Annotated in this window: 48 protein-coding genes and 2 pseudogenes (2 of these 50 cut by a window edge); 18 read left to right on the forward strand and 32 right to left on the reverse strand. The window is 50.2% G+C overall.

Going from position 1 to position 57671, the window contains the following annotated elements; all coding sequences use genetic code 11:
* A protein-coding gene (locus G5B47_RS15660; RefSeq protein WP_165099806.1) for an extracellular solute-binding protein crosses the window boundary here: on the reverse strand, positions 1-1574 show its 5' portion. 49 nt of this gene lie to the left of the window's left edge; the window shows 1574 of its 1623 coding nt (coding positions 1-1574); it begins with the start codon at positions 1572-1574; its stop codon lies off the left edge, out of view.
* Positions 1575-1693: 119 nt separating this feature from the next.
* Here G5B47_RS15660 and G5B47_RS15665 point away from each other — a divergent pair, with 119 nt between their 5' ends.
* Entirely contained in the window at positions 1694-2056 is a 363-nt protein-coding gene (locus tag G5B47_RS15665) for a winged helix-turn-helix transcriptional regulator (RefSeq protein WP_165099809.1), read from the forward strand.
* 12 nt (positions 2057-2068) lie between these two features.
* Here the strand turns inward: G5B47_RS15665 and G5B47_RS15670 are convergent, their stop codons facing one another.
* Positions 2069-3544 (reverse strand): hypothetical protein, encoded by a 1476-nt coding sequence (locus G5B47_RS15670; RefSeq protein WP_165099811.1) that lies wholly within the window; start codon positions 3542-3544, stop codon positions 2069-2071.
* Positions 3545-3963: 419 nt separating this feature from the next.
* Here G5B47_RS15670 and G5B47_RS25660 point away from each other — a divergent pair.
* From G5B47_RS25660 to G5B47_RS15685, 3 genes and pseudogenes are all read left to right on the forward strand, one after another.
* Positions 3964-4236 (forward strand): annotated as a pseudogene (locus tag G5B47_RS25660) (cupin domain-containing protein); the annotation flags it as partial.
* Between the two features lie 171 nt (positions 4237-4407).
* On the forward strand, positions 4408-5223 hold the full coding sequence (locus G5B47_RS15680) for a VanW family protein (protein ID WP_165099813.1): 816 nt from the start codon (positions 4408-4410) through the stop codon (positions 5221-5223).
* Between the two features lie 233 nt (positions 5224-5456).
* On the forward strand, positions 5457-6881 hold the full coding sequence (locus tag G5B47_RS15685; RefSeq protein ID WP_165099815.1) for a PQQ-dependent sugar dehydrogenase: 1425 nt from the start codon (positions 5457-5459) through the stop codon (positions 6879-6881).
* Between the two features lie 124 nt (positions 6882-7005).
* On the opposite strand, the gene G5B47_RS15690 is transcribed toward G5B47_RS15685, so the two are convergent.
* The 3 genes from G5B47_RS15690 to tnpB all read right to left on the reverse strand — a co-directional run bounded on the left by G5B47_RS15690 (position 7006) and on the right by tnpB (position 9346).
* Positions 7006-7473: an NUDIX hydrolase gene (locus G5B47_RS15690; protein WP_165099817.1), complete on the reverse strand. Its 468-nt coding sequence runs from the start codon at positions 7471-7473 to the stop codon at positions 7006-7008.
* Between the two features lie 102 nt (positions 7474-7575).
* A complete protein-coding gene (locus tag G5B47_RS26195; protein WP_407945226.1) occupies positions 7576-7830 on the reverse strand; it encodes a DUF4368 domain-containing protein in 255 nt (84 codons plus the stop codon).
* A gap of 427 nt (positions 7831-8257) precedes the next feature.
* Complete coding sequence (gene tnpB / locus G5B47_RS15700; RefSeq protein ID WP_165099821.1) at positions 8258-9346, reverse strand: IS200/IS605 family element RNA-guided endonuclease TnpB; 1089 nt, start codon at positions 9344-9346, stop codon at positions 8258-8260.
* 142 nt (positions 9347-9488) lie between these two features.
* On the opposite strand from tnpB, the gene G5B47_RS15705 reads away from it, so the two are divergent.
* Both G5B47_RS15705 and G5B47_RS15710 read left to right on the forward strand, forming a co-directional pair.
* Positions 9489-10097 carry a transglutaminase-like domain-containing protein gene (locus G5B47_RS15705; protein ID WP_165099823.1) on the forward strand — a complete coding sequence of 203 codons (609 nt, stop codon included), beginning with the start codon at positions 9489-9491 and terminating at the stop codon, positions 10095-10097.
* Between the two features lie 73 nt (positions 10098-10170).
* Positions 10171-10806 (forward strand): cupin domain-containing protein, encoded by a 636-nt coding sequence (locus tag G5B47_RS15710; RefSeq protein WP_165099825.1) that lies wholly within the window; start codon positions 10171-10173, stop codon positions 10804-10806.
* A gap of 252 nt (positions 10807-11058) precedes the next feature.
* Here the strand turns inward: G5B47_RS15710 and G5B47_RS26200 are convergent.
* The 4 genes and pseudogenes from G5B47_RS26200 to G5B47_RS25940 form a co-directional block, all read right to left on the reverse strand.
* Positions 11059-11286 (reverse strand): annotated as a pseudogene (locus tag G5B47_RS26200) (DnaA N-terminal domain-containing protein); the annotation flags it as partial.
* 398 nt (positions 11287-11684) lie between these two features.
* Complete coding sequence (locus tag G5B47_RS15720) at positions 11685-13322, reverse strand: M56 family metallopeptidase (protein ID WP_165099827.1); 1638 nt, start codon at positions 13320-13322, stop codon at positions 11685-11687.
* Between the two features lie 9 nt (positions 13323-13331).
* The gene (locus G5B47_RS15725; protein WP_235957199.1) at positions 13332-13685 is read right to left on the reverse strand and encodes a BlaI/MecI/CopY family transcriptional regulator; all 354 of its coding nucleotides are present in this window, start codon (positions 13683-13685) and stop codon (positions 13332-13334) included.
* 184 nt (positions 13686-13869) lie between these two features.
* Positions 13870-14004 carry a hypothetical protein gene (locus G5B47_RS25940; RefSeq protein ID WP_268958506.1) on the reverse strand — a complete coding sequence of 45 codons (135 nt, stop codon included), beginning with the start codon at positions 14002-14004 and terminating at the stop codon, positions 13870-13872.
* A 15-nt stretch (positions 14005-14019) separates the two neighbouring features.
* On the opposite strand from G5B47_RS25940, the gene G5B47_RS25665 reads away from it, so the two are divergent.
* The gene (locus G5B47_RS25665; RefSeq protein WP_235957190.1) at positions 14020-14370 is read left to right on the forward strand and encodes a hypothetical protein; all 351 of its coding nucleotides are present in this window, start codon (positions 14020-14022) and stop codon (positions 14368-14370) included.
* Between the two features lie 205 nt (positions 14371-14575).
* Here the strand turns inward: G5B47_RS25665 and G5B47_RS15735 are convergent, their stop codons facing one another.
* A complete protein-coding gene (locus tag G5B47_RS15735; protein ID WP_165099831.1) occupies positions 14576-15463 on the reverse strand; it encodes an AraC family transcriptional regulator in 888 nt (295 codons plus the stop codon).
* Positions 15464-15679: 216 nt separating this feature from the next.
* Here G5B47_RS15735 and G5B47_RS15740 point away from each other — a divergent pair, with 216 nt between their 5' ends.
* Entirely contained in the window at positions 15680-16435 is a 756-nt protein-coding gene (locus G5B47_RS15740) for an SDR family NAD(P)-dependent oxidoreductase (protein ID WP_042205304.1), read from the forward strand.
* A gap of 153 nt (positions 16436-16588) precedes the next feature.
* Here G5B47_RS15740 and rlmD read toward each other — a convergent pair whose 3' ends face one another.
* From rlmD to G5B47_RS15780, 8 genes are all read right to left on the reverse strand, one after another.
* A complete protein-coding gene (rlmD, locus tag G5B47_RS15745) occupies positions 16589-18181 on the reverse strand; it encodes a 23S rRNA (uracil(1939)-C(5))-methyltransferase RlmD (protein WP_165099833.1) in 1593 nt (530 codons plus the stop codon).
* Between the two features lie 155 nt (positions 18182-18336).
* A complete protein-coding gene (locus G5B47_RS15750; RefSeq protein ID WP_025333297.1) occupies positions 18337-18873 on the reverse strand; it encodes a YkvA family protein in 537 nt (178 codons plus the stop codon).
* 116 nt (positions 18874-18989) lie between these two features.
* The gene (locus G5B47_RS15755; RefSeq protein ID WP_165099835.1) at positions 18990-20006 is read right to left on the reverse strand and encodes an HD-GYP domain-containing protein; all 1017 of its coding nucleotides are present in this window, start codon (positions 20004-20006) and stop codon (positions 18990-18992) included.
* Positions 20007-20211: 205 nt separating this feature from the next.
* A complete protein-coding gene (locus tag G5B47_RS15760; RefSeq protein WP_165099837.1) occupies positions 20212-20787 on the reverse strand; it encodes a class I SAM-dependent methyltransferase in 576 nt (191 codons plus the stop codon).
* Between the two features lie 16 nt (positions 20788-20803).
* On the reverse strand, positions 20804-21511 hold the full coding sequence (locus G5B47_RS15765) for a nuclease-related domain-containing protein (RefSeq protein WP_165099839.1): 708 nt from the start codon (positions 21509-21511) through the stop codon (positions 20804-20806).
* A 59-nt stretch (positions 21512-21570) separates the two neighbouring features.
* Positions 21571-21897 carry a nucleoside triphosphate pyrophosphohydrolase gene (locus G5B47_RS15770; RefSeq protein ID WP_165099841.1) on the reverse strand — a complete coding sequence of 109 codons (327 nt, stop codon included), beginning with the start codon at positions 21895-21897 and terminating at the stop codon, positions 21571-21573.
* Positions 21898-21924: 27 nt separating this feature from the next.
* Positions 21925-22527 (reverse strand): class I SAM-dependent methyltransferase, encoded by a 603-nt coding sequence (locus G5B47_RS15775; RefSeq protein WP_165099843.1) that lies wholly within the window; start codon positions 22525-22527, stop codon positions 21925-21927.
* A gap of 150 nt (positions 22528-22677) precedes the next feature.
* Positions 22678-28887 carry an S-layer homology domain-containing protein gene (locus G5B47_RS15780; protein ID WP_165099845.1) on the reverse strand — a complete coding sequence of 2070 codons (6210 nt, stop codon included), beginning with the start codon at positions 28885-28887 and terminating at the stop codon, positions 22678-22680.
* Between the two features lie 285 nt (positions 28888-29172).
* On the opposite strand from G5B47_RS15780, the gene G5B47_RS15785 reads away from it, so the two are divergent.
* Genes G5B47_RS15785 through G5B47_RS15795 form a run of 3 tightly spaced genes read left to right on the forward strand, consistent with a single transcriptional unit; the run spans position 29173 to position 33023 of the window.
* The gene (locus tag G5B47_RS15785) at positions 29173-30210 is read left to right on the forward strand and encodes an ABC transporter substrate-binding protein (RefSeq protein ID WP_235957191.1); all 1038 of its coding nucleotides are present in this window, start codon (positions 29173-29175) and stop codon (positions 30208-30210) included.
* 19 nt (positions 30211-30229) lie between these two features.
* Positions 30230-31993, forward strand: a complete 1764-nt coding sequence (locus tag G5B47_RS15790; RefSeq protein WP_165099846.1) for an ABC transporter permease — start codon at positions 30230-30232, stop codon at positions 31991-31993.
* Positions 31983-33023: an ABC transporter ATP-binding protein gene (locus tag G5B47_RS15795; RefSeq protein ID WP_165099848.1), complete on the forward strand. Its 1041-nt coding sequence runs from the start codon at positions 31983-31985 to the stop codon at positions 33021-33023. Before G5B47_RS15790 ends, G5B47_RS15795 begins: the two co-directional genes overlap by 11 nt.
* Positions 33024-33153: 130 nt before the next feature.
* Here G5B47_RS15795 and G5B47_RS15800 read toward each other — a convergent pair whose 3' ends face one another.
* The 6 genes from G5B47_RS15800 to G5B47_RS15825 form a co-directional block, all read right to left on the reverse strand.
* Positions 33154-34395: an MFS transporter gene (locus G5B47_RS15800; RefSeq protein ID WP_268958507.1), complete on the reverse strand. Its 1242-nt coding sequence runs from the start codon at positions 34393-34395 to the stop codon at positions 33154-33156.
* Between the two features lie 313 nt (positions 34396-34708).
* Complete coding sequence (locus G5B47_RS15805; RefSeq protein WP_165099850.1) at positions 34709-36904, reverse strand: alpha-galactosidase; 2196 nt, start codon at positions 36902-36904, stop codon at positions 34709-34711.
* A 29-nt stretch (positions 36905-36933) separates the two neighbouring features.
* The gene (locus G5B47_RS15810; RefSeq protein ID WP_165099852.1) at positions 36934-37959 is read right to left on the reverse strand and encodes a LacI family DNA-binding transcriptional regulator; all 1026 of its coding nucleotides are present in this window, start codon (positions 37957-37959) and stop codon (positions 36934-36936) included.
* A gap of 172 nt (positions 37960-38131) precedes the next feature.
* Positions 38132-38989 carry a shikimate dehydrogenase gene (gene aroE / locus G5B47_RS15815; protein WP_165099854.1) on the reverse strand — a complete coding sequence of 286 codons (858 nt, stop codon included), beginning with the start codon at positions 38987-38989 and terminating at the stop codon, positions 38132-38134.
* 20 nt (positions 38990-39009) lie between these two features.
* The gene (locus G5B47_RS15820) at positions 39010-39696 is read right to left on the reverse strand and encodes a DUF2271 domain-containing protein (protein ID WP_165099856.1); all 687 of its coding nucleotides are present in this window, start codon (positions 39694-39696) and stop codon (positions 39010-39012) included.
* A 105-nt stretch (positions 39697-39801) separates the two neighbouring features.
* Positions 39802-40548, reverse strand: a complete 747-nt coding sequence (locus G5B47_RS15825) for a FadR/GntR family transcriptional regulator (protein ID WP_165099858.1) — start codon at positions 40546-40548, stop codon at positions 39802-39804.
* A gap of 301 nt (positions 40549-40849) precedes the next feature.
* Between G5B47_RS15825 and G5B47_RS15830 the strand changes: the two genes are divergently transcribed.
* From G5B47_RS15830 to G5B47_RS15850, 5 genes are all read left to right on the forward strand, one after another.
* Positions 40850-41971 carry an ABC transporter substrate-binding protein gene (locus tag G5B47_RS15830; protein WP_165099860.1) on the forward strand — a complete coding sequence of 374 codons (1122 nt, stop codon included), beginning with the start codon at positions 40850-40852 and terminating at the stop codon, positions 41969-41971.
* 80 nt (positions 41972-42051) lie between these two features.
* Positions 42052-43089, forward strand: a complete 1038-nt coding sequence (locus tag G5B47_RS15835) for a FecCD family ABC transporter permease (protein WP_165099862.1) — start codon at positions 42052-42054, stop codon at positions 43087-43089.
* Positions 43089-43862, forward strand: coding sequence for an ABC transporter ATP-binding protein (locus tag G5B47_RS15840; RefSeq protein WP_165099864.1), 774 nt, complete (start codon positions 43089-43091; stop codon positions 43860-43862). Before G5B47_RS15835 ends, G5B47_RS15840 begins: the two co-directional genes overlap by 1 nt.
* A 43-nt stretch (positions 43863-43905) precedes the next feature.
* Positions 43906-44646, forward strand: a complete 741-nt coding sequence (locus tag G5B47_RS15845) for a class I SAM-dependent methyltransferase (protein WP_206107387.1) — start codon at positions 43906-43908, stop codon at positions 44644-44646.
* A 244-nt stretch (positions 44647-44890) separates the two neighbouring features.
* On the forward strand, positions 44891-45718 hold the full coding sequence (locus tag G5B47_RS15850) for a nitroreductase family protein (protein WP_206107388.1): 828 nt from the start codon (positions 44891-44893) through the stop codon (positions 45716-45718).
* Between the two features lie 20 nt (positions 45719-45738).
* Here G5B47_RS15850 and G5B47_RS15855 read toward each other — a convergent pair whose 3' ends face one another.
* Positions 45739-46620: an AraC family transcriptional regulator gene (locus G5B47_RS15855; protein WP_165099870.1), complete on the reverse strand. Its 882-nt coding sequence runs from the start codon at positions 46618-46620 to the stop codon at positions 45739-45741.
* A 145-nt stretch (positions 46621-46765) separates the two neighbouring features.
* Between G5B47_RS15855 and G5B47_RS15860 the strand changes: the two genes are divergently transcribed.
* Both G5B47_RS15860 and G5B47_RS15865 read left to right on the forward strand, forming a co-directional pair.
* Positions 46766-47839 (forward strand): Gfo/Idh/MocA family protein, encoded by a 1074-nt coding sequence (locus G5B47_RS15860; RefSeq protein WP_165099872.1) that lies wholly within the window; start codon positions 46766-46768, stop codon positions 47837-47839.
* Positions 47826-48572: a ThuA domain-containing protein gene (locus G5B47_RS15865; RefSeq protein ID WP_165099874.1), complete on the forward strand. Its 747-nt coding sequence runs from the start codon at positions 47826-47828 to the stop codon at positions 48570-48572. The genes G5B47_RS15860 and G5B47_RS15865 overlap by 14 nt, the downstream gene beginning before the upstream one ends.
* A gap of 102 nt (positions 48573-48674) precedes the next feature.
* On the opposite strand, the gene G5B47_RS15870 is transcribed toward G5B47_RS15865, so the two are convergent.
* From G5B47_RS15870 to G5B47_RS15900, 7 genes are all read right to left on the reverse strand, one after another.
* On the reverse strand, positions 48675-50036 hold the full coding sequence (locus G5B47_RS15870; RefSeq protein ID WP_165099877.1) for an MATE family efflux transporter: 1362 nt from the start codon (positions 50034-50036) through the stop codon (positions 48675-48677).
* 17 nt (positions 50037-50053) lie between these two features.
* Positions 50054-50878 carry a sugar phosphate isomerase/epimerase family protein gene (locus tag G5B47_RS15875; RefSeq protein WP_165099879.1) on the reverse strand — a complete coding sequence of 275 codons (825 nt, stop codon included), beginning with the start codon at positions 50876-50878 and terminating at the stop codon, positions 50054-50056.
* A 99-nt stretch (positions 50879-50977) separates the two neighbouring features.
* Positions 50978-52555 carry an ABC transporter substrate-binding protein gene (locus G5B47_RS15880; RefSeq protein ID WP_165099883.1) on the reverse strand — a complete coding sequence of 526 codons (1578 nt, stop codon included), beginning with the start codon at positions 52553-52555 and terminating at the stop codon, positions 50978-50980.
* Positions 52556-52613: 58 nt separating this feature from the next.
* A complete protein-coding gene (locus tag G5B47_RS15885; RefSeq protein ID WP_165099885.1) occupies positions 52614-53495 on the reverse strand; it encodes a carbohydrate ABC transporter permease in 882 nt (293 codons plus the stop codon).
* 9 nt (positions 53496-53504) lie between these two features.
* The gene (locus tag G5B47_RS15890; RefSeq protein ID WP_165099887.1) at positions 53505-54467 is read right to left on the reverse strand and encodes an ABC transporter permease; all 963 of its coding nucleotides are present in this window, start codon (positions 54465-54467) and stop codon (positions 53505-53507) included.
* 74 nt (positions 54468-54541) lie between these two features.
* Positions 54542-56173, reverse strand: a complete 1632-nt coding sequence (locus G5B47_RS15895; protein ID WP_206107389.1) for a helix-turn-helix domain-containing protein — start codon at positions 56171-56173, stop codon at positions 54542-54544.
* A gap of 15 nt (positions 56174-56188) precedes the next feature.
* On the reverse strand, positions 56189-57671 hold the 3' portion of the coding sequence (locus G5B47_RS15900) for a sensor histidine kinase (protein ID WP_165099889.1). It continues 257 nt past the right edge of the window; 1483 of the gene's 1740 nt are visible here — the last part of the coding sequence; its start codon lies beyond the right edge, outside the window — the gene reads right to left on this strand; it ends in the stop codon at positions 56189-56191.

The following is a 57671-nucleotide window of genomic DNA, read 5'->3' on the forward strand; positions in this document are numbered from 1 at the left end:
CGTTTGATATCTAGCGACTCGAGCTCCTTCACGAAGTCTTCATAAGCATTGATCGGTTCCGCTCCGAGAATAATCTTCAGTGTGGTCTCGTCGACGAGCGTGTTCACATCGCTCATGATGCGTGCGTACTCGCTCGAATCCTCCGCTGCAATCGTCACAGGCGGGAGAACATGCTTCAGGTTGTCGGTCTTCCAGATGTCATAGTTGTGATCCTCATTCGTCACGGCCAGATTGTCGATCAACTCCCGGGATTCTACATAGGGGCCCGGATTGACCGTATGGGTATAGAGGGCGAGCGCTTCGACGTAGGACAGCTTGTCCGGGTTGTCTGTGATCAGATTCGTCAGCTTCGGCTTGCCGTTCTCCAGTGTATAGGTCTCGCCTTCCGTACCATAGTTAAAAAGACGGTAGCCCTCTTCCCCGTACGCATAATCAAGCACCTGTACAGCGAGTTCAGGGTTTTTACTCTTGGCGGAAATTGCCGCACTGGCTTCCGCTCCGTAAGGCCATGCCAGCTGCCCGAACTTCGGCGTATCGCCTTTCTTCAGGACCGGATAAGGCGCGAAAACGAACTTGGCGTTCGGGTCCTGAGCGGCAAGGGCTTTCTCCCACCGGTCGATGCTCGCGCCGGAAGATACCGTGGCCCCGGAACCCGAGGACGTCATATTGGCGTCGAGCGCCTTGCGGTCCGTCTGGGTGAAGTTTCGGTCCAGCAGTCCTTCCTTGTACCACTGGCTGATCGTCGTCAGGAACTGCTTGTATCCCGGCTGCAGCGGACCATACTGCACTTGGCCGGCGTCGTCGACATAGAAATCACGGATGACGCCAAAGGCTCCGATGAATGCGCCGTCGAGAAAGCCCTGCAGCGGATTCGTCTGGCTGCCGAGGGATAGCGGCGCGGCCGATCCTTTTTTCTCCTTGATGGCTGTCAGCACGGTATGCCATTCATCGATTGTCGCGGGCACGTCCAGCTTCAACTCCGCCAGCCAATCCTTGCGCAGCACGGGTCCCGCCCACTGCTGGGTCATTCCTCCTTCCTTGAGAAAAGGAAACGCGTAGTAATCGCCGTTGTCTGTTTTCACCATCTTGTCAAGTTCCGGGTGATCCTTCAGATATTTCTTCAGGTTGGGGGCATGCTGGTCAATCAAGTCGTTCAGTCTCAAAATGTAACCGTCGTTCAGCGCTTTCTCCGGACCTCCCGGCGCATTCAGCCAGTTATATTCGATAATGTCGGGCAGGTTGCCGGAAGAGAGCAGCGTGCTGAACGACTCCTTCGCCTGCGCGCTCGATACCTCGGCGAATTGAATTTTTACACCGGTCCGTTTCTGCCATGCCTGATAAAAGGGGACCTCCTGGATGCTCGGTTTCAGCGTGGTTGGCGACTGCAGCCAGTAGCTTAACGTCTTGTCGGTCTGGATCGGATAGACAGCAGCGCCGCTGCTCGCCCCGGTTTCCGTCGGATTGGGCGTCGACGGGTTGGAGTCGGAGCGTTCATCACCCTGGGCGCAAGCCGACAAGAACAACAGGGTGGATAGAGTCAGCAGCAGCGGGACGGATCGAATTAAACTTTTCATTGTTGGGACAGTCTCCTTCATCATATAAATTAATGTATTCTTGTTGATTTCAATTCTATTTTGCTATAATTCAATGTAACACTAGTTTAATAGTCAGTTTAATGAAATGGGGATACACCATGATCAAATTCAGAAACCAGGAGTACGCGTGCACAACTGAAATTACGCTCGGGCTCATCAGCGGGAAATGGAAGATTTTGATCCTGAGCTATTTATCCCACAAGACCTGCCGTTTCAACGAATTGCAGAAGCTGATGCCCGAGACCACGCAAAAAATGCTGACCCTGCAATTACGGGAGCTTGAGAAAGACGGGCTTATTATCCGAAAAGTGTACGCCGTTGCGCCGCCCAAGGTCGAATACATGCTCTCCGAGCTAGGCCAGCGGCTGATTCCGTTGCTAACCCAATTGTGCAAATTCGGTTCGGATTACGTTGACAGCTTTCCATTAGACGATTCCGTTCCTAGCGATCAGCACGTCTGAGAGGGGCCGATGTCAGTCTGTCCCCCGCACCGCCCCGTCAACCAGAAACTTCGCACCAAACCCTTTGCCCGATTCGCGGGCCGATCCGAGCGCCGATCCCGCAGCACCTTCGCTGGCGACGACATTTTCCGGATATAACTTGCCCAACAGAGCCCACTGCACCAGCGGATTTCCATACGCGGCAACCGAATGAACGCCTACCCCGCCCGTTACAAGTCCCGGCAGGATCAGGATCGAATCGGCCTCATGGACAGGCAAATCCCCCGGCTCCGCACCCGAAGTGTCCGGCTGCTCCGCTTCGGGATTTTCCCGCTGCGGCCGGTACAAATAGCGGTGACCTCTCAGCGCCTGCCCGAGATCCACGGCGTAGTCCCTCTCGGGAGTCGGCAATATCAGCTGCAGCTGCACACGGCCGGAATCGGTTGCGACGGGGACGAGTCCGGCTTCGCGAATGGCCGCAAGAGACGGAGGCGAACTTGACGATTCGGTCCACTCCGAAGGAGCGGATTCCAGCGCGCTTCGCTGCGCGGCATAATAATCGTCCAAAGCATAGTCGAATGTCGCCGGCTCCGGAAAATCGGTCATGCCCGCCTTATACGTCCAGACAGGATGCCAGCGGAGAAGGGCCTTCGAAGCAGCGACGATCGGCCTCCCGATGGAGGCGGGAAGGATCGTGCCGAGACGATATTGGAACCCGTATCCGGCGGCGGAGAGTTCCGGACTCAGCACCCGCTGGGCATAGCGAACGATCGCCTTATGCGGAATTTTCCGGGTCAACAGCACGGCCAGAAATTCGTTGCGAGCTTCTTCCAGCCACCGCAAACCTCTTTCCCGATCGGTCCCCCTGCGCTCTAAAGGCACTTCTTCCCAATTCTCGAACGGAAGGAGCGCATCCCTGAGTAGGATGAGCTGATGAAGATACTCATTGAACAATTGCATCACGGCAGGACTACCGGAAGGCCCGGTCAGCAAATGGACGACGTCCGGAGTCCATAAGTGCTGGTCGCATCGGCTTCTCATGGTGAGGCGGCGAAGGGTGCGTTCTCCATAACGTTTAAGCGCCGTCGCTTGCTCCTCTTCTTCCCTTGCCCAATTCGCGATGGTGTCTCCGATGCGTTTGGCCTGGTCGGACAACTCGGAACGGGAGTCGTCCTTGTGTTCCGCCTTCAACTGTTCCAGCGGCAGGACCGCCTCCCTTCCGGCCGTCGCCAGGCTTGACTGAAGATTGTCCAACAATGCTTTTGAGTTGGCTGCGTCGCCGAGTTGGATGCCGATTGCGGCGAGAATGATCCCGGCCCCGCGCACGATGTCCTTTGCCCTGTAAACTCCTTCAGGAAGATCCCATTCCCAGAGGTCCGGCAATTCTTCGACTGCATGCAAGGATTCGTTATTACGATGCGACAAAGGGTTGCTTATACTCGCTTTAAGATCAAGGGGAGTTCCCCATGCGATACTCCAGTTTCCCGAAGTCAGTCGATATGGAATCATGCTGCACCTCTCTTTCCTTTTGCCCATTATAAAAACAAAGGCAAGTATTTGAACAGAACGCACTTTTTTGTTTCGATGGACCCGTTTGGTGCGTTAGGAACAAAATTGAAACCTCGGAAAGGGGCAAAAATAAACCGACCTTGCCGCAATAATGCGAACAAGGCCGGTTGGTATTGCTGTTTCTTTCAAAATGTTAAGGATGTCTACGTATCTATTCGTTACATTCCTATTACACACTCCACATGTGTCGAGTAGACAGTGAAAACAACTTTAATTCATTGTGCCCATCTTTAAAAGAATCTCATATAGATAAACATTGAAACCCAAATGGCAAGAAGTACCCAAACAGCGATAAACAATGTTGCCGCAAACCAGTTATTGGTTTTTTTGTCTAAACATCCTAAAATTCGGATGCAGTTACAAAGCAAATTCTGAATTACTCTATTACCCCCGGTCAAGTGAAAAATGTTCCACAAGGGTGGTGGCATTATGAAATAGCTAATGCTGATAACACTCACCTTTTGGCTATTTTTGATGCACCAACTCCAGAGGTGATTTTAGGTTCAGACATTTTGAAATATACTCCCGCGAATATTATGGCATATACTTACTGTATGGATGAAAATAAATGGAAGGAAGCCATTGAACCCGTTCAACCATCAACTTATATAGGTCCCTACACAAACTGCAACAGTTATTTCTCTTAGATGTGTTTACAGTATCAACAACAACACAATCAACAATATTATCAAACATACCAACAAACTCCGCATATGCCTCAGTATCGGCATGGCTAAACCATGCCTTTTTTGTTAGCCATCTATAAATAGATCAGTCTTCAACAGAGGAAGGAGAATGGAAAAGTGACATCATTGAAACCTGTAAAAAGAAGTTCGTTAAGGATATATTTCGGCAAGAAATATTATCGGTTCAAACGTTATTTGGATTGGTACTTCGGCGGGAAAAAATATGCTGCAAAAAAAGAAAGTTCGTTGTTGCCGCATGTCATTTTTATACATAAGACCCCCTTGCTTCGTCAACTCAAAGATGTGGATATGTGGTTACAATATAACAAAGTAAAAAACCTTAAAATTGCTTCCCAAACGGTAAATGGGATTATTGTTAAACCGGGTGAGACCTTCTCTTACTGGCGCTCAATAGGAAATACTACAAGAAGAAAAGGTTATGTAGATGCCATGATATTATTTTATGGAAAAGTTATAACAGGAGTAGGCGGGGGATTATGTCAATTATCTAATTTAATTTATTGGATGACATTACACTCTTCCCTAAGCGTAACTGAGAGGTATCGCCATAGCTACGATGTATTTCCAGATTCCAAAAGAAGTCAACCCTTCGGAAGTGGTGCAACATGTGCATACAATTATCTGGATTTGCAGATCAAAAATGAAACAAACCATAATTACCAATTAGTTATTTATTTGACGGACACCCATCTGGTTGGGGAATGGAGAGCAGATTGTCCGCCAACAAGAAAATATGAAGTTTATGAAAAGGAACACTGGATTACCCAAGAATTTTGGGGTGGTTATGTAAGACATAACCAGATTCACAGGAAAGTCTTCAACACAGATGATGAGTTTATTGCCGATGAGTTTATTACCGAAAATCATGCAATTATGATGTATGAACCAATGTTGGCAGAACGAAATTCTTGAACAAATGAGGAACGTTAGCAGAAAAAAGAGGGGCTCTCCGCCCCTCTTTGCTGGTTCTGCCAATACATCTCCGAATTAATTGTCCTTCCGAACTAACAGCGAACTCAAACACAGACTCGGGTACGATATATCCACCTCCCCGGGTCTGTTAGGCATGCAACTGATTTGGTACTAATAGAACAGTCCTAATCATATTTTTATAAAAGAAAACCATGAGAAGGAGGTTAAGTTAGTTGATAAAAGTTAAAGTTGGTTTACGGCCCATTGTTAGTAAGATAAATTTACCCACTGTCTTGAAGACAGCCATACTTCCGGGCGACACAATCGAAAAATTATTTATTGCAACCCAGGTAGGAGAGGTCTTTTGCATAGGAAATGGAGTTATAAGGACTTTTTTGGATATTCGCCCGCGAATCTTAAAACTAGGCGTCTCTGGTGGTGGATATGATGAACGGGGATTATTAGGACTAGCGTTTCATCCCCAATTTTATTATAATGGCCTGTTTTATCTTCATTATTCAGTAGCTGGAACACAAGGACCAGGTGCTCTTCCAGGTGCTTTTGAATCGTTTAAGCCTAACCCGTGTGACCCCAATACCTTAAACCTAAAGTGGATAAATAGGGAAATTCAATATGATCATATTGATACAGTTGAAGAATGGATTTTACAATCGAATGGTCAGCCTCAAAAACGACGGACACTACTCCATTTAAGAAGACCATTTTTAAATCATAATGGTGTCAATAGCTTAAACTTTTCACCTGAAACAGGAAAGCTTGTTTTAACAACCGGAGATGGCGGATCAGGCTATGATCCATTTAATTTAAGCCAGGATGATATGGAAATCGCCGGCAAAATAATTGAAATTGATGTAGCTAAGAATACATATATCGATAATCCACCCGTGGTTACACGTTTTAATGAACTTCCTGCCCCCATTTATGAAACGCTTACGGTAATTGCCAAAGGGGTTCGCAATATACCAGGCATTTCATATCAAAGGTTTTATAATCAGTATATCAAATATGTGGGAAATGTCGGACAAGATCTGGTAGAGTCGATTTTTTCATTCATTCATTATAAACCCATACCGGTTACTCAGCTTATTCAAGCTTCTTTAATGAAATTTGAACCTGACCAAGAAGGATTTATTAACTTTGGCTGGCGAGGGTGGGAAGGTGCTTTTCCTACATCGATAATAAGAGACTGCTCTGCAAATTCGACTTTGGATGAGAAAACAATTGCTTATTACGATGAAGCAGTAATAACTGCAGTACAGCGTCTTCAGCCTCTAATTAGTTATTTTCATAAAGATCCCAGGTCTGATAAGTTTGGAGCAACTGCACTTACAGGAGTCCAACCGTATATGGGAAATAGAATCCCCGAATTATCGGGAAGTGTAGTGTTTACCGATCTAGCTCGGGATGAAGAATCTCAACCTCCGGTTAGAGGAGTTTTAGCTTACACGAGGGTACGAACAGATTGTAAACTCAATGATTTTAGCGTTATAGAAACCGATTATAATTTTGGGTCTCAATCCACTTATTATGTCAGTTTGGGAACGAATCTGGATCAAACCAGACTATATTTAGGGGTTTATGGATCTATGAAAGTGGCTGATTTTAATCAAGGTACTGTTTTTGAAATTGTTCCATGATTAATAGGGTGAACTCTCCCCCACTTAGCCAATAAAGGGCCTTTTGCCTCCAAGGATAACCACATCTTTTCAGATGTGGATTTTTGTTTATTACGTAGCACCTATCGTGCGCCGATGTTATACGCTATTCATAACTAATAATGCGTTCTATGCTATCTGGAATATTATCAATTTTTTCTTTGATGAAAGATGGATAAATTTGTAGCTGTTTCATTTCCTCTTTCGAAACCCATTTTAGCGTAATATTGCAGTTGTCTTTTTGCGATATAAAACAGTCATCAGGGATATCGGCATTGTTTTCTAATGAAATTAGATAATAGAAAACGATTCCATGAGCATCTTTATTGTCCCATTCCCAAAACGTTTCTTCCACCCAAAGAAGCCGGTTACATATGATTTTTGCCCCTGTTTCCTCTCTGTATTCTCTTATAAGAGTTTCTTCTGACGTTTCACCAATTTTTACATGCCCTCCAGGTAAGGCATATATACCTTCATCGCATTGAACAAGAATTTTGTTATTTCGTAATAATACACCTACTGTTCTGAAAAGACATACTGAAGTTTCGTCTCTAAAGTGCCAATCTTTTGGCATAACCAAACGCCACCTAATATAAATTTTCTTCACCTATGACTTAATCTTTCCTCGTCATCAACACAACACACTCCACATGACTAGAGTATCGGCCATTGTAATTTAAACCGTAAGAAGAGCGGTGGTAGTAAACTTATAGTGAATGTTTACCGAGCCATCCGCTTGAACTTCAATCTTATCGACAAAACGATGTACCATTTCAGGAGTCAGTTCGTCCAACTTCATAAACTGCTTGAGTTCTTTCTTTAATCGAACGATAGATGTAAGATAAGCGCCTTGAAGAGGGCAAGAAATCCTAGATTTATGACACTTATGACCGTACTTTAAACCAAAAATTAGTATTGAATAAATATCCATTGTATTGCATAATTATTAATATCGTTTCAAATAGTTTCCATTTTAGTGCAATTGAAAATACTAAAATAGTCGGAGTGACCAGTTCACATATATTAGATTTTGACTTAGCAGAAATATGTTTTTGTAGATAAAGACACATTGCCACAAAAATTATGGAGGATTATATTAATTGTTCAAAATTCAAGTCATGTGATGAAATTGCAATGCAATTGAACACTCCCTCACTTAGCTAACACTTGAAGTGGGGGATTCTTGGGTAATCCCTTCTACTGAGGGGAATTCATATCGATATTTTCTCTCGAAAAATCGTATACCAAGCGATCCCTACGGTTCCCGCAGTTTTCCAAAGGAAAATCTGTACCGATCTTCCCACAGTTTTAAGATTTTTGCCGTAGCAACATATCTAAAGGAAAGGTGGGGTTGATGTTTAAACACCAAGGCTTTTGATGTTCTGTGCGGCATTTTCATCCCGATCATGAAGGGTATGGCAAGATGGACATTCCCACTGCCTCACAGACAATTTCTTTACTTCGGGATGGATAGTGCCGCATACATGACACCTTTGGCTCGTTGGGGCGAACGTGTCAGCCACCTTCAAAGTACGTCCATACCATTCCGCTTTATACGAAAGCTGACGGGCAAATTCACTCCAGGACGCATCGGCGATGGATTTGGCCAGCCGGTGATTTTTGAGCATGTTCGCCACTCTCAGATTTTCGATGCTGATCGTTTGGTTTTCACGAATCAGCTTCGTGGTGAGTTGATGCAAAAAATCATGGCGGCTGCTGACGATCTTTTCATGGATTTGGGCAACCTTCTGTTTGGCTTTCTGCCAATTGGAGCCCCTTTTGTTACGGCGAGCCATGCGGCGTTGCCAAAATGCAAGTTTTTGTTCATATTTGCGAAATACTTTGGGATTGGCAACCCGCAACCCATCAGAGCAGACCGCAAATTCCTTGAGTCCAAGGTCAATGCCAATCTCCTTATCGGTCTGCGGCAGAGGGTTCACTTCCACTTCGCAGAGGATGGATACAAAATACTTGCCTGCCGCATTTCGCCGCAGGGTAGCGGAAAGAATGCGACCTTCACACGCTCTGGAGTTGGCAAAACGAATCCAGCTAAGCTTCGGAAGTTTAAGACGGTTTCCATCGATAACAATGTTGTCATTGGTGTATTTGGTGGTGTAGCTTTGCACAGGATGCTTACGGCTTTTGAAACGTGGAGCCTGATTTTGTTTCTTGAAGAAACGTTCAAAGCTATCTGCCACGTTTCGCACCGCCGATTGCAAAGCAATGCTATCAACCGATTTCAACCATTCAAATTGCTGTTTGAGTCCAGGAAGCTGTGTGGCACAGGTGTTATAAGACAACCCTTTGCCTGTTGCCGCATAGGTTTCGTTCCATTTGACTAAGAAATGATTGAAGACAAATCGGCAACAGCCAAACATTTGATGGATGAGTTGCCGTTGCTTGGGATTGGGATAGATGCGATATTTGTAAGCTTTATGTGTTAACATGCCGCACAACCCCTTTCATGTAGGATATTTCCATTATAGCACATATGTTCGCTTTTAATCAAAAAAACCGCCGATTCATCTCCTCCCTATAGAGGAAGGAGTCTTCTCTGTTTTTAAAATAAACGTTTGAGGGGGAAAAAGGATGGAACTTACATGTGAATCCAGTAACCTAGATGATTATTTAGAAGAAACTGAGGAAGTTGATTATGGTCATTTTTCGATAAAAGATTTAACAGTGGAATTATACAGCCAATCGTTACATGAAATTGAATTTGTTAAATCCGCGTTTGAATTTGTTCGTGATAACATATCTCATTCTTGGGATATCCAAAGTTCACGCATTACGTGTAGAGCATCTGAAGTCCTTTTCTTCCAAGAAGGAATTTGTTATGCAAAATCAAATCTCTTGTGTGCTTTATTGAGGTGCCAAGGAATACCAATTGGGTTCTGTTACCAACGTCTAACCTTAGGAGATACTCCTGATACAGGTTTCGTTATCCATGCGCTAAATGCCGTTTATCTTAGATCAATTGGAAAATGGATTCGTTTAGATGCACGTGGAAATAAAGATGGTGTGGATGCTCAGTTCTCACTGGAAGAAGAGAAATTGGCTTTTCCTATACGCGAAGTATACGACGAAATGGATTATCCTGTAATTTACACGAGACCAAACATAAAAACAACCACCGCATTACTTCAAAATTCAGATTGTACTTCGATGTATCTTTATGGTTTGCCTTCAGAATTGTAGAGTTATGGGCACCGAACAAACTGAAATTGCATATAAATGCCTATAAAGTTCCTAATGTAAAGAGGCGAATATTATGGCTTCAAATATTGATTACACATCTCCATCAACTCAATACGCATTTGACGTAAATACCAGCCCTTTGTTTAAAAAAGATAACAACAATTACATTAACGTTTTAGGTGTTCAACAATTAAATACTTTGGAAAATGTGTCTTTGTTGGATATTTTCCTAAGCGCCAATAATGTTGTAGAACCGCATTATCACCAAAATGCTGCCGAGTTAGTCTACTGTATTTCTGGTGCTGCAACGGTATCCATACTGAACCCCTTTACAAAGCAAATTCTGAATTACTCTATTACCCCCGGTCAAGTGGCAAATGTTCCACAAGGGTGGTGGCATTATGAAATAGCTAATGCTGATAACACTCATCTATTAGCTATTTTTGATGCACCAACTCCAGAGGTGATTTTAGGTTCAGACATTTTGAAATTTACTCCCGCGAATATTATGGCATACACTTACTGTATGGATGAAAATAAATGGAAGGAAGCCATTGAACCCGTTCAACCATCAACTTATATAGGTCCCTACACAAACTGCAGCAGTTATCTTTCCCAGATGTGTTTACAGTATCAACAACAATTCAATCAACAATATTATCAAACATACCAACAAACTCCGCATATGCCTCAGTATCGGCGTGGCTAAACCATGCCTTTTCTGTATGAAAATCAATTGATATTACCTTCCCGTTTCTCGCGAGGAATTGGAAAAAAGAGGGGCCTAATCGTTCGCCCCTCTTAATTTAAGTAATACTGAGCACTCCACATGTGTGGAGTAGACAGGGAGTACAGGTAATAAATTCGAACAGGAATGGCATTTGCCCTTAACATTATAGGCGCCTATATCGGGCGTCTTTTTTGCGTGGGGAATGTGTCATGAACGCCTTAGAACGACTTCCTAATCGTTTAATAGTGCAACGCGTGATTTATCGAAAGCTTCGACGGGCTGCTTCAACGATCTAAACGCGATCTTTACGGAGTCGTTCCCGGTCACTTGCTCGACGGCGCTTAATACGACGTTAGCATATCTTGAATATATCCATTGTTGCGCAAAAGCGGTTGGACTCGTAACAACAAATGTATCGCCTTCGTAGACGCCTGTCGTCTCGGCAAACCACGTAACGAACGCTTTTCGCTCGCGATAGACCCGGAGATAATATCAAGCGTCTGTAACCACGTCTTAGCGGCGTCTGACGGCGTGTAATATTCGAATCGTTCATCGTATTACCCCCTTAACGAAGAATAACCCCGCCGCCTTGGTAAATGGGGACACAACGGGGGAAACGCATCGTTCTTTCGCTTCCGATCGAAAGGCGGTTAAGTATAGCCGGGCATGTCACAATATAGCACACGACATTTCGAAAAATTGCGCGTAAATTAAGTACACCTTATGTGGCGCCGACATACACCCGTTCCCCCGGTGTTCCCCTTCGCGATTACGTTTGAATTTCAGTTTCAAAAACGAATAGACGCCGATCATTTAGACCGACGCCGATTAGTTCTTCAAAAAACGGCAACCCCCCTTTATTTCGTCACGATAAAGTTAGGGAGATTTTTTTCAAGATACTTAATTCTTTCCGAATAATCTTGTTTTGCATGAGTTTCCGAAAGTATATTGTTCGACACTAACAAGTCATAAAATGATTTCAGCATCTCGGCTGATATAGCGGAAGTAATCATCATTCTTTGACCGTCGATCAGAACAGAAGATATTTTTTCAGGCTGTACAAGTTCAATCTGTACGCCGTTCCTGTCGATTATGAAATACATCTCCTTCACATTTTCAAACACTAAATGTTTTACTTCTGCCCCGTTTGCCAAGCGACTCTGAACTTCTTTCATTGAATAGCCCGGAATCGGATCATTTATCAACAGCCATTTTGCAAAATCTTTTGCATCGATTTCATCTGTATCATATTTTTTCCAAACCGCGCCATTATCTTTGCTTATCTGTATTGTGTTATCCATCATGACACGAAGATATATTTCGTTGTCCATATAAACTGCACGATACTTTGAAGCCATAAGGCTGTCTATCAACTTCGGTACATCATATTTCTTGTTGAATGTTAAATCGTGCGGCATTAAATCTGTAGTGGTGGCACCTTGATATAATGCGGGCACCATTTCGGCTATAGGCTCGGAATTAGGATTGTCGACACCCGTAGCAGATTCCGTTTTGTCCAATGCAGAAGTCGCAAAGATGATAACGACACTGGCTACAAGCCCAATAGCGAGCAGCATCGTGGTGATCGTGATTTTCTTGGTTTTCATGATCGATATAATCCTTTCTTCGGTTGAGTTTTTGGAAAAGCTACTAATCATCGGTGACAAACCGATTTTCTTCTCTTCCAAACGGACAAGTGCTCTAGCATAAGTAGGTTTCGTGTTTTCCCCAAATTTTCGTATGACTGCTTCATCACAGAATAGCTCGATATCACGGTTGGCAAGAATATACATGACCCATACAAAAGGGTTGAACCAATGGACGCATACGCTAGTAGCAAGAATCCATTTTTTTAGTGTGTCGAATCGCTTGATGTGCGTAATTTCGTGGGTCAGGATAAGCGCAAGTTGTTTCTCTTCGTCATAGTCTAAATTTTTCGGCAAGAGTACAACAGGCCGAAAAATACCGTATGTAAGCGGAGTTGAAATATTATCTAGTTGCCTGATTTGAACATTTCGCCATAACAAATTTGAATGCTGCCATTTTCTTATAAAATCATTTCTAATAGGAACAGCCATTTTGTAGATTTTGCGATACCTTAAATGCGGAATGATAAAAAATAAAGCACATAACGTAAAACCAACTAACCACACCCATACAATAGGCGATATTTGTGAAGCCGTCTCCAATGGCATAATTGGCGCGGTCAAATGTTCTGTAATTGGTGGCATGATTACCGTAGTTCCATTAATAAATGTTGAACTTTCGGACGTGGGAATCAATTTTCGCATTGTAAACATTCTGCTTAAATGTTCCACTGCCGTAAAAATGCTAAATTGCGATTGAACTGAAACAGGTACAAGCAATTGAATTAGTGCAACACCCCAAAGAAACATAAAGGTCATTTTGGGCAGCTTGTGAATAAGCAAGGAACGTAAGAAAATAACTGCAAGAATAAAGACGGAAGCCGAGATACTTAATTGAAGTAACGACATTCCCTCACCTCATTCCAAACTATCGATTAGACGTTTTAAGCGGTTTATTTCTTCCGTCGATAGCCGTTTCTGTCCCAATAATGAAGCAATCAGTCTGTCGGGGGCGCCATCATACATTTTATTAATCAACTCTGTTGTTTCGTGTTCTTGCGCTTGCTCTCGTGTAACAAGCGCATGGCAAACGAAATTAGGTTCCCGTCGCTCGATTGCCCCTTTATCAAGGCATCTCTTGATGATGGTATACGTTGTCGTTTTACTCCAACCTACTTTTTCTTTTGCAATTTCTGCAATTCTCTTTGCTGGGGTATCGCCTTCTTTCCACAAGATTTCCATAATATTAAGCTCGCTATCGAATAACTTCATAACCAAATGAAAACACCTCGTCCATATATATTCTACTGCTGTAGAATCACACATTAACATTCTACTGTAGTAGAATGTTTTTGTCGATAGAGTCCTGGGATTTTCTTACACCAGTTCCCTCTTCCACATGCAGCCCTTCTTGATTGTCTTTGAATATTAATATTCAAACCAAAAAAGACGCCGATTATTCGACGTCAATCCATCGTTTCATATCGTTCATGCACGCCTCTTCGGCGTTGTCGTCCGTCCATACGATAAGGGCTTCGTCTATCCTTACGTCGATCTCGACGACGTAAAAGGCGGTTTTTTTGCGATTCAATACGGCGGAGTACGTTTGCCCCTCAACGAAGAGACTAACGCCCGCTTCGATAGCTTATTGACCTTGCATGTTGACAAGGTAATAACAACAGAGCAGTTTAAGCAACAGAACGAACGTATTACCCAACAGCAAGAAGACCTTGCAAACAAAAAGGCAGAGCTAATATTGGCGTTGGAATCAAAACAGAATTTCGATCAACAGTTACATGCATTCAAAAAAGAAGTAGGACGTTTCATTACGCTTGACTTCGACGACGAGCAAGTAATGAAACAAGTCCTACAACGGTTAATCCACAAAATCGAAGTGTTTGAAGGCGAAAGAATTAAGATTCACTATAACCTTTCTAATCCTTACGCCATCAACTAAGGTACAGTCTATCGGGCTGTATCTTTTCTTTCAAGTCTTACTGTAACCTCCACATGTGTAGAGTAAGCAGAGTCAACATAAATAATAACAATTAATGGGGGCAACCTGGACGCATTTTTTGAGAAACACCATATTAAATCCTCCTAAAAAGCCGCGGGATCTCAGGAGTGAATACCTGAACTTCTCGCGGCTCTGGCATAACTTTCTAATCCCTCGTGTTTTCGATTCGTCTTAGGTTCTCAGTGTCCCGAGCTGGAGATGAACCGAAGAAGCGAGAGTACTCCCGATTGAACTGTGAGGGGCTTTGATAGCCAACATGATATGCGGCACTTGCTACTGGATAGCCCTCAAATGCAATGAGGTTCCTGGCCTCCAAAAGCCTTAATTGCTTTTGAAATTGAATAGGACTTAAACCCGTTGCCCTTTTAAACTGACGGTGAAAGGTATTTATAGCCATACCGGATTTTGATGCCATCTCGCCAATGTCTATTGGACTCATAAAATTACCGCGAAACCATTTTACAACTTGGTAAATTCTTGATAAATTACATTCCCGCAGACCAAATTGCCTCAGATACCATCCTTGTGGTCCCATCAGAACGCGGTAAAGGATTTCGCGCTCATAAGCTGGCGCAAGAGCTGGAATATCTCTTGATGTCTTCGATAATCGCAATAAGCGCAGCCATGCCTCCATAAGTTCAATATCCATGGCACAGGCTGCGAAATGCCCGGAAGCAGTCGGTAGTAGATTCTCAGGGAGATCTCTTAATAAACTCTGAAGAACATTCTGATTCAACTTGAGACCAAGTGACATGTAAGGACGGCCATAACGGTCTGGATGTACACTCGCCGTTGCAGGAACATGCATCGGTAACACGTAATATGATGGCCCTTCCAGGTCAGTGCTACGCTCCCCGATGGAGAGAATCTTTGTTCCTTGAACCGTGAAACCAATCATCGGCTCGTAGAGCGCTGCGAGTTGATGAGCGGGGATGTCTCCCTTAATCATACTTAGCCCTGGTACTCCGGTCTCACTCTGCCTAGTGCCTGCGTCTTTCATCAGACCAATGATTTCATCAAGGACGTTATTCATGCATTTAGTTTATCATACGACTTCTTATCCCTCAACAGAGCGTTATATAAATCGGCATTTTTGGGTTACTCCCATGTCGAATATAAAGAATAATTCGTGCAACTTAAAAAGTTTCATGGTGTTTTTAGGCAATCCAAAGGCATTTTCAGGTCTATTTTATTGCCACAGATGCGACTAAAATTTAAGTCAGATCGAACACAAAATAAGGAGGATCTTATGAAAATTGCGATTGTAACAGGTGGAAGTAATGGCATTGGAAAAGCGACGGCACTTGAGCTTGGCAAGCGCGGAATTAGCGTCATTCTCACATACCATTCCTATAAGGACCGGGCAGAAGATGTCGTAAAGGAAATTGAGAAGAATGCAGGCGTCCGGGCACTCGCACTGAAGCTGGATCTGACTCGAAAATCAACATTCGAAGGCTTTATTCTAGAAGTGAAAAAGAGCCTCCAAGACATTTGGAACAGAAACACTTTTGATTACTTAGTTAATAATGGCGGTGTCGGTGGGCCCATGATGTTCACTGAGATGAGCGAAGAATACTTCGACATGATTCTTAATACGAACTTCAAAGGACCGGTTTTTCTAACACAACAACTTGTCGGATTCATGGAGGATGCTGGAGCTATTGTAAATACCACGAGCTCATCTAAAAACCAGTCATTTCCGGGCTACTCCGTCTACGGCTCGTTAAAAGCAGCATTCTCAACTTGGACTCGCTACATTGCCAAAGAACTTGCCCCTCGCCAAATTCGGGTAAACGCAGTTTCGCCCGGCCCTACGCACAGCAATTTTGGCGACGGAGTATTCGATAAACATCCTGAATTCATTAAGCCGCTGGCTGAGCAATCTGTATTTGGCAGAATCGGCCAACCCGAAGATCTGGCGAAGGTCATTGTGAGCTTATTGTCCGATGACTTCGGCTGGGTTACAGCCCAGGACATTGAAGTGTCTGGCGGACATTTGCTTTAAAGTAAGCTATATTCCCCATGTAATGTACGGTTCGAAAGAACAATTAATGCGCAGACTGCTGTTTAGCCCGGACAAAAAGGGGTGTCCCATCGTCATGATCATGACTTATGACTTATGGGACACCCCTTCATTTTGCATCATTCTCGGGATCGCCTATCCGTTACGAACCATTAAAACGACAGCCTCCACATGACTCGTCTGCGGGAACATATCGACGGGCTGGACCCACTCAATGGCATAGCCGCCGTCCAGCAGCACCTTGCAATCCTTCGCCAGTGTCGAAGGGTTGCAGGAGACATAGACGAACCGGGTCGGCTTGGTGCGGAGCACCGCCTCCAGGAACCGGGGGTCGAGCCCCGTCCGGGGCGGGTCGGCGACGATAACGTCCGGGGTCAGGCCGGCCTTGGCCCAGCGCGGCAGCAGCTCCTCGGCGGCTCCGGTGTGGAAGCTGACGTTGCTGCGGCCGTTGCGCGCCGCGTTCTGCTTCGCATCCTGGACCGCTTCCGGGATCGTCTCGATGCCGCGCACTTCCTTGGCATACGGCGCGAGCCACAGCCCGATCGTGCCTGTGCCGCAGTAGGCATCGACCACCGTCTCTCTGCCGGTCAAACCGGCAGCCGCGCGCACCGACTCGTACAGCTTGACCGTCTGCTGCGGGTTGAGCTGGAAGAAGGCGCGCGGCGACAGCGAAAATTGCAAATCGCCTAGCGATTCTTCCATCGCGTCTTCGCCCCATAGCGTCATTGTCCGCTCCCCGAAGATGAGCGGGGTCTTCTTCGGGTTGACGTTCAGGGCGATTCCGGTCACTTCCGGCAGCGTCAATCGGAGCATACGGACCAGGTCGTCCTGGCGGGGCAGTTTCGCATTGGCCGCGACAAGCGTCACCTGCAGATGGCCGGACTGGAAGCCGTGCCGGACCACGATGGTCCGCACGCCGTCTTTGGCGCCATTCTCCTTGTGCAGCGGAATCCGCAGCTCTTCCAGCACGGATTTTACTTTTTCCACCGCGCTGTTCACCTTCGGATGCTGAATCGGACAGCCGCTGATGTCGACAATCTCGTGGCTGCCCGCTTCATACAGACCGGCTACAATCTCATTTCCCTTCCGCTTCAATTGAAGCTGGGCTTTGTTGCGGTAGTTCCAGGGATGCTCCATGCCGAGCATCGGCTTGATCTTGACTTGTTCCAGACCCGCATAACGGGAGAACGCCTCGCGCACCAGCTCCGTCTTGGCCCGAAGCTGGCCCTCATACGAGATATGCTGTATCTGGCAGCCGCCGCAAATGCCGAATACCGGGCAGGGAGGCTCGATCCGGTCGGGTGATCTCTTCTCCACCTCCAGCAGCTGCGCCTTGATGAACTTCGGCTGAAGCTCTGTTACCTCGGCTTTCACGACTTCTTCCGGCAGCGCCCCGTCAATAAACACGGCCTTGCGCCGGTAATATCCGATGCCCTCGCCATTAATGCCGATCCGTTTGACCGTTACCACAATACGGTCGCCGGTGCGAAGCTCTTCGGCGTGCTCCCGGCCTGCAGGATTAGAAGCCTTGCCGCCTCTTCCCGGCTTGCCGCCCGCCAAGGGCTTGTCCGGACGCGGACGACGGCTCCGCTCTCCCGGTACCTTCCCTGTTTCGGAAGTATGGCCCTTCGTATTTTTCAACCGGTCTTTACCAGCTCCGGCTCGCAAGGCCCCCGTTCGTTCCTTATATATTGATGTTCCCTTTGAGGAACGTTTGTGTTCGTTCATGAAGGTTCTCCATTCTCTTTGCTTTTTTCGTGTCCACTATACCATGATGCAGGAAGGAAAGCCATCGCCGGTCAGGCACCGTTTACAAAAAAGAAACGGCTGCGTCTCTTTCTAAAGAACGGCAGCCGTTTCCCTATCCATGATTCCATATTTTTTTACTGTTCAAACCATTCTCTTGCCTTCTCGCGGTGTTCGTCTTTCACATGCATGCTGATGCTCTTATATGCCGCCCAGAACGCGGCCGCGTCGTCCGTGAATCCAAGCAGGGGGATAAGGTCCGGAATCGCGTCAACCGGAAGAACAATGTAGGCCAGCGCTCCGATGGCCGTAAGCTTAGCTGTAATCGGCGTCTGCCGGTCCATCGCGCAATAATACATGGCCACCGCCTCGCTTGCAAAGGGGATTTTCGCCGCATTCTTCTTGATCTTCTGCAAAAAGCCTTGCTTCACATACTCCTCTTGCTTGTCCTCGCCGCCAATCCTGGAGATCCAGCCGCGAATGTCCGGCGCCTCCTTCCCGGAAGGCTCCGAAACGGTTTCCGCGCCGGAAGCAAGCTCCGCTATGGATGCTGCCTGCGGCAGAGCCGCACTGCTGAAGCTTCGCTTGCACGAGCCGCACCGGGCTTCCCCGAACCGATCCGTCTCCACATGATTCAACTGCCCGCAGTAAGGGCATTCCAGTGTCTTGATCATGGCGCAACAGATGCTCCTTTCCCAAAAGGTTGAGCCGCGCGCTTGTCCGCAGCCTTAAGGCACCTGCGTATTTACGCGCTCATTATCTATCACCCATATATCGGCCCGCTGATTCCTTATCCCAGGATTTGCACGATTTGAATGTCCCGGTTCCGGCTTAGATCAAGCAGGGAATCTTCTATTTTAACCAAGGGGTGCAAGTCGTCAAAAGAGTTAATATGAATCACTTCCGCCACCCGGCCGTCCGACAGCAGCACTTGTCTTCCCAGCATGGCATAGATGAATTTATCCAGTAGAAGGGATACAATTTCCGGATTCAGCTCTCCAAACGAGCCTTGGCGCATCAAGGTGACAACCTTGTAAAAAGGCATTGGATCATGATACGGCCGCCTGGACGAAATCGCGTGGAACACATCCGCAACCGCGACGATCTGGCTGAAAAAATCGATCTCCCCTTTTTTCAGATGCAAAGGATAACCGGAACCGTCGAGCCGTTCATGATGCTGCAGAGCGACAAGCATTACCCGCGGACTTAACCCGATCGTGCCTTTGAGTATTTCGTATCCGTAGATCGTATGCCGCTTCATTTCCTCGAATTCTTCTTTGGTCAGCTTTCCCGGCCGTAGCAGAAGCTCTTGCGGAATCCTGACCTTGCCAATATCGTGAAGGGTGGCCGCCAGCGACAGCAGCGCCAGTTCCGATTCCTCCAGATTCAGCCACTGCCCGATCATAGTAGATAGCACGCCTACGCCGATGTTATGCTGATGCGTGTATTCATCCTTGGCTTTGACGGACTCGAACAGTTCGAATAGATCGGGGTGCCTGGAGATTTGGCGCACCACGGGGATAAACTGGTTCTTGATTTCGATCAGGGGCACCTTCCGGTCGTAATTCAGCCGGTCAAACAAATGTTTGGAATATTGAGCAGCCTCTTGGATCAACTTCGAAGGAGAGCCAGGGGGCTGATTCTCTTTTTCAGCATGTACAACAACGTCGAAAGGGTTGACCTCATGCTGCTGAAGCAAACGGAGCGTATCCGAGTTAAGGACCGAATCTGCGGGCACCAGCACCGCGCCATTTTTGTTCACAATGTCGAATTTCACTTTTTTACCCGATAAATGTTCGAAAGACATCTTCATTCACTCCGTTTTCTGCCAAACGCGCACCTGTAACTTGATACCAAAGGCCTGCAAATTGCCGGGCAGTAGATTCTTGGAACGATTGATACATTCACTTATTAAACCCAAGTTCAGGAAAAAGGCCTCTTCCTTTACCATACAGGTAATTCTCGCGTCTGCCAATACTTTATAGCAAAAGTGAGACGTTCGGCCTGCCTCATCACATGCGGGGGCCCTTCCGAAAAACAATCGAATAGTACGTATCCGCCCAAATGTCCACATGAACCGCTTCAGCCCCACACGCCTCCAAATGAAGCTTCATTGTCTCCAAAGGAACGCGGTGGCCGGGCTTGCCGTCCTCCCGGGGATGCAGCCACTCCACGACAAGTCCCCTGCCGCCGGGCTTCAGGACCCGAAACATTTCCTTTAATCCATCTTCGGGAGACGGCAAAATATGCAAAAGCAGCGACGCAATTGCTACATCTGCCGAACCATCCTCCAGCGGAAGCCGCTCCGCCGAGCCTTTGGCCGGGATAACATTGGCTTTGCCCAGATCAAGGGCCCGGCCGCGCAGCACCTCAAGCATCACAGGCGAAGCCTCTACCGCATATACACGTCCCTTCGTCCGCCCCGCCGCGGGAAATGTAAAATAGCCTCCACCCGCGCCGATATCCAGCACAACGTCCTCGTTCCCTACTCCGGCAAGGTCAAGCAGCCGCTCGGGAGGCGTTGCGCCTAACCGTTCCTGCGATTCCAGCCGGTCAAGGCCCGCAAGCTCCTTATTGTGATCGTTCATGGCGCTCCTTTCCTTGTTATCCGTTATATTTCCTCCATTGAAGCTTCCGGACATGCTCCGCTCTGGCGTGGGGATCAGTGATGTTCAAGTCATTTACTTTTGCGTGGATGGCGTTCATTTGTTCAGGTGTAAAGATCGGAGCGGTAAGCTCCGCCTTTAATCGGGTTGTTTTTCGCTGAATGAACTCGGATAACTCCACATCATAGACGATCAGCTCATCCGAACCGATCTTACGGAGCGCTGGATCAATGCTGAAGCGGCATCTCATTGTAAAAGAAATCATCGAAATATACTTGGCCGCTTTAAACTCACCTAAATGAGAGGCAAGCGCCTTGATGTGTCCTTCATTTTGCAATAGAGGGTTATACATCTTATAACGGCTGCTGACGCTCCAATATTTATCTTTGCGCCCGCCTTTGATTTCGCCGTTATAATTTTTGGTTTCGATAACAAATAGTCCGTACGGCGAAATGACAAAGTGATCGATTTGGGAGTAACCTGTCCGGGATTTGGGGTTCGGTATCAGGAGATCGCTTAAGTATCGGCAATCCTTGGGGAGCTGATCGAGCTGGATGTTAATTTTATGCTCACCCAGTTCTCCGATGCGCACGGGTTCGATTTTTCCGGGGATTCTTGGGGTTGGATCGTTTTTCCTGGAAGGACTAGTGTCCTGTCTCCTGCGGGGCCGTTCTTGTTTAAATAACGCCAGCAGCTTGCTTAACATGTCTATGACTCTCCTTTAATGAATACCTCCTGCTTATGTTCCTTCCGCTCAGTTTTACGTTAAACATCGTGGACATCGATTAAATACACCCGCTCCTTGAAGCCTCCACGGGCCTCCACCTTGTTTATCCGAATATCTTCGAGCTGTTCCCAGCTTACCCCGCGGGCTACTGCCAATGCCCGAATGACTTCAAGCATATCCGCCAGTTCTTCCAGGGCATCTTGCGGGTTGTTCGCCCGGAAATACTCCTCGGATTCTTCCCGGAGTTTTGCATTAAGCTCACCTAGATATTCATCCTTGTCTAATATTCTAGTTCGGGGCACCTTTCCGCCGTTTTTGATTATCTGGGGAATTTTATCTCTAACAAGCTTGTTATAGATGGGCATGCTGTCACCTTCCATACTGAACTAAATTTAACGCACAAGCTCGAACATTCCTTCAATTATTACTTTCGGTCTTCCATGGTAATCTTCGGTAACTTCCTGCAGACTCCTTTCATTCCAATCCGTAAACAATTCTCTGCAGGATTCCAGGCTGTAATAATAACGTTCAATCGGTTGCTGCTTCGTCGCTTCGGCATCGTTTACCGAATTCAGGCGAACGAGAAACAAACCTCCAGGCTTCAGCATGCGTCCGATTTCTCCGATGATCCGGGTCATCGCATCCATTTCAAAATAGTGCAAGGACAGACTCGATATAACCGCATCAAAGGACTTGTCCGCAAAAGGAAACGGATACCGTGTGTCATGCAAGACAAGGTTCGCTTCCGGCAGCCTATCCCTGACAAGGGCAAATGCCGCTTCCGAGAAGTCGGTGGCGGTCACTTGATAACCATGTTCCACAAGAACCCGCGTATCGCTTCCGCTTCCGCAGCCGATTTCGAGAACCAGCTTACCATGCATCTCATTAAGATACAGTTCGTACCTCCGCAGCCAGGATGAAGCATTCTCAAATCCTTCCCCTTGTATCCGATTAAACACTTGATTCCAGTAAGCTTGCGGAGTTATGGATTTCAATTCGGACGTCCTCCCCTGTTCTGTATATAAATAACATTACTGAAAGACAGTGATATTTTCAATGAGCTTAAATGAAAACAGCCGCTCCCCATGGAGGGAAGCGGCTGCGCAGCATGGCTTTCTTTTGCAGCAGTAATGATATTCTGGATGTTAATTCACTTTAATGTATACCCGGTAGAGAATTTGAGCGGTTTCCGCTCTTGTTGCGGTACCGGTCGGGTTCAAGCCCGAACCGCTTCCTTGTACGATTCCGGCGTTAACCATGGCCGCTACGGCCTCCTTCGCGTATGAGGCGATCATGGATTGGTCCCGGAACCCGTTAAGATCAGCTGCCGTGCCCGAAAGTTTCAGGCTGCCCGTTGCTTCCAAGGCACGCATTAACAGCACCATCATATCCTGTCTGGATAAGGTCTCTTTCGGATTAAACTTCCCTTCCCCCGCTCCATTTGCGATGCCTAGTTGCTTGACAATGCCTAAAGCCTCATAGTAATAATCGGTGGCGCGGACATCGCTGAAGTTGGAATTGAAATCGGCTTTCAGATCGAGCATTCGAACCAGCAGCACCATGAAATCGGCTCTTGTCACAGGCTTCGCCGGTTCAAATGAGGTGTCCGAGGAGCCCTGGATGATTCCCTTTTCTGCAAGCACTCCGATGGCCTCCTTCGCCCAATCGTACTTCACGCCCACATCTTTGAACGGAACCTCAGCCGAAGCAGCTGGTGACGGTGCAACAGGTGTCGCAGTTGGCGTTGGCGTTGGTGTCGGCGTCGCAGTTGGCGTTGCTGTTGGCGTCGGTGTCGGTGCTTCACTCGGTGTCGGTGCTGGTGCCTCACTCGGCGTTGGTGTCGGTGTCTCGCTCGGCGTCGTCGTCGGCGTTGGTGTCGGTTCTTCGCTCGGCGTCGGCGTTGGCGTTGGCGTCGGTGTTGGCGTTGGCGTTGGCGTCGGTGTCGGCGTTGGTGTCGGTACCTCCGTGACTTCACCTGCAGTGAAGCCCCAAATGTCGGAACGGGCCGAGCCGCTGTTCGCGTCCTGGGCAACGGCATACCATTGATAGTAGCCGCCCGTCTTCAAGCCGTTCCAATGGATGCTCGCATTGCTTCCGCTGGCGACATCACTTTGTTCGCCAAGCTTCTCTCCAGTGTACACCTTCACTCCGAAATAGTCGGTGGCTACCCGTTTCTTCATCGGCTGAAGGTCCACATCCAGATCGAATTCATCCTTGCCCGGATACGCAGCCGGATCATAGTAGTTATAATCGTCCAGATATGGCGAGTAGGTCTTCACATGAATCTTGTTATTCTTGAGATCGAATTGCAGGAGACGAATGTAGCCGAGGCCGCCTTTTTCGGCTCCTTGATAGTCAGCAAGCATTTGGTACACCTGGCGGTCCGGCACGCCGTCGCCGTTATCGTCAATCGGGTCGATCAGTTCTTCGGCGTCGTGATAATGACCGCTCAGCACGGCAATGACATTCGGGTTAGGCACAACGACGCGTTCATAAATTTTGTCCGCAATCGGAGCGCGGTTCCCGGATACAAGCAAATACTCATGGAAATTGAGGATCGCCTTGCGGTCCGGGTACATTTTTACCACATCGTTCACCCACTGGATGTCTTCGTCGCGAATATCCCAGCCCATATAGACCACGACAAAATCATTGCCGCCTGCGGAAATCAGATCGTAATGCCCTCTGTTATTGAGATAGGAACCGCCAAACGTCGGCTGGCTCTTGAAGCGCTGCTCCCCAAAATATTGATAGAACTTGGTATAGTCGGAACTCTGATGCGACACGTCATGGTTGCCCGCAAGCACGCCATAAGGAATTTTGGCATCCTCCAGCACCTTCATGTCCTTGTCGGCTTCCTGCCATTGGTATTCCTTATCGGCCTCGTCAACGACGTCGCCGGTATGAATGACATATTTGATGTTCATGTCATCCTTATGGTCCACAATCCACTGCACATTGCCTTCATAAATTTCCGGATAGCTTTCCGAGTAATACTGCGTATCCGACATCCAGACGAAGCTGAAATCGTAAGGGTCCTGGCTAACCGGAATCTGGTCCTGAACGATGACATGAAAGGTTCCGTCAACGGCATAATCGCCGGCCTGCACCTCAGCGGTCAAGGCAAAATCCTCTTTTCCCGCAACCCGTCCGTCCAGCTTCTTCCACGCATTCGATACCGGGCTCCAGGCGTACATGCTGACCTGGCGTCCCTCCAGCGATTTCCCCTGCCAATCGATCTCCACCGAATCGGTCGCTTTGACCGAAGGATCAAGCTTGACTTCAAACCGGTGATACGGGAATTTCTCGTCCGAATCATTGTTCAGATATTGCCCGTCCGCGGTGCCGATCAGGCTGTATTCTTCCTGCGTTAAGCCCTGCTCGCCTTCCGGCTTCAGCTGTCCCGGAGGCTCCACGTCCGATGCGTTCTTGTAAGCGGCGAATCCCGTACGATGCGCGCCATCGAAGAGATAGCCTTTATAGAAGCTCACCTTCAGCGAATCGTTCGTCGGGTCCTGCACCTTCACCGTCAGGTCACCTGCGGCGCCGGACTGCTCACTCACAGGAGATACAAGCTCCGGCATCAGCGGATTTTCATTCGGCACCTTGAAGGTAATGGTCTTGTCTGCGACATTGCCGATTTTGTCGGCCGCCTTGATGGTCAAGGTGTGATTGCCCGGCTTCAGTTTGGACGAAGAAGTGGCATAGGGCAGTTCGATCTTCTCACCGTCCAGAGCCGCTTCCGTGGATTCGACGCCCGCAAGGGCATCCGTAATTTCGGCATTCAGCGCAAATTCGCCGCGATATGTCTTACCGTCCTCGACGCTCGGAATAATGGCCGGAGCGGTGTTGTCTACCGTAAAATGGGCCGTCTTGTGCCCATATTCCGAGCTCTGCACGGTGACTTGGTGCGCGCCATCCGGCAGCTTGGTTGTATCCAGGTCATAGGCCTTGGATTTCAGCTGCCCGTCCGGCAGATTGAAATGAAAATCCACCGCCGGGAATCTGCCCGCGCTGTCCCCCATTTTGATCTCCTTCGCCGGATTCGCGTAGGCTGGATCATAGGTAGCGGTGCCGTCTGCAAAAACAAGCCGGATATTTTTCACGGTAAAATCGTCTTTATTCTCTTCCGGACGATCGTCGAACGGCGAGGATTTCGTTCCCGCGCGGACCGAGATCACATTGTCGCCCGCCTTCAGCCGGGTAGCAGCAATCGGCACGGAAAGCGTCATATAGGTGTTGATCGGGTCCATAAACGTATATAAAATTTCATCGCCGATCGTTACACCGTTCTTGAAATAATAGTTGACCGAATTGGCGTCAAAAGCAAAGAACGTGTCCTGCTCGACTGCATGATACGTTCCGCTGGTCAGCGGCTTGCCGTCGATGTCAAGCTGCAGGGTATCCGGCCCGGCCTGCTCCGCTGTTCCTTTAACCGTCCTTGTTCCGCGAATCAAATCGCCGTCCTTGATATTGAGGCGAAGCACGCTGCGGTCCGGTCCGCCGGTAATCTGGACGGTGTAAATATCCGAAATGACCTCATGCGTTCCGTCCGATACCACGTAGTAGTATTGTACGGAAGATTTGCCGATCAGATCCGGTGAATAGAGAGTAAAATGATACATCGTGTCATTGTAATCCACGTACAGGTAGCGGCTGGAATAGTCACTTTGCTGATCGGTCTTATAATACAGCTTCACCGATTTGACGCTTTGATCGTCCTGTGCGTCGCCCATGATCGCCAGGTTCTGCGACTGGTCGATACTGCTGTTGCCCGTCATATCCACAATCGTCGGCGGCTCGGTGTCATCCGCTGCCGATACCGGCTCTTCAGGCACCTGAGCCGGACTGACGCTGCCCGGCGACGCGTTCTCAACACCGGAACTCAGCTTAATCATTGTATTGCTGCCGTTGGCCGGATACTTATACTGAATGCCCTTGTTCTCGGCCGTTTCATTGGTCAAAGACCCGTCGTAGTACGCGGCGGAAATGTCCGCATGCGTGTTGGTGCCGATCGCTACGCCGCGCTTGGAGCCATTGGCCATACCGTCCGAATAGATTTTGAAGATATCCTGATTTTCTACAAGATTGGTATGGAAATTCGCGTTGAAGTCGGCAACCGTCTTACTGCCATTGCCGTTGTTAATGACCCAGAAGACAAGCGTCTTGCCGGGGCCAATCATCATGTCCTCCCGGTCGGTCGGCCAGACGAGATCCGCATCCGGTCCCGAGTCCGTGTACCGGTAATAGATTTTGTAATCCTTCAGATTAATGGCCTTATCGGTATTGTTGTAAATTTCGATAAATTCGTACCCGTCCGCTCCATTGACATTGGTTGTATTTGGAGCAAGCTCGGTTACCAGCAGCGGCGGAACCTTGGACGGTTCGAAATCGGGCAGGTTCACCTGGACCGTATAGACATCCGTCGTCACTGTATTGGTGCTATCTTTGGCCTCGATGTAATACTGGAAGGATGCCTCTTTCAGTTCCGCTCGCGGAATATCCGCCAGATAGGAACTGCCTGCCGTTACGTTCATAGGGGCGTCTGTGAACACGGTTTGCGAGCCTGTCTTGAAATACACGGCCGCCGTCACCGAATCCGCCATGCCTTCATCGCTTTCCTTGTTCGTAATTTGCGCGGTGATTTGCAGATTGACATTGGTTTCGGCATGAGTCACCGGCGTATGGTTAATAACAGGCGGTTCGTTCGTGCCCTCTTCCGGCAGCGAAACAGGGCGCTTCGGCACCTGGTTCGCGTCTGGCGTTCCCGGCGTCGCCGCCTTCGTGCCCGCGCTGTCCAGAATCATCGCCGTGGTGCCGTCATCCGGATATTTATAAAAAAGCGGCTTGTCCGCGATGTTTTTAACTTCGGCTTCATAATGGGCGGATATGATTTCCCGATCGTCTCCGCCGCGGATCGCGAGGCTTCTTGCTCCCCCATTCGCCATACCGCCGCTGCTTATTTTGAACAAATTGGTGCCGAGCGTCAGATTTACTCCGAAATGGCTGTTGAAATCCGCAGCCCCTTTATCGTCGTTAGAGCCGTTCGAGATCCACAATACCGCCGATTGCTGCGACGGAATAAGGATATCCCCTGTCGCCCAGCGCGTTTCGGTGTTCGGCGTCGTATTCGTATAGCGGTACATCAGCTTGTAATCATTCAAATTGATGGTCCGGTCCGAGTTGTTGTAGAGCTCGATGAATTCATAGCCGTTGGCTGTCACGGAACCGTAGGTCAGGTTCGCCGAGTTCGGATTCAGCTCGGTAATTAAAATTGGAGGAATGTAATTGTAATCGAAGCTTGGGCGAATGTTAACCGCACTCACATCGGTATCCTTCGTGACCCATCCGTCATTAGCCTCTATGTAATACTGCAGCCTGTCCTCCGTCAGCCGTTCCTTTGGAATCACAGCCTCAAAAGCAATTTTGTTCTCCGCCGATCTCTCCGCGTTGATGCTCATCGGCAGCCGGGTAAACGCAGCCTCGGAGTCCAGCTTGTAGTATACGGCTGCGGTTACGTTCATCGGGTCGCCATATACATTCGCTGTAACGTCAGCCGCCAGCTGCAATTCGCTGTCGTCGATCGCTTCCGTAACGGGGACGTGCCGAATGGCTAGCGTTATGCCGGATTCGCCGGATGGTTGTTCCGGCAGAAATTGGCTTTCAACCGTTCCCGGCGTCGCTACGTGTACACCTGCCGCATAATCGCCGGACGTCACCATCTGCATGGCCGTACTTCCGCCCGTCGGATAGGCATAAAAGATGCCTTTGTTCGGATTGGTCTGGTCACCGTTTTGGTAGGAAGCTGACACGACAATATTTCCGCTGCCATCCTTAAAAATAAAATCCCGCGGGGCGCTATTGTGCATGCCATTTCCGCCCGAAACACGGAACAGGTTCACACCTTCGGTCAGCGAGGTACCGTAATTGCCGTTAAAATCGGCGGCCGTCAAGGCCGTATTGTCGTTATTCATAATCCATAGCACAACCGCTTGTTGGGGTTCGATTACCGGATCATCAGCTGAAGAAGCCAACGGCCAGATCGCATCAACATCTCCGCCGGAATTAACATAGTGGTAATGCAAGCTGTAGTCTTTTAACGAAACCGGCTGGCTTGAATTGTTATAGACCTCAATGAATTCATAAGCGTCGACAGCATTCCCTAACGCATTCGTGATATTCGAACTGTCCGGCGTAATCTCCGTAATCAACAGCTTGGGAATATTTGTGGAATCGATTCCCTCACCTAACGTATTGGCACTCGCCATGCCCGCACCGTATGGCGCCAGCAAGCCGGTCAGCAAGCCGGCAATTGAAGCATGTAACGCCAGCTTTTTAAGCATTCTTCTTTTCAATGGCTCTGCATCTCCGTTCCCAGTATTAGTTTATTAATTTCCTTAAATATCTAAATCTTAAATTAACAATATAGTGTAAAAGGTCTGTTACCCTCGCATCATCCCGCTGTAAATTTTTATTTACATAATCTTCCGTTTCCTTTTTTCATATGCGTTTAACATTATCCCAATACCCAAATAACATAGCCTGTTCAGAATAGTAACTGTTCGGATTCATGATCAGCGTCCCCTGCAATCTCCAGACCTCATAAGCTGAACATTATTACACTAAGGGAGAGATGAGTTTTGAGAACGGTAAAAAAGGGTTTGATTTTCTCCGCTCTGGCAGCCATGCTCGTATTCAGCGGATGCTCGGATAAAGGACAGGCTTCGCAGGCGCAAAGCGGCAGCGGAAACGGAGGAAATTTTTCCGGGAAGCTTTCCTTCTATACTTCACAGCCTGAGGAAGATGCGACCAAGCTCGCGGCAGCCTTCAATCAAAAATACCCGGGTGTCGACGTCGCAATCTTTCGTTCGGGGACCGAGGAAGTGACGGCCAAGCTTCAAGCGGAGAAGCAGGCCGGCCAGATTCAGGCGGATGTGCTGCTGCTCGCCGATTCGGTAACCTTTGAGAGCTTGAAAAAACAGGAGCTCCTGCAGGCCTACAAATCCCCGGAGCTCGGGGAAATTCCTGCCGAACTGGCCGACCCGGACGGGATGTACACGGGTACGAAGGTCATGGCGACCGTGCTTGCGACCAACACCCAGAAGGTAAAGACCGTCCCGGCGTCTTGGAAAGTGCTGACGGAGGCCGCTTCCAAGGACGCCGGCATTATGCCCAGTCCGCTGTATTCGGGAGCGGCGGCCTACAATATCGGCGTATTGATCCGTACGGACGGCTTCGGATGGGAATTCCTGCAGGCTGTGAAGGATAACGGGATGGCGGTCATCAAGGGGAACGGAGCCGTGATGAAGGCAGTCGCCAGCGGGGAAAAATCCTACGGTATGGTCGTCGACTACATGGTTGCCCGCGAAAAAGCGAAAGGCTCGCCTGTGGAACTGACCTATCCTGAGGAGGGCGTGCCGATTATTACCGAGCCGATTGGCATCATGAAGGATGCGAAAAATACGGCGGCAGCACAGGCGTTTGTCGATTTTGTCCTCTCCGAAGACGGACAGAAGCTTGCCGCAGAGATTGGCTATTCGCCGGTCCGCAAGGGAATTTCGGCTCCGGAAGGACTGAAAAGCATCTCGGAAATGAAGATACTTTCCGGAGATCTTGCCAAGCTGACCGATGAGCGCGAAGGTGATAAACAGAAATTTATTGACGTGTTCGGCCAATAGAGGAATGGAGTCTGTTGATATGAGCGAAATACAGCCGCATTCCGTATCCGTACAGCACAAAGGTAAGGATCATTCGATCCTTCCCCAGTTTGTTCGCAGGTTCCGGGGCGGCTGGGCGGCTAGACTTCTGGGAGTACCTGCCGTTCTGCTGCTTTTTGTATTCCCTGTCGCCAAATTAGTATGGCTGAGCTTTCAGAGCGATGCCGGCATTACACTTGCGCATTACCGCGAGCTGATCCATCAGGAGCGGTTTTGGATCACGCTGCAGAGTACCGTTACCGTCGTTTTCGGCTCCACCGCGCTTTCTCTGCTGCTCGGAACCTTGTTCGCGTGGTTCGTCGCCTATACCGATATCGGGCGAAAAAGAATGCTCCATCCGGCCATTTTACTTTGTTTTATTTTGCCCTCGTATGTACTGACCCTGTCGTGGTCTTCTTTCATGGGGCCGCAGGGCTGGGTTTCCCAGCTTCTGCAATGGATTAACCCCGGACTTACTCCTTGGAGCATGTACAGTATGGGCGGGATTATTTTCGTGATGGGAATTCATCATTTCCCGCTGGTCTATATGTTAACGCTGGACGTGTTCCGAAAAATCCCGCGTGATCTCGAATGGGCCGCTCGGGCCGGAGGGATGGGAAAATTCAAAACATTCTGCCGGATTACGCTGCCTTTGGCGCTTCCGGGGATAACCGCCGGGGGGCTTCTGGTGTTTCTTGCATCGCTGGACAATTTTGGCATTCCGGCCTTTCTGGGAACTCCGGTGAATATCTCCGTCCTCAGTACACTGATTTATGAAGAAATCGTCGGGTTTGGACCATCCGCCTTCGCCAGAGGCGCTTCCCTGTCCGTTCTGCTCGGGACAGCCGCCGTGCTGGGAAGCTTGCTTCAATGGTTGCTGCTCCGCAAAAGTCATGCGCCGGATGCGGTTCAGCCGGACTCCGTTCCGCGCTATTCCTTGGGAAGGCTCAGGAAGCCGGTGTCAGCCGCGTTATGGGCGTTTCTGCTGCTGATTACGGCGGTTCCTGTGTCCTCCATGATATCCCTGTCGTTAAAGAGAGCCTACGGCCTCGGCCTGACGGCTTCGAATCTGACTTTTGATAACTACCGTTACATTCTGTTTGAGAATCCGCGGGTGTGGACATCCATCCAAAATAGTCTCATACTCTCGCTTGTTACCATGCTGGTCTGTCTCGCGGCCGGTTCCCTGTTCGCCTATCTTCGCGTCCGCAAGCCGTCTCCCTGGACTAAAGCCGCCGAAATTGCCGCATCCGTTCCCTACACGCTGCCGGGCATCGTGTTCGCCCTGTCGATGATTCTCGTCTGGATGGAGCCCATCCCCGGCTGGAATCCCGGCATCTACGGCACGATGTCGATCTTGTTCATCGCTTATATCTGCAGATTCCTTATTCTGCAAATTCGTTCGGGCGTGACCGCGTTTATGCAGATTGATGCTTCCATAGAGGAGGCGGCGCGGGTATCCGGTGCGGGCATCCGGCGACGATGGACAGCGGTTCTGCTGCCGCTCGTCCTGCCGGGACTACTGACCGGAGGAATCCTGGTCTTTCTCATGTCGCTTACGGAGCTGACGGTATCGGCGCTGCTGTACGCATCCGGCTCCCAGACGATCGGTGTCACCATTTTCAGCTTCGAGCAGGCAGGGGATACCCTGTATTCTACCGCACTGTCCAGTCTGATCGTCGCCCTCATCGGGGCGGGGGGAGCGGCGCTGCTGCTCATCCGCAAATGGACTTCACGCCAAGGAGGTGGCAATCATGAGTATTGAAATGCATGCAGTCTGCAAATCGTTTGGCCGCTTCGACGCGCTCCGTTCCATCGACCTGACGATTGGCGGCGGCGAGTTCGTGGCGATTCTCGGACCCTCCGGCTGCGGAAAAACAACCCTTCTGCGCATGCTGGCCGGATTTGAGCAGCCCACGTCCGGGCGAATCCTCATCGACGGCCGGGTTGTCGCCGGCAGCGGCGTCCTGGTGCCCCCGGAGAAAAGAAGGATTGGCATGGTCTTCCAATCCTTCGCCTTATGGCCTCATATGAACGTAGCAGAGCACATCCGCTTTCCGATTCGCGCGCATAAAGAAACGCCCGCGCATATCAAGCGGAAGGAGCGGGAACGCATAGACCAGGTGCTTGACCTCGTAGGCCTTGCCCCGTTCGCAACCCGTATGCCGCATGAGCTGTCGGGCGGACAGAAGCAGCGGGTATCCATCGCACGCGCCATTGCTTCGGAGCCTTCGCTTCTGCTCATGGACGAACCGCTCAGCAGCCTGGATGCCATGCTCCGCATGGACTTGCGCCGCGAAATCCAGAAGGTTCACCGCGAGACCTCCTCGTCGGTCGTTTATGTTACCCATGATCAGGGCGAGGCCTTGGCGATGGCCGACCGCATCGTCGTCATGAAGGACGGCAAGATCGAGCAGGTTGGCACCCCGTCTGAGGTGTATTTGCATCCGCAGACTATTTTTGTCGCCCAATTCGTTTCGAAAGCCAATCTCGTCAAAGGCCGCTGGATCAACAACCGATTTATTCCGGAGAACAGCACCGATACCTCCTGGCCTTGTGAGGGCACGGGCAGCAGCTTCAAGCTCAACCGGATTTATCCGGTCCGGCCCGATCAATTTCATATATCATCGGAAGGTCAAGCCGGAATAAGCGGAGAAATCGTCAATGTCCAGTTCCAGGGCCGCGAGTATCACTACCATATCCGCAGCGGCTCCGATCATCTGGAGGCTGTCTCCTCCCAGCCGTTCCGGCTGCACGATAAAGTGACGTTAAGCCTCAAACCGCACGCCCTGTAAGGCGGAAAAGCAGCAGTGCCCCTAGCCAGGAGGCTAAGGATAACCTCGCCCGCCGAAGCCATCCCCGGTCAATTACAGCAAAGAACCCGGACACGATCTGTCCGGGTTCTTCTATTTTTCACGGCTTCCTTCAACTCGCTTTTTGAGCGCTTACATTCTTCACAAGAAGCAGCTTGCTGCCGGACAAGGTAAAGATTGAAATCAAGGTGAAGATCAGCGCAATGGAACCAAGCAGCAAGTATGCGCTTTTAAATCCAACCGTATCGTACATATTACCCGCGATGGTCGACAGGAAGATCGCTCCGACCTGCTTTGAAAACTGGAAGCCGATCAGATAGATCGTCGCGGACAATCTCATATCGAAATTCGCCGATATGTACTTGAAGATGGCCACCAGCAGAATCGGAACTTCAATGGCATGCATTAATTTCACCAGGCTGATAGCGACCGCTCCGTCGGCCAGACTTGATCCCACCATCCGCAAGGACATAATGAAGCCGGCGTAGAGCAGCGCGTTCTTCGCTCCGATTTTGTTGATAATAAACGGTGCCAGTATCATTACAATCGCTTCCAGGAAGATTTGGAAGGTGACGAGATTGCCAAAGACCTGCGTTCCCTTCTCCGGCGTGGAGAAGAAATGGGTAAAGTAAACGGCAAACTGCTGATCGTAAACATCGTAAATGCACCCAACTCCAAGAACATACAGCATGAGCATCCAGAACTTTCGATTCTTAAAAAGGGCTATCGTTGAGCCTTTAGGAAGAGCCTCCGCTTTCTCCGTATGAACGGCTTGGGGTTCGGCTTTGCCCGTCTTGGCGAAGGAGAACACAACAGCCAGCAGCAGCGCCATGCCTGTGCCGATCCAGAAGACGAGATCCGGGTTGGTATTGAACAAATGCCCTGTCACAAAGGTGCTTGCCGCAGCGCCAATGTTCCCGAATACCCGGACCCGTCCGTATTCAAACCCGTTCAGATGACTGATTCTCTCGATATAAGCTTCGATCGCACCGACGCCGCCATTGAAAATGGCTCCCAGGTAAGCGCCGCCAATTACAGCCGCCAGAATGATATTCGTCTTCAGCAAAGCCGGAAACAGGTAAACAAAGAACGGTCCGATGAATACCAGCAGTCCAATAAACAGCCAGAGCAGGTTCTTCTTGAGTCCAAGCTTATCCGATATAACTCCGAAAAAAGGCTGAAAGCACATCGCCGCGATCGATATGGCGGAAAAGATAATTCCCGTCTTGGTGGAATTGAGTCCGCCCTCCTGGGTCAGCCATAAAGACAAAAACATGGTACAAGCAGCCCAAATGAAGAAGTAAAGCATAAAGAAAACTCCAAAAATCCAATAATTTCTGTTAAGCGTTCTCAATTCATTCTCCTCCTTAAATTCTTTCTTTTAAGCACCAAGTAAACCGCTTTCTAAAAGTTAACTAGTTAATTAGACGATTAATTTACTAAACTGAGTATAGCAAAGATAACGCATACATTCAATAGAATAATTGGATTTCCCCCATTTTCTATTAGATAATTATGATTTTATTGACAATAAAGCGAATAACCACGAAAACAAGCAGTTAAACCATAATGTTTACTAGTTTATTAACTAAATAACCCAGTTCGATGGCAGTGAAACAGCCTCTCCCGCAAAAGGGAAAGGCTGCAGTATGATTGCGTTATGAAATTTAAGCTTTAGTAAAATACCAAACGTAACTGTGGAAATCCCGCTCTGCCTCCGCCGGAACACTCAGCCCGACATAAGCAAGCTCGTCCCCGCCGTAGATCTCATCCGTGCCGACCAGCCGGTATTTCTTCGTCACGTCGATTCCGTGCAGCTTCAGGTATTTTAACGGGGCCGCCGGTTCGGCCACCACATTGAAGAAGAAGGCCATGACTTCTTTCTTCTCCTTGTCCGTGAACAGCCATGCGGTTTCGTTGCCCTCAAACGGGCTTAGCAGGCGGTAGAAATCGCCGAATTGAATGAGGCTTCGGATCTCCTTGTACTTGGCTACCTGCTGTTTGACCGTCTCTTTTTCCTCATTCGTCAGCTTGGTTAAATCGAGCTCATAGCCCAGGTTGCCGGACATGGCTACATCGCCCCGCATCTCCATTGAAGTAATCCGGTGAACCTGGTGATTCGGAACCGCGGATACATGGGAGCCCATCGTAATAATCGGGTAGACGAGGCTTGTGCCGTACTGGATTTTCAACCTCGAAACCGCGTCTGTGTTATCGCTTGTCCACGTCTGCGGCATGTAGTAGAGGATACCCGGATCGAATCTTCCCCCGCCGCCTGAGCAGCTCTCAAAGAGCACTTCAGGAAAAGAAGAGGTGATCGTATCCATCACTTTATACAGGCCAAGCATGTAACGGTGCGCCGTTTCCCGCTGTCTGTCCGCCGGCAGAATTGCTGAGCCGATCTCGGTCATATGGCGGTTCATATCCCACTTCACGTAAGATACCGGAACCGTCTCCAGAATCGCGCTGACCCTCTTGGTAATTTCTTCACATACATCTTCCCGGGAAAAATCCAGGACAAGCTGATTGCGGCTCTCCGACCTTGGACGATTCGGCACATGCAGGCACCAGTCCGGATGCTCGCGGTACAAATCGCTGTCCACCGAGATCATTTCCGGCTCGAACCAGAGCCCGAACTGCAGCCCCATTTCATTGACCCGTTCCGCCAAATGGTCCAGCCCGTCCGGCAGCTTCTCGCGGTCCACGAACCAGTCGCCGAGCGAGGACTTGTCGCCGTTTCTTTTCTCAAACCAGCCGTCATCAAGGACAAACAGCTCAATTCCGAGCTCCCGACCGACGCTTGCAATATCGAGTATTTTCTCCGCGTTGAAATCGAAATAGGTCGCTTCCCAGTTGTTGACCAATATCGGCCGCTCCTTGTCGCGGTAGCTTCCTCTTGTCAGCCGTGTGCGGTATAAATCATGGAAGGTTCTCGACATCTCCCCAAGGCCCACCGATGAGTAGACCATAACCGCCTCGGGCGCCTGGAATTCTTCGCCGGGATCAAGCTTCCAGCTAAAGTCGAAGGGATTGATCCCCATCGTCACTCTGGTATTGCGGAATTGATCCACCTCGGCCTGAGCCAGGAAATTTCCGCTGTACACAAAGTTAAAAGCATAAACCTCGCCGTACGTTTCAGTTGTTCCGGGTCGCAGCAGGGCGATGAACGGGTTGTGCTGGTGGCTGCTGGCGCCCCGTGCGCTTTCAACGGACTGGACTCCGTGTCTGAGCGGCTGTCTGGCGATATGTCTTTCTTTCACATGTGCTCCATACAGATGAAGGAAATCGAAGTCGGCATCCTGAAAATCGACGCTCAGGCTCAAGGCTCTCAGCAGCTTCAGGGACTCGGACCCTTTATTCGCGAACCGGACAGACCGGGTAATCACATTGAACTGTTCAAACACGGTATAGCTTAGCAGCACCTCTAGTCCGGTGACTTGATCTTCCATGACGATCTCAAGCGTTTCCGCTTCCCGTTCATCCTCTACATAAACCGCCGGAAGGCCTGTTAGGCCCGGTTTGCCTTTAACAATGGTATGCGACCGGTAGCGCAAATCAGAGACCGTCGATCCGTTCTCCAGTTGAACCTGATAGGCGGGCTTGCGGTAATCGGTATTTCCGTACTGCGGGTATTCCTGCGGAAGCGTGTCGAGCGAGAAGGCGCGGTCCTCTTTGTAGTTGTAGGGATTTCCGGAAAATCCCCGGTCCAGCAGCTGAATCTTGTTGGTATGATGGTATGCGGCGATTCGTCTTCCCCAATACAGGTGCAGCAGGTATTCATCCCGGACAATGCCGATCACATAGCTGGTGTCTTTGGCTTGCAAATGAAAGAGTCGGTTCTCTGCATCAAAATGTACTCCCATTGAGAAGATCACTCCTACTTTGATTTTTATTATAATAAAGGCCCGCTGCTTTCTCTCACGACGAGTTCCGTCGGCAAAATGACCTTGAGCGGCAGCTCCCTGCCGTTCTTCATCCGGTCAACCAGCAGCTTGACTGCGGTCCTCCCCATCTCTTCCGTATGCACCTTGACCGTAGACAGCGTCGGATTCAAAAAGGCGGAAGCCTCGATATCGTCAAAGCTGAAAATGGAAATATCGCCGGGAACCTTCAGGCCCGCCTCATGCAGCGCCTTCATCGCGCCGATTGCCATCGGGTCGCTGGCCACCACAACCGCGCTCGGAAAAGACGGCTTGCCAATCAGCTGTTTCATCAGCGTATATCCGCTCAGCGGGCCGAATTCCCCTACCAGAACGTTGTCCGCTTCAAAAAGCCCTTTCTCCTTCATCCTTCTCTCAAAGGTGCTCAGCCGGACGTCTTCTTTCTCAATTGATCTTCCGTTATGAATGCTTCGGATTAAACCTTTGCCGCCGATGTACGCAATCCGGCTGTGGCCTTTACTGAACAGGTGGTCCAAAATCTTGAGAGTAGCGGTTTCAAAATCGGAAATCACCACATCCGCATTGACTTCCTCGGGTACAAAATCCACAAATACAATATTGGGGTTGTGGCTGTACACACCCTTCAGTTCCTCGCTGTTGACATCGCCCAGAACGATAAGGCCGTCAAGCTCATTCATGCTGCCCGATGAAAACTGGCTTTTACCGATATGGAAGACGGTAGCGATCTTAACCGAATACTGATCGCATAAGCTCTCCACGCCCTGTCTGATGGACATGAAGTAAGGATCGATGGCTTCATCATTCGTCAACACGAGGCCGATGCTGAAGGAGCCTTGTTCCTGAAACGCTTTGGTCTTCTTTCTTCTTCCGGGCTTGTAGTTCAATTCATTGACCACTTCCAGAACTCTTCTCCTCGTTTCGCCCGAAACCGAAAGGGAGGGATCATTGTTCAATATCCGGGATACCGTGGCCGTTGAGACATTGGCTGACTCGGCAACGTCCTTAATTCTTGCCATCTGCTCATCACTCCCACTGATTTAACTAATATTTTTACTTAATAACTAGTAAACTTTATGGTAACAATATACCAAAGAAATCGTTTTCAATCAATATATTTATCGCAGAAAAAAACCCGAGTCCGCCCGGTTAAGGCTTACTCGGATTGTCGTGCCGTTCCCCTTATCCCATTCATTTGAGTCCAAACTCATTTTTCAGTGTCTGCGTCATGACATCAACAGGAGCCTCGACGCCGGTCCACAAGGTAAAATTAAGCGCCCCCTGATTAACGAGCATGCCCAGTCCGTTAATGGTCTTCGCCCCGCGCCGCCCCGCCTCCCACAAGAACAAGGTGTGAGGATCGTTAAAGATCACGTCGCTGACCGTCATTTCAGGCTTGATCGTATCGTAGTCCACATCGGGCTTGTCATTGACGTTCGGATACAGCCCTACCGAAGTGGCGTTGATCAAGATATCGGTGTCCGCCGGCACTTTAAGCTTCGTATCCCATGGGAGAAACGAAGCGTCCGCGCCGGTGCGCTCATTGATGAGCCCCGCCAGCTCTGTTCCGCGCTCGGCGTCGCGATTGGCGATGTTCACCTTGGCCGCGCCGGCCAGCGCGCATTCCACGCTAATGGCCCGCGCCGCGCCGCCCGCCCCGAGCACCGTGACCGCCTTCCCCTCAACCGAAATTCCCTCGCCCCGAAGAGAAGTCAGGAAGCCCTTGCCGTCGGTATTCTCTCCCCACAGCTTGCCGTCCTTGTTCACCACCATATTGACGGCGCCAATCAATTCCGCCGCTTCCGACAGCTCATCCAGATAGCGAAGCACCTCGACCTTGTGGGGAATGGTCAGGTTGATTCCGCGCATGTTAAAGGCGCGCACCGCCTTCATGGCATCCTCCAGGTCGCCCTCGTTTACCTTGATCGTCAAATACCGGTAGTCAAGACCTTTCGCCTGAAAAGCAGCTTCCTCCATGACTCCGGTAGGGTTCTCGTCAATCGGGCAGCCGAAGGCCCCGACAAGCTCCGAACGGTAATTCTTTCCCATCTGTTCACTTCCTCCTTCATTTAAGGCGTAAATCCGGCGGTCACCTTTCCAATCATGCCGCTCTGTGTCGCTTCATCGGTCGTATACTTCACTGCGGCTTTCGCTGTTGTCCGTTTTTTGCCGACCGCAATCGTTCCCTCGTACAAGATCCGGTTCTCCCAGCGCGTCGTTCCCTCCACGTAGAACCGGTAATTCCCTGCGGGAACGGGCTGTCCTTTCCGGTCCTTACAGTCCCAGGCGAACTTCAGCGGACCGCTGGAAAGCGTCGCTCCCGAGAACGCGTCCACCTCTTCCGGTGAAGCCTTCGAAAGCCCCGAATGCTTCACCCAGGTCGGAATGGCCTCCGGCCGCAGCTTGTACCCGCCGGTAGAGATAAACCGGGTGGCATAAAGCGTCGTGACATATCGGCCTTTGCCGTCCTCAATCCATACGGCGAACTGATTGGTCGCGATTCCGTCCTGGCGGACGAAAGGAAAGGAGATTTCCAGCTTCCGTGCCGATCCTCCTGCCTTAGCTGACCCGGCAGCCTGCTGTCCGGCAGCCGAGCGGCTGCCCGTGGAAGCAGCCAGCGATGAGCCAGCCGCCGTCCCCGTCTGTGCATTTGCCTCCCGGCTGCCTGATGCCAGACCGCTCCCTCCGCAAGCCGTCTCCAGCAGCACAAGAAGAAGCACCGGCACAAGCAGCCCGGCACCCTGTATTCTTTTCATGACCAAGTGACTCCTTTCCGCATAAGATAGCCCCACAAAGTGAGGCCGATGCTTCGATGCTTATTCCAAGTACTTCGCGGGGACCCCGAAAACTTTGAACAGGCGTTATTCCCTTTTGCCGTCGAAATCCACCTTCAGCTTGTCCACGTCCAGGGCCGCCCGTATGTGCAGAATATGCTCTCTCATCGCCCGGTAGGCGGCTTCGCTGTCCCGCTGCTCGATGGCACGGACAATGTTGTCGTGATAAGCGACCGATTCCTCGAAGTGGAGCGGGTTCACCGTATATTTCCCGTCAAAAATACGGCGGCTCTGCCCCGCATGGCGAACGGTATCGATGATCTGCAGAAAGAAATTGTTATGAGCGGCGGCGGCGATCCCCAAATGAACCCCGTTGTCGCATTCCAGAACTGCTGCGATATCGGCCTTGTTCTCCGCATACCGGCGGATCGTTTCTTCGTGCCTGCGAATGGCCTCTTTAATTGTGCTTAAATCCTCCTCGGTGCGGTTTCTGGCTGCCAGGCTGGCCGCGTCGGCCTCCAGAAGTACCCTCGCTTCGAAAATCTCCTCGATCAGCGAACGGTCGAACAAGCGGTACGTCCGGATGATTTTGCCGATCACGCCGGGGTTATACTCGCTAACGAACGTGCCTCCGCCCTGGCGGGCTTCCAGAATTCCCAGCGTCGACAACGCGGAAATCGCTTCGCGCAGCGGCACCCGGCTGACGCCCAGCCGTTCCGACAGCTCGCGCTCATTGGTCAGCTTATCGCCGGATTTCAATTCGCCGTTCTCAATTCTTTCCAGAATGTGCTGAATCACGTATTCTCTGATGTTCTGTTTCTCCGCCGGCGGCATAGGGTCTGCTCCTCTGCATACAAAATGGTTATACCAATACTGGTATAACCATTTTAACGCCGCTTTATGGGAGAGGTCAAGGAAGGAAAGAATCTTCCGCATATCTGAATAATCACCGGAAGTTTGTGTATATACCTCTAACTTCCATAATTATATTTAGTATATATAAGATTAAATTGATATATTTTAGACATAATTAGTTCATTGATTTATAGATATCACTCTTATATAATGGTCGCTAATATTAACTAAAACAAATCAAACAATGTTTTAAACACATTGGGAATCAGGGGGAACTGGAATGAAAAACAGGCGAGTCTTATTCACACTGATGCTGTGTATGCTTCTGCTGGCGCTGCCGCTCTACGGCTGCGGGAAGGGAACGAATACGGCGGCGAGCAATACCCAGGCCACGGAACAGCCGTCCGCTCCACCCGCCGAACCGGCGACATATACCATTGTTGATCAATTGGGACGCGCGGTGGAAATACCCAAGAAGGCTGAACGGATCGTTGCCCTTCAGCATCACACGCTCGATATTATGCTTGAGCTTCATGCCCAGGGCAAGCTTGTTGGCGTATTAAGCGATTGGGAGAGTCTGCTCGGAGGCTATGTGGCCGATGTATATCCGGGAATCAAGGATCTGCCGACTCCGGGAAAAATCTCCGAATTGAACGTGGAGGCTGTCGCGAGCCTTAAGCCGGATGTTGTGTTCGTATCCAACCAGGTTCCGAAGGAGTCGCTGACGCAGCTTGAACAGCTTGGTATCCCTGTTGTAGGAATTACTTTGTACGTGGCGGATAAAGAGCAGGCATCAACCATTCACCCCGATCTTGTCAATCCGGACGAGGCCTATACCGAGGGGCTCAAGCAGGCGATCCAGCTGATCGGCCAAATTACGGGAACTGAAGATAAAGCCGCGGAATTATGGGATTATGTCGTCAGCAACCGGGCCATCGTATCCAAGCATCTAAGCGAAGTGCCGGAGCAGGACCGGATCAAGGTCTATATGGCCAACGAAGACATGTTCACTTACGGCACAGGCAAATATGTCGGTGTAGCCATGGCCAAGGCTGGCGCCCGCAACGTCGCAGAGACGATTAAAGGGTACAAGCAGGTCAACTTGGAACAGGTGGCGAAGTGGAATCCGGAAGTCATCTTTGTGCAGAGCCGCTACGCATCGGTGCTGGATGAAATACGCAGCGACAAAGCCTGGTCCGAAATCGATGCCGTCAAGAATAATAAGCTGATCATCGCACCGGATTATACGAAGCCCTGGGGCAATCCTACGCCGGAATCCATGGCTCTCGGCGAAATTTGGCTGGCCAAAACCTTATACCCCGATGCGTTTAAAGATGTGGATCTGAATGCAATGGTTCAGCATTTCTACCAAACCTTCTACGGCATTGATTTTAAAGAATAGTCATTTAAGGTCACTGCACCCGAAATGTTAGCGCATCTCGCGGCAGTGATTTTATTTTTCGATCAGGAGGGATGACCGGGATGCTCAATATTTCAAAAGATTACGGGACGGGCAGGCGCAGCATTCCAATGCTGGTCTGGCTCATGCTGATTATGCTGCCTGCGGCCATATTTGCCCTTTCCCTTACGATGGGAAAATATGATATAGGCGCTGGTGAAGCCTTTCGGATTCTCTTCCATCCGCTGATTCCGGCCAAACAGACCTGGACGCCACTCGCCGGGAATATGGTATTGCAGGTGCGGCTGCCGCGGATCGCCGCGGCCATGCTGGTCGGTGCGGGGCTGGCGGTATCGGGAGCCGTCTTTCAGGGGATTTTCCGCAATCCGTTGGCCTCGCCCTACACCCTGGGGGTTTCCAACGGGGCCGGGTTCGGCGCCGCCCTGGCTATACTGCTGGTGAATCATACGTTCGCCATTCAGGGATTCGCGCTGATCTTCAGTCTGGCCGCTGTCGGCCTGACCTTTCTGTTTAGCCTCAGGGGCAGGAATTCGAAGGTTACGATGGTGCTTGGCGGCATCATTGTCGGCTCTTTATTTTCCGCGCTGGTCTCGCTTATTAAATTCATTGCCGATCCGTTCGAGAAGCTCCCCACCATCGTCTTCTGGCTTATGGGAAGCCTGTCCGCCGTCAACAGAACTCTGCTGCTCGCCTCATTGCCGTTATTTGCCCTGTCCATCGCTGTAATCTGGCTGTACCGCTGGAGGCTGAATGTACTGAGTCTGGGCGACGAGGAAGCGAAATCCTACGGTGTGGAGGTACGGCGCGACAGAGCTGTCATTATTGTGTGCTGCAGCATTTTGACCGCCGCTGCGGTCAGCATTTCCGGCATCGTCGGCTGGGTGGGGCTGGTTATTCCCCATTTAGGAAGAATGCTCGTCGGGCCTGATTTCAGAAAGCTGATTCCCGCCTGCATATGCCTTGGGTCCTCTTATCTGCTGTTGATCGACGATTTATGCCGATCCCTGACGGCGGTCGAAATCCCTCTCGGAGTGGTGACCGCCATTGTCGGCACCCCTTTATTTGCATACTTTATGCTCAGAGAGAAGGTGAACTGGTAATGAAGATAAGAGCGGAGAATCTGGCGTTTCAGTACAAGCATGGCCGCCCCGTCTTTTCCGATATTTCCTTTGAAGCGGCTTCCCCCGATATCGTCTGCATTCTCGGGCCCAACGGCACTGGGAAAAGCACGCTGTTGAAATGCCTGGTCAATCAGCATAATCCGACTAAGGGGCAAGTGTATTACGATGACAAGCCCGTACACAGCTACAGCGCCAGGCAATTGGCCGCCCGCATCGCATACATCCCGCAATCGCACGCGCCTGCCTTTCCGTTTTCCGTCTTGGATGTGGTCACTATGGGGCGCACCGCCCATTTCCGTTATCTCGGAGCCCCGGGCAAAAAAGACCGGATGATCGCTCTGGAGAACCTGCATTTTCTCGGCATTGACCGCTTGGCCGACAAGCAGTACACCGAAATATCAGGCGGTGAACGCCAACTCGTGATGATAGCGGCCGCATTGACGCAGGAGCCGCAGATTCTGCTGCTCGACGAGCCGACGTCCCATCTGGATTTCGGCAACCAGTTCCGCTTCTTGCAAATCGTAAAGACCTTGAAGCACAAGGGAATCGGCATCATTATGACCTCCCACTTCCCCGATCATGCGCTGGAAGTCGCGGATTATACGGCCGTGATGAACCATGGCGGCCTGGTCCATTTCGGGAAGCCCAATGCGGTGGTTACAGAGAGCAATATGGAGAAACTGTACGATATTCCGGTCAAGATGATCGAGGTATCCGGCAACGGGAGGAAAAGCTGCATCGCCGGGGATTGAAGAAAGGTTGCAAATATAAGTGAATTCATAAAAGGAGTTGAGTATGGTGCAGGAACGAATTAACAACTATTGGACGAATCGGGCCGAGGATTTTAGCGAGCTGCGTCTGCATGACTTTCACAGCGGTCTGCGCGGGAGATATACCGAGATCATCAAGGAGCATCTGCCGAAACTGGATTCGCCGAGAGTGTTGGATCTGGGTACGGGGGCCGGGTTCTTCTCCTTTATCATGAAGGATCTGGGTTGTACGGTGACCGGTATTGATTATTCAAGCGCGATGCTGGCCAAGGCCGAAGCCAATGCCGCCAATCTGGGGTATACCGGGATCGTATTCCGGCAAATGGACGCCCAGGACCTGCTCTTCCCGGATGAGAGCTTTGATTTCATCATCACCCGCAATGTCACCTGGACGCTCCCCGATCCTTACAAGGCGTACAGCGAAATATGCCGCGTGCTTGCTCCCGGAGGCGGGATATTAAATTTTGACGCCAACTACGGTCAAGCCTTCAAGGAGGCCGATGACAGAGGAGAACAGCTGTGCCATCCCACCCAAACCGCCGAACAGCTCAGGGAACGAAATGCCATTGCCAAGTCCTTGTACATCTGTGAGAAGACGCGCCCGCAGTGGGATGCGGAGGTGCTGTTCTCGCTCGGCATGAAATATATCGAGATGGATCTGGATATCATCCGGCGGATCAGAGACGAGGCCAACACCGATGCGAGATACTCCACCATTTCCCGGAGCGTGACCTCCTCGCTGTTCATGATATATGCGCGAAAATAGCAGGCAACTTCACAGTTCTGTTGATCGGCCGCCAGCGGCTCGACGAGCTGTCTGCTTACCTTTTTCTCATCTGCCAAAGTCTCCAGATAAGCATTAAACATACCAATTTTGATATGAAACATATAACAAATATTCATTTTATTTATGTTAGGTTTTATTGTATGATCGGAATCAGACATCAAACGACAATGCTTACTCCACCCGGATAGGGTGACTCGGAATGCGATTTCCTGAAGGAGGAAGAATGATGAGTTTGATTATGGTAGATGAAGACAAATGTGCGAAGTGCGGAATTTGCGTAAACGAGTGTCCGGAACAGGCATTGAAGCTTGGAGAAAATGGTCCGGAAGAAGTTTATCCGCAGAACTGTATTGCCTGCGGCCATTGTGTGGCCGTCTGTCCCAGAGAAGCTATCGACAACGAAAAAACACCTCTTGCCAATCAAGAAAGTTCAAAAAAGCTGCCTAAATTAAGCCCCGAGGAAGCGGAAAACTTCCTTCGCTCCAGACGTTCCATCCGGTCCTATAAAGCCGCTCCCGTTCCAAGAGAAAAGCTGATACAGCTTGTTAATATCGCTCACTATGCCCCTTCGGGAAGCAATCTGCAGGGCGTCTCCTACATAATAATTGACAATAAGGATGTCATAAACCGTGCTGTCGCTATGACCGTCGAAGAATTGGAAAAAGATACCCCGCTCAATAAGGGACGGGATAACTTTTTCAAGCCTTATCATGAGCAAGGGATCGACACGATTTTACGGGGAGCCCCCGCTCTTGTTCTGGCTATTGCTGATGAGAATTTCCCAAGAGGCAGAGAAAACTCGATTCTTTCCCTGACCTATTTGGAGCTGTATGCGCCAACGCTCGGATTAGGTTCATGTTGGGCCGGAATATTTGAGAAGATTGCGCTGAAGGATCATTCCCCCATGCTGAAATTATTCAATATCCCCGAGGGGAAGAAAATAACAGGCGCCGTTATGGTAGGCAGCCCGAAGTACCGCTATCCAAGATTTGTGGATAGAAACCCGCTGGAAGTGAGTTTTTATGAATCCGATACAGAGACCATCCACTAGTTCAGCTGCCGGGAGATTCGCTACTCCTCTTCCCGTATCTTCTTGTAGTACGCGGCGGGGGACAGTCCGGCATATTTCTTGAATACTTTGCTGAAATAATAGATGTCTCCGAAGCCGACGAGGTAGGCGATTTCACCGATGCTTAGGTGCGTCGCCTGCAGCAGCTCCTGAGCCTGGTCGATTCTTACCTTGTTGATATAATGGGTGATCGAGTGGCCGGTCAGCTTGTTGAAGGTCCGGTTCAGGTAATCAAAATTGCATTCGAACAGGGCTTCGATATCCCGGCTCGTGATTTTGCTCTGATAGTGGGTGTGAATGTAGTCCAGCAGTCCGTGAGCCTTGACAATTGCTTTTGTCGTCCTTTTCCGGCTGTTCTGCAGCTCCTCCAGAAGACTCTCTCGCGAGAGCAGGATGAACAGCTCGGACAGCTTCAGCGCGGTCAGGCTCCGGTTGTAATTTTTGCGCCGGTACAGCTGCAGCATTTCATTCAGGCTGTTGTAAATCTGGGACAGAACCGATTTGTCTGTAATGGTGAAGTGCTTCGGAAAGCAGCATTTGACGTCCTCATCGGCGCCCTGATCCTCAAAAATAAACCTTCTGGCAAAAGACTCCGGGTCCTCCACATTAACAGGGGCTATATCCGGGTGCTTAAAATGAATGTAATAGTAGTCGCACGTATGCTTCTCGAGCCCCTCATGATCCAGATTGGGTTCAAGGAGCAGTACATCCCCTTTTTTCAAAATATATTCCTTCTCGTCCTCCACCATATGGAGCTCGCCGCTCTTGATCAGATACATAATGTACTCGTTCACATTGCGCTTGAAGTGAATCCACGGACTCTTATAGGAAACGAACCCCATCCATGTAATGCGGGGAACGAGATCGATATTTACAGCCAGCAAGCGAGAACACCCCCATGAACTTAAATCATCCCAAAAGTCGCTATTGTACAAAAAGAGTCTAGATTCGCCATCCTCATTCATTCTATCACAGACTATACTGACAAAGGAGTCTCCACCAATCTTAACCGTTAGGATGATGATGAATATGGGGAAATTAAAAATCGGTATGATCGGACTCGGTGGAATCGCTGATTTTCACGGAAAAGGGATTCTGGAGAGCGAAGACGCGGAAATCTGGTCCATTTGCGACTGCAATGAAGAACGGCTGGCCGCCCGAAGCAAGGAGTGGAATATTCCGGATTCACGCGCCTATTTGAACTACGCCGATCTGCTGAAGGACCCGGAGATAGATGCCGTAACGATCGGCACGCCGAACTACAATCATTTTGCCATTGCACTAGCTGCAATCGAGCACCGCAAGCCCTTCGCCCTTGAAAAACCAGTTACCCTCACGGCCAAAGAGGCGGCGGTTCTCAAGGAAACGCTGGAGCGCGATCCTCTCCCGCATATGATCTGTTTCTCTTATCGCTACAAAACGGCCGCGCGGTACGCCAAATGGCTGATCGAAGAAGGAAAGCTTGGAACCATCCATCATGTATACAGCCAATATCTTCAGAGCTGGGGTATTAACGAGGACGTGCCGCTGGTGTGGAGATTCCAGAAGGAGCTGACTGGCTCCGGGGCCATGGGCGATCTCGGCTGCCACATTCTGGATCTGACCCGTTTTCTGGTCGGCGATACGGAGCGCGTTCTGGCCGATGCCGGAACGATCATTCATGAGCGGAAGCTTCTGGAGGGAGCCGGCACAGGAGAAGTTGACGTCGATGATTACTGCCACGTCCTCTCCCGAATGGAAGGCGGAATCTCCTCCACCATGACCATCTCCAGATTTGCTTACGGCCGCGGGAATTACCAGCGAATTGAGATTTACGGCACCAAAGGCGCTCTTGTGTACAGTCTGGATGAAGAAGACACGCTCCAGGTCAAATTCGCTGATGAAGGCGATACCGAGTTCCGTGAGGTGCAAATTCCCGATTCGTTCAAGCTGGGTCAAATGCAGGCCTTTTTCAATCTGCTGAACGGACGCGGTGACGGCAAGAACGCCACAATAGCGGACGGATATATCAACCAGCTCGCTGTAGACGCTATCGTCGAATCGTTCACCGAACAAAAATGGGTATCCATCAAACAGGAGGTTCTCGCAAATGAATACGCTTAAAGTAACCGTATGGAATGAATATCGTCACGAAAAAAGCAACCCGCAGGTAGCGGCCATCTACCCTGAAGGTATCCATAACGCCATTGCAGGCTATCTGAAAGCCGATGGCGCATTGGAAGTAACGACCGCAACACTCGATGAACCGGAGCACGGGCTGACAGAGGAAGTACTGGACAATACGGACGTGCTCATCTGGTGGGGCCACATGGCGCATCATGAAGTCCGGGATGATATTGCCGATAAAGTAAGAGAACGGGTGCTTCAAGGCATGGGCCTGATCGTTCTTCATTCGGGACACGGCTCCAAGGTGTTCGAACGGCTGCTGGGCACCAAGACCGGCGCGCTCAAATGGCGGGACGACGGCGAAAAGGAGCGGCTGTGGGTCATCGAGCACGGCCACCCCATCACCAACGGACTGGGAGAGTATATCGAAATTCCCAAAGAGGAAATGTACGGAGAGCGCTTTGAAATTCCGGCTCCGGACGAATTGGTCTTCATCTCCTGGTTCGAGGGCGGCGAGGTGTTCCGCAGCGGCTGCTGCTACCGCAGAGGCAAAGGCAAGCTCTTCTATTTCCGGCCAGGGCATGAGACCTTCCCGATCTACCATCAGCCGGAGATACTGCAGGTGATCAAGAACGCCGTACACTGGGCCGCTCCGACGCAAGGGGCGAAGGTAGCGTACGGCCGCGTAGCCCCCATTGAACCTTTGCGGGAGAGCACCGTCCTCAGCTAATCTTCCTTATAAGTTGAAAAAGGGTGCCCGGACAGCCATTGTCCCGGCACCCTATTTTTAAGCCCATTTACCGAAAGGAATGCTTCCGCGAATCTCTTTCCGTCAGACCGAAACCTCCTCCGCGCAGGGCATCAGCGCCTTGCGTTCCCACGCTCTGCTTCTCCAGCGCATATAGAGAACCAGCCCCCGCACCCACTCGTCAATTATAAATCCGGCCCATATGCCGTACAGGCCATAGCCCAAATGAATCCCGAGCAGATACATCAGCGGCATGCTGAACAGCCACATAATGAGGATGGCCGATTTCATGGCGAACCGCGCGTCGCCCGCCGCCTGCAGGGAGCGCTCGAAGATGATGTTGAAGTTCCTCCCCGGCTCGAGCAGGAAGCCCAGCAGCAGCAGAGCCGACCCCATCCGGATAATCTCCTTCGACCCGGTGAACATTTCAAGCATCGGAAAGCGGAAGAAGCAGATGACGGCAACGGCTGCAAACGTTATGAGCATACTGCGGAACAAATTGCGAAGCACCTGCTTGTAGGCTTCTTCACGCTCGCCCGCTCCTATCAGATGCCCTACGATGATTTGGATGCCTCTGCCGATCGATACGGCGATGATCATGATGATGAACGAGATGTTCTGTGTGTAAATCTTGGTGGTCAGCATCATAGGGCCAAGCGATGTAATGAAGGAGGTGATCACAATCTGGCTGATGTTGTACGACAAATTGACCGCTGAAGAGGGGATGCCGACCTGCAGCACCTTGGACACAAGCTCGCGGTCCCAGTGAATCAGATTGAACCACCGAACGGGAACCCGGACCACCCGCACGAGAATAAACAGATTGATGGCTAAGCCGATCAATTGGCTGACGTTCGTAGAGATCGCAACACCCGTCACACCAAGCTTGGGAAATCCCATCGGACCGAAAATGAACAGGTAGTTGCCGAAGACGTGCAGCAGATTCATCCCGACAGCTACCATCATCGTGTGCCGGGTTAGTCCGTGGGATTGGATAATCGCTACCGTCACCGTGTTCAAAGCCTGGATCACCAGCGCTCCGCCCGTTATCAGCAAGTATGTGCGGGCCATGTCGAACAGACCCGGCCCCAGATTGAATATGTGCAGAAGCTTCCCGCCAAGCAGCACGACAACCACACTCATCAAAAGGCCAAAAATAAAATTGACTCCAAGCGATGAAGCGACGATCTTCTCGATTTCTCCCGTCCGGCGGGAACCGAGATACTGAGTAACGACGACGGTTGAACCCAGCGCGATAAAATTGAAGGTCAGCAGAGCGAACATGATAATCTGGTTCGACACGCCGACAGAGGCAACCGCTTCGTCCGAAACCTTGCTAAGCATCAGCGTATCCGTCGTCCGAAGGAGCACCTGTAAGGCGGATTCGATAAATATCGGCCAGGAAATGGCCCACAGGGACAAGCTCCCTGCCTGGTTCCTGTTCATGTCACACGCCTTCTTCCTTATACCCCGTAGGCCTTCTTGATTTTCTTGATTCCGTGCGCAGCCACCTCCACGGCAGACATATCGCCATAATCTTGGGTAAAAAGCTCCAGCGACAAATAGCCGGTATACCCGATTTGCCGCAGCAATTCGCTGAGCCGGGAGGATGGTGCGGCGCCGTCACCCGGGAATAAACGCTCCTCATCGGTAACGAGCAGCGGATCGGACGACGCCGGATAATCGTTCACATGGACAATGCCGATTCGGTTTCCGTTCAGGCAGGACAGACCCTCCAGCCGGCTTCCTCCGGTGTGCATATGGAACGGGTCGAGCAAAATCCGGGTGTCCGCCCGCCCGCTTTCCGCTGCGACATAGATCGCTTCGCTGAGTCTCGCCAGCTTCTTCGCCCTTCCCCAAAACTCCAGGTAAGGCATGACCCCGGTTTGATCGCCGAGTTCTGCCAGCCGTGCATAGTTCACGGCCATCTCATCCAGCGTGACCTGCTCGACCTCGCCGAAAGGCGGCGCCGCAACGGCAGGGCAGCCCAGCTCGGCAAGCATGCGCATCTCGCGCTCAGCCTGCCTTAATCCTTCTTCCCTGACCTCCGGCGATTGATCGGACCATTTAAAGAAAGCGATTGCATTCACAACCGCGATTCCGGTGTCGGCGATATACCGCTTCAGCTCCCGAATGGAACCCCCGTTCGTCACATAGGCTTCCAGGTCGCGAATCCAGATTTCGAAGCCTTCATATCCCGCTTCGGCAGCAATGCGAAGCTGCTCCTTAATGCCTAACCCGAACGGAAACAGGGTCGATGCGTTTAAAGATAATTTAAACGGAAACATAGATCAACTGCCCTTCTTTTAGCGTTAATTCTTTAACCAGTATGAAAGAGCATAATCCCTAGAGATTATGCCCTTTCCGATCCTCATATGTTTCTCTTCTTACTTGCCGTTTGCCGCGCGCCATGCGTCAAGCTGCTTTTGCGCTTCAGCGATGACTTTATCCGCGCCTGCCGCTTTTTGCTTCTCCAGCAGCTTCGGAAGATTTTCCTCCGGATCGAGCTGGCCGGACTTGATACCGTCTACGAATGCTTTGTTGGCATTGTCGATGGTGATCATTTCATTCTTCACCGGTTCCGGGTCAAAGACGAATCCGAAGATCCGGGAAGGATTCTTGGTGATCATTTCGTTAAACTTCTCGTAGTTCTGATATTTGTTCGGATCTTCGCCCACACGGGTATAGTTCAGCATTTGGTTCCCGATTTGCCACATATTATCGTGATAGTATCCTACATCGTTATTCGTTTTGCCATCAGGCAGGGCAACTTGTCCGTCTTTCAGCACATAGTGTGTTCCTTCAATACCGAAGTTGAACAGGGTCAGCAGATTTTTATCCTTGTAGAACAGGTTCAACAGCATCATCGCGCGTTCCGGGTCCTTCGATGTTTTGGAAATAGCCTGCATTGTTGCCGTCATTTTACCTGTTTGCAGTCTGTCCACATTAAGCGGAATCTGCAGCATATCTCTTCCGGCCTTGAGGGAGCCGTTCGGCGATTTCGATACCGAGCCGATCTCCATGTTCGCCAGGATATCCATATCTCCTACCAGAGCGAAGGCTTGACCCGCCTGAATCTTCTTCCAGGCATCCAGACCCGGAGTCAGCGCATCCTTGTTGGTGTATCCAGCCTTGTACCATTTGTTGGTCATCTTGGCCAGTTCCATAAAGCGTGGAGTGCTGTACATATTAGTGACGGTGAAATCATCAGGCGCCGTATCCTTCACATTCAAAGCGGCTAAGTTGCCGATCTGATCGAGCGTGCCGGAGGAGTAATAGGCGTCTAGCGGGTAACTCGGCATAACGAGCGGAGTGATGCCGGGCTCGTTCTCTTTAATCGTCTTCAACATCGGTTCCAGCTCTTCGACCTTGCCCGATTTAAACGCGCTCAGATCAAATTTATATTTGTCAACCAGCGCTTTATCGAGATAAATGCCCTGTGCGCCGCCCAGTTCCTGATGGGTATGAATGCCGTACAGCTTTCCTCCGCGCTTCGCCGGATCATGATAATTTTTTTCGACCGCTTCGATGTCCGGTCCGTATTTGGCAAGCAGGTCATCCAGAGGAAGCAGCGCACCCTTGGTTACCTGCTGCTGGAAACCGAGCCAGTCCGCGGTAAAAATCGTATCAAACTTGTCGCCCGAGGCCATCATCAGATTCGTCTTGTCGCTCCAGGCGCCCCAATCGATCGGATTCAACTTGACCGTCACGTTCATGTCCGGGTAGGTCTTTTTCAGATAATCGTTCATTGCGTTCTGAACCAGCTCATTATCCTTCTGCGGCGCGTCGGGGAAGACCATAACCACTTCATACGGCCCCAGCCCGCCTGCTGCACTGTCACCGCCGCTGGATGCCTGAGGTGAATTGTTACTGCCGTTATTGCTGCTGGAACACCCTGTTGCCGTCATAGCAACCGTCAGCATAAGTGAAGAGAGAATGACCGAACCTTTCTTTAACCATTTCATATTGCAGCCTCCCTAGTTCGTCTCATGTTTCTATATACTAATCCGGTTTGTCCCGGTATTAGCCTTTCACTGCCCCTACCGTAAGCCCTTTCACGAAATACTTTTGCAAGAACGGGAATACGAGCACCAACGGTCCGATCGCAATCATGGCCATAGCCATGCGGATCGATTCCAGAGGCTGGGTAACCTGCGCCGTCGTGCTGTAAGCCTTATTGGCGATACTCTGGAGAAACGAAGCATTCATCAAGGTTTTGTTCAGCAAATACTGCAGAGAGAACAGCTTCTCATTCTGGATAAAGACCAGGCTTGTGAACCAGTCGTTCCAGTACGATACGGTAATGAACAGGCCGATCGTTGCCATAACCGGAAGCGACAGCGGAAGAATAATGCTGAAATAGGTTCTGTATTCGCTGGCTCCGTCAATCTGGGCGGAGTCAATCAGCGACGGCGGAATGCTGTTCGTAAAGAAGGTGCGCATGATGATGACATTGAAGCCGCCGATCAAGCCGGGGATAATCAGGGCAAGCAGCGTATCCTGCACATGGAGGAATCGCGTGTACACCAGATACCAGGGAAGCAGGCCGCCCGAGAACAGCATCGTGATCAGGATGTAGATGCTGAGTGCGCCTCTTAGCGGAAAGTCCTTGCGGGACATGGAGAACGCCATCGCCGAAGTGACGAACAAGCTTAAGACGACGCCTATCACCGTAACGAAAATGGATACCCCGTACGCTCTCAGAATCTTCTCGGCGTCCTGCGCCAGAAATTGATAAGCGACAAAGCTGAACTTCTGGGGCCAGAAGCTGTATCCATGCTTCAATACTTCTTTCTCATCGGCAATGGATATCATCAGCACGAGCCAGAACGGAATCAGGCAGGCCAGGCTGAAGAGTGACAGAACCGCAATGATCAGCGGGTGAGTCCGTTTTTGTGTCGACATATTTTCCTCCTAAAATAAGGCGTTATCTTTGCTGAATTTACGTACGATCAGATTCACCGACACGACCAGGATGAAGCCGACCACCGACTGAAGCAAGCCTGCCGACGAGGCCAGTCCGGTATCGCCCGTAACTATTGCCGCGTTGTATACATAAGTGTCGATAACATCCGTTGTTGACTTCAGCATGCCCGACGCCATCGTTGCCTGATAGAACAAACCGAAGTCCGCATTGAAGATTCTGCCGATCGCCAGCACCGTCAGGATAATAATGACCGGAGCGATAAGCGGAATCGTAATATTCGTCATCTGCTTCCATCTGCTCGCGCCATCAATGACAGCGGCTTCATAATATTCCTGATCGATGCCGATAATCGCCGCCAGATAGACAACGGCCGCATAGCCGACATTTTTCCAGGTGTTTACAATCGTTAAAATATAAGGCCAATGCTCCGGCGTGGCGTACCAGTTAACCGGCTCCCAGCCCATCGGCTCCATAATGAACTTGTTGACGAAACCGAGATCCGGATTGAGGAAACCGTATACAAGATAACCGACGATAACCATGGAGATGAAGTTCGGCAGGATAACCGTGCTTTGAAAGAACTTGGACATTAACTTATTCTTGACCTCATTCAGCAGGATCGCCAGCAGTATGGCCAGTACGGTGTTGATGATGAGGAAGGCCAGATTGTAAAAAAGTGTATTCCGGATAATCCTCCAGGCATCGTTGGAAGCAAACAGAAATTTGAAGTTGTCCAACCCTACCCACTTGCTGGCCCAGATGCCTTCGGTGTAGTTCAGATCCTTGAACGCCAGGAAAATACCGAACATCGGCAAATAGTTGTTGATTAACATCAGCAGGATTCCGGGCAAGGCCAGAATAATCAGCGACCGGTACTTCCACAGCTTTCCTTTTCTTGTCTTACTTCGCGTAATGGAAGCCTTTGCTTCCAGGACCTCTACCGAAGCCATAACTCCACCCTCTTTGATTTGTTATGGCTTCATTATACGTTCGGCAGAGACAAGGCCCCACCGTTTTTGTAACCTCAGTCCATTCGTTTTGTGACATTCCGGTATTCATGCGGGTTAACGTCAAACTGCTTGCGGAACATCTTCGTAAAATGGGAAAAATTGCTGTATCCCACCTGCTGCGCAATAGCGCTGACCGTCATGCCAGTCGTGTCGAGCAGTTCCTTCGCCCGGTTCATCTTGGCTTCAATCAGGAAGTCGATGAGGTTCTGGCCGGTCTCCTTCTTGAACAGCCGGGACAGGTAAGCAGGATTCAGGCCGACGTGTGCGGCCACATCCTCCCGGGACAGGTCCTCCTCCACATTATGGTGGATATAGCGGATGGATTTCTGGATGACGCCATCCCGTTCAACCGGCTCGAAGGCCGCCTCCATCACGGCGGAGACCAGACTCTCTGCCCAGTGCATATAATGGCGCAGGCTGCGGATTTGGGCCGATGCCCACATGGAGAACTGCGGAACATGATTGGAACTAATCCCTTTGACCTGAAGAAAATGATAGATAATCTGCAGCGTATCTTGATGAAGGGTCGACAAATGCTTGCCCTGAACATTCGGCGTCGCTTCCAGCCGGCTAACAATCCGGTGAATCAGCCGGAGCATCGTCTCCTTGTCCCCATTCAGCATATAGTTCGCCCATTCCGAGATATGAATCTCGCCCGGACCAGCGGATGGCAAGGCCTGAAGGGACTGGGGCGCATACAGCAGAACGGATTGCGTTCGGGTGATATTATCACGCTCCATATTTTTGAGGCTTTCGCATAGACCGGGCAATTCCTGAAGGGAGGCATATTTGCCCACGTAGCAGGTTACGGAACAGTAAAAATACTCCCGGCACACGTTAATGAACCGGATGCCTGTCTGGGCCCACCAGTCCAGGCCAGAATCCGGCGCGCTTGCCGCGGCAGCTTCTCCTCCAGCGGAATCGTAGACGATGGCAAACATCACGCCCGTTTTGTCTGTAATGACTTCTCCGGGCTGACCGCCGAGCCATATTTCCTCCGCGGCCTTCTTGACCGCATACTCCATGATTTCCTGGTTCCGCGAATCCATCGGCTTGTTCCATTCCTCGATGCTGATCAGAATCGGCAGCACCCTGTCGTCAGGATGCAGATCGATCTGCGCATCCTGAAGCGCACGTTCCAGAAAATCGCCGAAGGAAAGCAGCCTGCGGGACAGCAAATCCTGCCAGAAGCGTTCGACTAGGCGCGGCTTCTGCTTTTTCCACAGCGAATAGTATTTACGGTACATCTCGGTGTAGCGCTCGTTCTCCTCTTTTTCCCTGATCGCTTGCAGCATGCGGGTGACGGCCCCGGCCAATTCCTCCCCGTCCACCGGCTTCAGCAGATAATCGGAGCTCCCGAGATTGATCGCCTGCTTCGCATAATCAAACTCCGAGTGGCAGGTCAGGAACAAAGACTCCGTGTGCGGCGAGTATTCTTTGACCCACCGGACCAGAGACAATCCGTCTTCGTCGGGCATTTCAATATCACATATGAGAATGTCGATCCGGCGGTCATGCATAATCTCCCTTGCCTCATCGGCGTGATTGGCGGTATGCACCTCGTCGATTCCAAGCGCCTGCCAGTCGTTGCAGCGGCAGATTCCTTCCACCGCAAATTTCTCATCGTCCACAATCAGCATCTCCATGATGTTCTCACTCCTTCAGAAATATTCGGCCGGCAGAATCATCGTCACTCGGAGACCTTTCGGCTCGCTATGGCTGAGATCGATCCTGGCCTGTTCTCCATAACGCATTGCGATCCGCCTTTTTACATTCCAAATCCCGATATGCTTGTCCTCGGATGCCGGGGCATATTCGGGGGCATTCAGCTCCTCCAGCTTCTCATCCGGCATGCCTTTGCCGTTGTCGCGCACCTCGATGCGCATCAGCCCTTCCTTGTCTTCGCATGGACTCACCGTAATCTGAAGCATAAAGGACTCGCCTTTAAGACTCATGCCGTGAATCATGGCATTCTCCACAAAAGGCTGAATGAGCAGGGACGGAATGCAGGCGCCAAGCCACTCATCCGCAATCCGGATGTCAAAATCAAAGGAATCCTGATAGCGCATTTTCTGAATTTCCAGGTAGTTGCGAATATGCTCCAGCTCCTGGCTGAGCGTGATCGTGTCTCTCTGCGACTGCAGCATAAACCGGAAATACTGCACCAAATGGCGGACGGTCTTCTTCACGAGCTCATACCGCTGCAAATCCGCCAGTTGGTAGATTATGTTCAGCGTGTTGAGGAAAAAATGGGGATTGATCTGCGCCTGCAAATGCTTGAGCTCGGCGTTCTGGGCATTCAGCTTCTCCTCGTACACATCGATCTTCAGGTACTGAATTTCCTCCACCATACTGTTAAAAGCGTGATTGATGCTTTGAAATTCGACCAATTTGGAATCCGGCAGCTTCGTCTCCATCGCCCCGCCCCGAATCCGGTGAATGGCGCTGAGCAGCTTCAGAATGGGCCGGATGACCGTCCGGCGGAAAATATACAGACACAGAAGCAGAATCAGCAAGACAAACAGCGGCAGCAGATTCACCAGCGTCTGAAAATCATTCAGCCCCTGAAGCAGCTCGGAATTAGGAAGGACAATCGCCATATTGATGCCAACCTCGGGAGATTGGCTGGAGATGACAAAGAGACGCCTGTCTCCCTTCGTTATCGAAAAGGAAGAGTTCTTGCTCATCTTATCCGCCGGAAGCCGGAAGCCCTCCCCGAGAGACGCGGAAGGAGAGGACAGCATAACTCCGTCGTTGCCGACAAAGAGGATGTCTCCCCCTGCCTGCAGATTGAGGCTTCCCAGTGCGGACTTCAGTGAATTGATATTGATCAAGGCCCCCATATAGGCGTTATTGGTGAGATCGTCGCTGAGGATGCGGTTCAAAAAATATTCGTCTCCGATCCGCACGATCGACCATTTATACAGCAATTTCTCCAACGATTCGGGATGTTGAATGGAGCCGGTAATCCAGTTTTTGATATTGTCCATATAGCTTTCCGTAGAGCCGAGAATGTTGGAGGTGACCAGCACATCATTGGGCCTCGAGTAGGCGTAGAACATATCGACGGTATGGTAATAGGCCTGGTAAGCCTGGTTTCGCTGAATCAGCCCCATCTGGGCAAAATAATAATCGGAATCCGAA

The sequence above is a fragment of the Paenibacillus apii genome (assembly GCF_011043685.1).
Taxonomy (GTDB): domain Bacteria; phylum Bacillota; class Bacilli; order Paenibacillales; family Paenibacillaceae; genus Paenibacillus_AQ; species Paenibacillus_AQ sabinae.

Coding starts and splice junctions, on each gene's coding strand:
- G5B47_RS15735 (WP_165099831.1), bottom strand. CDS start 15,463: ATGAATAACGTCCTTGATGAAATCATTGGTCTGATGAAAGACGCAGGC.
- G5B47_RS15830 (WP_165099860.1), top strand. CDS start 40,850: ATGAAAAACAGGCGAGTCTTATTCACACTGATGCTGTGTATGCTTCTG.
- G5B47_RS15870 (WP_165099877.1), bottom strand. CDS start 50,036: ATGAACAGGAACCAGGCAGGGAGCTTGTCCCTGTGGGCCATTTCCTGG.
- rlmD (WP_165099833.1), bottom strand. CDS start 18,181: ATGAACGAACACAAACGTTCCTCAAAGGGAACATCAATATATAAGGAA.
- aroE (WP_165099854.1), bottom strand. CDS start 38,989: ATGGGAAAGAATTACCGTTCGGAGCTTGTCGGGGCCTTCGGCTGCCCG.
- G5B47_RS15690 (WP_165099817.1), bottom strand. CDS start 7,473: ATGCCAAAAGATTGGCACTTTAGAGACGAAACTTCAGTATGTCTTTTC.
- G5B47_RS15790 (WP_165099846.1), top strand. CDS start 30,230: ATGAGCGAAATACAGCCGCATTCCGTATCCGTACAGCACAAAGGTAAG.
- G5B47_RS15725 (WP_235957199.1), bottom strand. CDS start 13,685: ATGAAGTTATTCGATAGCGAGCTTAATATTATGGAAATCTTGTGGAAA.
- G5B47_RS15840 (WP_165099864.1), top strand. CDS start 43,089: ATGAAGATAAGAGCGGAGAATCTGGCGTTTCAGTACAAGCATGGCCGC.
- G5B47_RS15720 (WP_165099827.1), bottom strand. CDS start 13,322: ATGTCGTTACTTCAATTAAGTATCTCGGCTTCCGTCTTTATTCTTGCA.
- G5B47_RS15865 (WP_165099874.1), top strand. CDS start 47,826: ATGAATACGCTTAAAGTAACCGTATGGAATGAATATCGTCACGAAAAA.
- G5B47_RS15765 (WP_165099839.1), bottom strand. CDS start 21,511: ATGTTAAGCAAGCTGCTGGCGTTATTTAAACAAGAACGGCCCCGCAGG.
- G5B47_RS15880 (WP_165099883.1), bottom strand. CDS start 52,555: ATGAAATGGTTAAAGAAAGGTTCGGTCATTCTCTCTTCACTTATGCTG.
- G5B47_RS15825 (WP_165099858.1), bottom strand. CDS start 40,548: ATGCCGCCGGCGGAGAAACAGAACATCAGAGAATACGTGATTCAGCAC.
- G5B47_RS15750 (WP_025333297.1), bottom strand. CDS start 18,873: ATGATCAAGACACTGGAATGCCCTTACTGCGGGCAGTTGAATCATGTG.
- tnpB (WP_165099821.1), bottom strand. CDS start 9,346: ATGTTAACACATAAAGCTTACAAATATCGCATCTATCCCAATCCCAAG.
- G5B47_RS15845 (WP_206107387.1), top strand. CDS start 43,906: ATGGTGCAGGAACGAATTAACAACTATTGGACGAATCGGGCCGAGGAT.
- G5B47_RS15895 (WP_206107389.1), bottom strand. CDS start 56,173: ATGGAGATGCTGATTGTGGACGATGAGAAATTTGCGGTGGAAGGAATC.
- G5B47_RS15710 (WP_165099825.1), top strand. CDS start 10,171: ATGGCTTCAAATATTGATTACACATCTCCATCAACTCAATACGCATTT.
- G5B47_RS15670 (WP_165099811.1), bottom strand. CDS start 3,544: ATGATTCCATATCGACTGACTTCGGGAAACTGGAGTATCGCATGGGGA.
- G5B47_RS15875 (WP_165099879.1), bottom strand. CDS start 50,878: ATGTTTCCGTTTAAATTATCTTTAAACGCATCGACCCTGTTTCCGTTC.
- G5B47_RS15810 (WP_165099852.1), bottom strand. CDS start 37,959: ATGGCAAGAATTAAGGACGTTGCCGAGTCAGCCAATGTCTCAACGGCC.
- G5B47_RS15805 (WP_165099850.1), bottom strand. CDS start 36,904: ATGGGAGTACATTTTGATGCAGAGAACCGACTCTTTCATTTGCAAGCC.
- G5B47_RS15835 (WP_165099862.1), top strand. CDS start 42,052: ATGCTCAATATTTCAAAAGATTACGGGACGGGCAGGCGCAGCATTCCA.
- G5B47_RS15705 (WP_165099823.1), top strand. CDS start 9,489: ATGGAACTTACATGTGAATCCAGTAACCTAGATGATTATTTAGAAGAA.
- G5B47_RS15890 (WP_165099887.1), bottom strand. CDS start 54,467: ATGGCTTCGGTAGAGGTCCTGGAAGCAAAGGCTTCCATTACGCGAAGT.
- G5B47_RS15755 (WP_165099835.1), bottom strand. CDS start 20,006: ATGTCTTTCGAACATTTATCGGGTAAAAAAGTGAAATTCGACATTGTG.
- G5B47_RS15850 (WP_206107388.1), top strand. CDS start 44,891: ATGATGAGTTTGATTATGGTAGATGAAGACAAATGTGCGAAGTGCGGA.
- G5B47_RS15795 (WP_165099848.1), top strand. CDS start 31,983: ATGAGTATTGAAATGCATGCAGTCTGCAAATCGTTTGGCCGCTTCGAC.
- G5B47_RS15760 (WP_165099837.1), bottom strand. CDS start 20,787: ATGAACGATCACAATAAGGAGCTTGCGGGCCTTGACCGGCTGGAATCG.
- G5B47_RS15665 (WP_165099809.1), top strand. CDS start 1,694: ATGATCAAATTCAGAAACCAGGAGTACGCGTGCACAACTGAAATTACG.
- G5B47_RS15885 (WP_165099885.1), bottom strand. CDS start 53,495: ATGTCGACACAAAAACGGACTCACCCGCTGATCATTGCGGTTCTGTCA.
- G5B47_RS15820 (WP_165099856.1), bottom strand. CDS start 39,696: ATGAAAAGAATACAGGGTGCCGGGCTGCTTGTGCCGGTGCTTCTTCTT.
- G5B47_RS15860 (WP_165099872.1), top strand. CDS start 46,766: ATGGGGAAATTAAAAATCGGTATGATCGGACTCGGTGGAATCGCTGAT.
- G5B47_RS15770 (WP_165099841.1), bottom strand. CDS start 21,897: ATGCCCATCTATAACAAGCTTGTTAGAGATAAAATTCCCCAGATAATC.
- G5B47_RS26195 (WP_407945226.1), bottom strand. CDS start 7,830: ATGGATATTTATTCAATACTAATTTTTGGTTTAAAGTACGGTCATAAG.
- G5B47_RS15740 (WP_042205304.1), top strand. CDS start 15,680: ATGAAAATTGCGATTGTAACAGGTGGAAGTAATGGCATTGGAAAAGCG.